Raw genomic sequence first — 56243 nt, 5'->3', positions numbered from 1 at the left:
GAAGCGGTCGACCGAGCGGATGGAGGCGATGCGGGGCCGGCTGATGTCGGGGATGGCCGGGCACGGGATCGACGAGAGGACCGGCCAGGAGATCTTCGAGAAGCTCCGGGCGTTCGCCGACTTCGGCTTCCCCGAGTCGCACGCCTACTCGTTCGCGTTCCTGGTCTACGCCAGCGCGTGGCTGAAGGTGTACCACCCGGCGGCGTTCTACGCGGGGCTGCTCGCAGCACAGCCGATGGGCTTCTACTCGCCGCAGAGCCTCGCCGCGGACGCCCGCCGGCACGGCCTGGAGGTGCTCCGCCCGGACGTGCAGGCGTCCGACGTGCAGGCGTGCGTCGAACGCCTGGGCCCTGCCCCGGAGGGCGGTGAGCCGCAGCTGGTGCCGACGCCGAGCGGGACCGGTCCCGCCGTCCCTGCGGGGGTGCGCACGGGGGACGGGCGGCGTTCCCTCGCGGTCCGGCTGGGGCTCTCCTCGGTCCGGTCGGTCGGGGAGGACGTCGCGCAGCAGGTGGTCGACGAACGCCGGGCGCACGGGCCGTTCACCGACCTGCGCCAGCTGGTGCGGCGGGTGCAGCTGTCGACCACCCAGCTCGAGGCGCTCGCCACCGCCGGGGCGCTCGACAGCCTGGGGGTCACCCGTCGCGAGGCGCTGTGGGCGGCCGGCGCACTCGCGCAGGAAGGGCCGGACACCCTGCCGGGGGTCTCCGTCGGGGTCACCGCCCCGATGCTCCCCGGCCTGGACGGCGTGGAGGTCGCGACCGCGGACGTGTGGGCCACGGGGGTCTCGGTCGACTCCTACCCGACGCAGTTCGTCCGCGACGGCCTCGACGCCGCCGGGGTGCTGCGGGTCGAGCAGGCGTTCCGCCACGAGATCGGGCGCCGGGTCGCCGTCGCCGGTGTCGTCACGCACCGGCAGCGGCCCGGCACCGCGGGCGGGACGACGTTCCTGTCCCTCGAGGACGAGACCGGGCTGCTCAACGTCATCTGCTCGGCGGGGCTGTGGCAGAAGTTCCGCAAGGTGGCCCGCACGTCACGCGCCCTGGTGGTGCGCGGTCGGCTGGAGCGGGCGGACGGTGCGACCAACCTGGTCGCGGAGCACCTGACCCCGATGTCGCTCAAGGTCCGGTCGGCGTCGCGGGACTTCCGGTAGGGCTCAGGACTGCTTGACGACCTCGTCGTCGTCGATCTCCTCGACGGTCTCGACCGGTTCGACGTCGTCGTCGGACTCGTCCTCCTCCATCGGCGGGTCGAGCGTGCGCAGACGGGAGAAGATCGCCCAGCACACCGCCACCAGCGGGACGGAGATGACGGCGCCGAGGATGCCCGCGGTCAGGGTTCCTGCGGTGACCGCCAACGCGATGACCACCGGGTGGATCGCCACCTGCTTGCCCATCACGATCGGCTGCAGGATGTGCCCCTCGAACTGGCCGATGAGCGCGATGCCGATACCGACGATCGCCGCCGACAGCAGACCGTTGGCAGCGAGTGCCACGATCATCGCGATGACCATCGCCAGCGGCGCCCCGATCAGGGGGATGAACGCACCGATGAACACCAGCACCGCGAGCGGGGCGGACAGGGGAACCCGCAGGACGCTCAGCAGGATGAAGGCCAGGATCCCGTCGGTGACCGCGATGATCACCGTGCCGCGCGTGTACCCGGAGAACGTGTACCAGCCGGCCCCACCGGCGGTCTTCCAGCTGTCACGCACCCGGGACGGCAGCTGGTTGAGGAACCAGGTCCACATCTCGCGCCCGCGCGCCAGGAAGAACACCGTGCAGAAGATCGCCAGCGCCAGGGCGGTGAACACCTCCACCACCGAGCCCGCACCCGCGGCCGCCTGGCCGGCCAGGTCGCCGGCGTGCTCCTGCACCCACTGCTGACCGTTGCTGATCCACTCCGCGATCTGGTCGTTGGTGATGCTGAAGGGCAGCGGCCCGTTCTCCAGGAAGTCGGTGATCTGGCCGATGCCGTCGCTGAACTGCTTGGTCAGGTCGCTCCACTGGTTGGCGATCGAGTAGCCCACGTAGGTGAGCAGACCGAGGAAGAAGACGATGCCGCCGAGGATGGACAGGGCCGTGGCCAGCCCGCGCGGCATGCCCCGTGCGAGGTAGTCCACCGCGGGACGCAGCACGGCGGTGAACACGAATGCGAGGAACACCGCGACGAACAGCAGCTGCACCCGGGACGTGGCGTAGAAGATCAGCGCGACCATCGCGATGACGACGAGCAGCCGCCACGACACCCCCGCCGCGCCACGCAACCAGCGGGGAGCGGTGTGCTCCGTGCCGTAGACGCTCGGGTTGCGTCGCGCACCCGCGACCTTGCGGGCCGTCGGGCTGGCCGACGACCGGCCCGTCGAGCTGCTGGCGTCGGTCATCGGGCTCCCTGCATCACGGCCGAGGGCGCCTGGTCACGGCGCCTGCCGCCAGTGTGCCCCCGGCGGCCGATGCGTGCCCGCCCGCCGCGCCGTGCTATCTTTTCTGCCGCACCTGAGGGCGCCTCCGGGTGCCCCGCGGTCCACCTGTCCGGGTGGCGGAATGGCAGACGCGCTAGCTTGAGGTGCTAGTGCCCGAAAGGGCGTGGGGGTTCAAGTCCCCCTCCGGACACTCGTTGAGACAGCGACGTCGAAGGCCCTGACCAGCAGAGATGCGGGTCGGGGCCTTCGTCGTGCTGCCGGGGACACGTCCATCTCCGCTTCCTGGGGGTGCAGGTCAGGTCGGCGCCGGCGACGGTCGATGCCGGCGCGCGAGAGCATGGAGCCTGCCCTCCCGCGCCGACGAACAGGAGCACCCTGTGACCGAGCTCTCGTACGTGGTGACCGGCGGCAGCCGAGGCGTCGGCCGAGCGATCGCGGGGAGGCTGGCGCAGCAAGGCCACGTCGTCGTCCTGGACGTGGTCGACGCGCTCGACTGGCACGACCCGAGGGTGACCCTGGTGCCGGGCGACGCGCGCGACGCCGAGGCGGCGCGACGGGCGGCGGCCCGCGCGGAGGCCGACGCTCCTCTGGTCGGCTGGGTGAACAACGCGGCGATCTTCCAGGACGCCACGCTCGGCGCCTCGACGAGCGACGAGATCCTCGCGATGATCACGGCCAACCTGGCGCTCGCAGTCACGGGCTGCCACACGGCGGTGCGCCACTTCCTGGATCGCTCCCGCCCGGGCGCGATCGTGAACGTGTCCTCCCACCAGGCCGGGCGGCCGGTCCGGGGCGCCCTGCCGTACGCGACCGCGAAGGCTGCCGTCGAGGGTCTGACGCGTGCCGTCGCGGTCGACCACGGCCCGGACGGCATCCGCACCAACGCCGTCGCGCTCGGGTCGATCAGCACCGCTCGCTACGAGGCGTACCGCGAGCAGCACCCCCTGGTCGACGCGCAGATGGCGGCCTTGCACCCGCTCGGGCGCGTCGGGAGCACCCAGGAGGTCGCGGCCGCGGTCGCCTACCTGCTGTCCGACGACGCGAGCTTCGTCAACGGTGTGGTGCTGCCGGTCGACGGCGGACGAGCGGCACAGGGCGGCGACCCGGAGTCCGTCTAGCGGTCGGCGCCGGGCGCCTCGGCGGTGACGTCGTCGTAGGTCCGGCTGTCCGGCGACCAGGTGAACATTCGCTCCGTCCGTTGTGCCCGGAATGTCCGCGGCCGACCATCGAGTGACGGCGGTGACGTCCGACGGCGCACCCGGTGCCGTCTCGTCCGCCGAAGACAGGGGGCACCACATGAGGACCAGGCTGAGTGCAGTCATGACGACCGGCCTGAGCGCGTGGCTGCTCGGCGTCACGCTCGTCGCGTCACCGGCGCACGCCGCGGCGGGTGATCCGGGGCTCGTGAGGCTCGGTGTCGACGAGTGCGCGCAGGACGTCAACGGGCTCGAGGTGGTCGTCACCGACACGCACGTCTACCGGTTGGGACGGCTGTTCCCGCTGCCGGGCGGCCTCGACTCCGCGGTGCGGATCAACGACCACGGTGACATCGCCGGCACGGACGACGGGGTCGCGGCGCTGTGGAAGGACCGGAGGCTGGTGCGGATCGGTGTCGCCGACCCGTCGGACACCTACTCGTACGTGACCGGGTTGAACGAGCGCGGCGACGTCGTCGGGACGTCCGGCGCGTTCGGTGGGCCGTCCCGCGCCTTCGTCTGGAGCGGGGGCGCGATGCGGGTCCTGCCGGGGCTCGGTGGGGACGCGGGCGCCTCCGACATCAACGACCGCGGCCAGGTGTCGGGGTACGCGTGGGACGCCACCGGGACGCAGCGCGCGGTCCTGTGGGCGCCGGACGGCACGCTCACCACGCTGGGCACCCTCGGTGGGCACAGCCTCGCGACCGCCCTCAACAACCGGGGGGACGTCGTCGGGTACAGCTACACCGCCGGCGGCTCGTCGCGCGCGGTGCGCTGGGCGCAGGGCGCGGCACCCGTGCCCGTCGACGCGCCGGAGTCTGTCTTCGGGATCGCGTCCGACATCAACGAGCGGGGCCGGGTGGTCGGGAACCTGGCCGTCGCGGCCGGTCCGCAGCAGGGCTTCGTCCGCGACGCCACCGGTCCGCTGCGACCGGTGGCGCCGCTCGTCCCAGGCGAGACCACCGTGCTGACGGCGGTGAACGACCACGGGACGGCCGTGGGGTGCGAGTTCTCGGGCGACGTGTCGACCGCGGTCCTGCGGTACGGGCCGCGCTGATGCGGCAGGCCCGCAGGCCGGCGGTCAGCTGTCCGTCGCGCCGGGGACCTTGTCGGTGACGTCCTCGTAGGTCTGCGTCCCGGGCAGCTCGCTCGGGGCGTAGACGAGGTGGATCACGCCGGTCGGGAACACGTCGGAGCGCAGGAGACGCAGCGGGTAGATCGGCTCGCCCTCCTCGAACAGCCGCTCGCCCTTGCGGGCGGCGACGGGGTGGACCAGCAGGCTCAGCTGGTCGAGGAGCCCGGCGGCGAGCAGCTGACGGACGACCGAGATCGACCCGGCGACGAGGATCTTGCCGATGGTCGGGTCGGCCTTGAGCGCGGTCACGGCCTCGACGAGGTCGCCCTGGACGGCCTCGGCGTTCCGCCAGCCGAGGTCCTGGCTGCCCCGCGTCGCGACGACCTTGCGCACGTCACCGAGCTGCGCAGCGAACGTGGCGTCCTCCCCGCCGGCGGTCTCGCGGTCGGGCCAGGCGCCCGCGAAGCTGTCGTAGGTCACCCGTCCGAGCAGCAGCACGTCGACGTCCTCGTAGTCCTCGCCGACCACGGCACCCATGTTCTCGTCGAAGTACGGGAAGTGCCACGCCGGGTCGATCTCGGCGATGCCGTCGAGGGAGATGAACAGGGTGGAGACGATCGTCGCCATCGGGGTCCTCCAGGGGCCGTGGCCGCGCACGTGCTGCGCGGCCGCTCGACACGATCAGACCGCATGCCACCCACATCGGGCCACCGTCGTCTCACCCCACCGGCACCGCCGCGAGGAACGTGCGGATGTCCCCGGCGAGCTCGTCGGGTCGTTCCATCGCCGGGAAGTGTCCGCCGTGGGGGTGCTCGGCCCAGAAGGCGAGGTGTCCGTCCGGGTCGAGGATGCGACGCATGAGGGGCTCCTCGCCGAACGCGACCATGCCCTGGGGGCGGTCGTGGGTCCGTCCCCAGGCGACGGACGCGTGCGCGGCCTCGTAGAGCAGGTTCGCGCCGCCGTCGCCGCCCCGCCCGAACCACGCCACGCTGACCAGCGTGAGCAGCTGGTCGAGGTCGACCGCGTCCTCGGGGAGCTCGCGGTCCGGGTCGGTCCACTCGCGGACCTTCTCCACGATCCAGGTCAGCTGCATGACGGGGGAGTCGGTCAGCCCGTACGCGACGCTCAGGGGGCGGGTCGTCTGTACCCCCAGGTACCCGAAGTCCTCCGCGCGGGCGGCCTTCAGGCTCTCGTGCCGGGCCTTCTCCTCCTCGGTCAGGTGGTCGGTGGGTGGGGTGTACGCGGTCGCGATGGCGCCCGGGTCGGTGGTGACGAGCGACGCGATGACTCGCTCGCCGGCGTCGAGGCACAGCTGCTCGCTGACCCCGGCACCGACGTCCCCACCCACCACCACGTACCGCTCGTAGCCGAGCGCGCGCATGATCCGGTCGAACGCCTCGGCGGTCCGCGCGATGTCCCAGCCGTGCCCCGTGAGCGGGGTGGAGAACCCGAAGCCGGGGATCGACGGCGCCACGACGTGGAACGCCGGACCGTCCTGCGGGTCGGCCAGCGCGGGGGCGAGCGTCGCGAACTCGACGAACGACGCGGGGTAGCCGTGGCAGAGCAGGAGGGGTGTGGCGTGCTCGTGGCGGGAGCGCACGTGCAGACCGTGGACCGGCTGACCGTCGACGTCGGCGAGGAACTGGGGCATGCGGTTGAGGCGCTGCTCCTGGGCGCGCCAGTCGTAGGCCGTCCGCCAGTGCTCGGCCAGGCGTCGCGCGTAGGACACCGGGGTTCCCCGCTCCCACCCCGAGGTGAGGTCGGCGGGCCAGCGGGTGCGGGCGAGCCGCTGGGTGAGGTCGTCGACCTGCTCGGTCGGGATCGCGATCTCGTACGGCCGGATGTCCATGGCGGTCGGTCCTCTCCGTCGGCGTGGTGGGTGCGGTCCGAGCCAACCGGAGTGCCGTCGGGGTGTCTTGAACGGGGACGACACGGTCAGACGGGCTCGTCGCGGCCCTGCGACTGGCCGGGCGTGTACCCGGTCAGCCGCTTGAGCTCGCGCGTCAGGTGGGACTGGTCCGCGTACCCGAGCCGGTGGGCGACGTCTGCGATCGCCTCGCCGCGCTGCAGCCGGGCCACGGCCTCGCGTGCCCGGGCGATCCGACGCACCTCACGCGGGCTCATCCCGGTCGCGTGCGTGAAGTGGCGCTCGACGGAGCGCGGCGAGAGCGGCACCGGGCCGCCGTCGAGCGCGGCCTCCACGACGTCGTCGTGGGCGAGCAGACCGGTGCGGGCGAACGACTCGACCAGCGCGTCGACCAGTGCGTCGTCCGTCCCCGGGAACGGCCACGCCGACCCGCCCAGCAGGAACAGCCCGGGGGTCGGCATGGTGAGCCGTTCGGTGCGGTCGCGCATCGCGTCGACGGGGACGTGCGTGAAGTAGGCGCCGGCGGCGAACCGGATGCCCACGTTCCGGTTTCCGGCCGTGTAGGGCACGGGGGTGGGCTGCGTCGACGGGCCGCTGAGCAGCACGCGCTGCCCGTCGGCGCTGATCGTGAAGATCAGGTCCCAGCGGGCGTCGGCGGACGCGAGGTACGTCCCGTCACTCGTGTCCTGGGTGTGCCACACGACGTCGACGAACACCGACGACGACGCTCGCTCCTCGTAGAGGAAGCTCATGCCCGTCGAGCGTAGACCGGGCGCCTCACGCGCCCTCTGTCTGCGCCCGGGGGACTGGTCTACGGTCGATATCGCACCACACCGGACATCGACTCTCTGCGGACCAAGGAGCTCTTCATGTCGGACGACCAGCCCACCGATGTCGTCGCCGCCCTCTCGGACGGTGCGTACACCCTCTTCGTGGCCGACTTCGCGGACACCGGCACCGCCCTGTCCGCGTACGAGGCGCTCAAGTCGATCGAGGACGGCAGGACGATCGAGATCGACGGCGTCATCGTCGTCTCGCGTGCCGAGGACGGGACGCTGGAGATCCAGAAGGCGACCGACCACAGCACCCGGCACGGTCTGACGTGGGGAGTCGTCGGGGGCGTGGCGCTCGGCCTGATCTTCCCGCCGTCGATCATCGGGAGCGCCGCCGTCCTGGGTGCCGTGGGTGCCGCGACGGGCAAGGCGCGGGAGCTGAAGCACCGCAAGGGGCTGGCCGAGGAGCTGCAGGACGCGATCCCGCCGGGGCACTCCGGCCTGCTGGCGCTGGTCTCCGACCCGGGCGCGGTCGAGATCCGCAAGGCGCTGGCCCGGGCGGACGCCATCGTCGAGAAGGCGATCGACAAGGTCGAGGCCGACGAGATCAAGGCCGCCGCGGAGGCGGCCAAGGCCGAGGCCGGCTGAGCCTAGGCCGCGGTCCCGAAGTCGGTGCGGGACGACCGTCGGCGGTCGCCCAGGACGACGACGCGGTCGGCGACCCGGGCGTCGATGGCCACCCGGGCGCCGGCGGCGACGATCACGCCCGCGCCGAGCCGGGCGTTGGCGCCGATCCGGGCACCGTCGCCCACGCGCGACCCGGCTCCGAGGTGCACGTTCTCGCCGATCCTGACGTCGCCGCCGATCGTCACGTCGCGCTCGATCCAGCAGCCTGCGCCCACCCGGGTGCCGTCGCCGAGCACCGATCCGGCCTCGACGTACGCGGACTCGTGCACGGCCGCGCCGTCGGCCACCGTCGCGGTGACGTCGACGAGGCCGCCGCCGTTCGGGTGGCGCCGGTACACGCGGACCTCGCCGTCGGCACCCTCGATCGGGACGGTGCGTCCTTGCACGTCGTTGTCTGGCACGTCACGCTCCTGGTCTGCTCGTCCTCGCGTCCTGCCATCCTCCGAGGGCGGGGGGGCGCCCGACCAGTGACCTAAGACCTGCGACGGTAGGGGGAGTCGTGCCCAGGACGACACGAGCCGGAGCCGGGAAGGTCGACGGCCGGTGACCGAGCGGATGGTCGACGTGGCCGACGGCGTGCGGCTGTGCGTCGACGTCTCCGGTGCGGGGGAGCCGCTGGTGCTGGTGCACGGTGCGGGGTGCTCGTTGGTCGCGTGGCCGGACGGGCTGGTCGACCTGCTCGGGCGGAGCCACCGGGTGCTGCGCTACGACGCGCGCGACCAGGGTCGCTCGACCACGTGGCCGGTGGGGGAGCCGGGCTACGGCATGCGCGACGTGGTGCACGACGTGCTCGCGCTCCTCGGTGCGGAGGGCGTCGACCGGGCGCACGTGCTGGGTGTGTCCGGCGGGGGACTCGTCGGGCAGCACCTGGCGCTCGACTTCCCGGCGCGCGTGGCGACCCTGACGCTGGTGAGCAGCACACCGGGCTCGGAGGGCCTGCCGGGGATGTCCGACGACCTGCGTGCGTTCGTCGACGGCGGTGCCGAGGAGCCCGACTGGGACGACCGCGACGCCGTCGTCGCGTACCTGACCGAGCTGGAGCGACCGTTCCAGCGCGGCGGCTTCGACGAGGCGCTCCAACGGGTGATCGCGCTGCGGACGGTGGAGCGGTCGAACGACGTGCGGGCGGCGACCACCAACCCGTTCCTCGTCGACCCCGGTCCGTCGTCCCGGGACCGGCTCGGGGAGATCGCGATCCCCACGCTGGTGGTGCACGGCGCCGACGACCCTCTGTTCCCGCTGGCGCACGGCGAGGCGCTCGCGCGGGAGATCCCGGACGCCGAGCTCCTGGTGATCCCCGACGCGGGCCACGGGGTGCCGCCGCGGCACGCGTGGCCGGAGCTGGCTGCGCGGGTGGAGAGCCTGACAGCACGGTCACGATAAGGTGACATCGGTCCGATGTAACGATAGTGTGTCATACGTCTGATGACACGATATCCGCACATGGAGGATCGATGGAGGACGCACCCACCGCCTGGGCCTGGGTCACCCGCCCCACCGACCTGGGCGACTTCCTGCGCGACCGACGCCTGCAGCGCGGGCTGACCCAGGCCGAGCTCGCCGACGAGCTCGGCATCTCCCGGCGCTACGTCGTCGAGATCGAGCAGGGCAAGCCGAGCCTGTACACCGACCGACTCTTCGCCGTCCTGCGCGAGCTCGACATCGTGCTCAAGGCCGAACAACGATGAACAGGGCCCTCGACCTCTGGCTCTACGGCACCCGGGCGGCGACCGTCACCAGCCGCGCCGACCGCCTCGACCTCGTCTGGTCGGACGCCGCCGTCGCACGCTGGGGCGTCGGGTCACGCGTCGCCTCGCACCTGCTCCCGCTGGCCACCACCGACGGAGCGCACCCCGCACGGGTCAGGGCCTGGCTGGAAGGGCTGCTCCCCGAAGGGCGCACGCGCACCGCGATGGCCGTCGAGCACCGGATCGACCCGGACGACACCCTCGGCATCCTCGGCATCTACGGCAAGGACACCGCCGGCGCGCTCGTCTTCGTCGACGAGGGAGCCCCCGACCCCGCCACCACCGCGCACCTCGAACCGATCGACCGCGACGAGGTCGCCGCGATGCTGCGCCGATCGGCCTCCTACGGGACCGCGGACGGTCGCCTCGACTCGTTGACCTCGCTCGCCGGCATGGAACCCAAGGTCGCCCTCGCCCGGCACGCGGACGGCTGGGCGCGCGTCCGCGCCGGAGCCGCATCGACCCACATCATCAAGCTCTCCCGGCCGGCGCGGTCCCCGACGCGCGACCTCATCGACACCGAGGCCGCGTCCCTCGACCTCGCCCGACGCATCGGCCTGACCACCGTGGACGCCTCCGTCGAGCAGTTCGAGGACGTCCGCGCGATCGTCGTCTCGCGCTACGACCGGGTCGTGTCCGACGGGCCGACCGGACGCATCCACCAGGAGGACCTCGCCCAGGCGCTCGGCATCAGCACGTCCGACCCCGAGCGCAAGTTCCAGCGCGGCCGTGCGCTCCCGTCGTACGCCGCAGCCGCACGCGTCCTCACCGACGGCGGCGCCCGCACCGACGACCTGCTGCGCCTCGTCACCTTCACCGTCGCGATCGGCAACACCGACGCGCACGCGAAGAACCACTCGTTCGTCCGGCACCCCGACGGTGCACGGCTGAACCTCGCGCCCGCCTACGACATCTCGATGCACGAGCACACGACCGTCTCCTCCGGGCGGCTCGCCCTGGCGGTGTCCGGCAAGGACGCGATCGCGACGATCACCGCCGCGGACCTCGCGGACGAGGGACGGTCGTGGGGCATGGCGCCGCGCCGCGCACAGCGGGTCGTCGCGCAGACCGTCCAGGCGGTCGACGACGCGCTCGCGGACGTCGACCGGGACGCGCACCCCGGGGTGTCGCCCGCGGCGTGGGGGAACGTCCAGCAGCGGGTCGGTCGGCTAGCCGGGCAGCTCGCGCGTCTCTGACGTCAGGGCACCGCCGGCGTCGCCGGTGTTCTGCGTCCCGGCGAGCTCCACCAGCAGGGCCGACACCTCCTCGTCGGCCCGCGGGCAGTGCTCGACCCCGCGCGGGACGACGTAGACGTCCTGTGGACCGAGCCGGACGTCGCCGTCGCGCAGCTGGAGGGTCAGGACCCCGGAGACGACCACGAACATCTCGTCGGTGTCCGGGTGGGTGTGCCAGACGAACTCGCCGAGCAGCTTGACCACCTTGACCTCGTGGTCGTTGAACCGGGCGAGGAGGTGGGGCTGCCAGGGCTCGGGCACCTGGTCCAGGGCGGTCTGGATGTTGCGCGGCGTCATGCGTCGAGCGTAGGAGTCAGCGGTGGGACGAGCAGCAGCGGGTCGGTGTCCAGGTCGACCACCTGGGAGCGGGCGGGCGGGGTGTCCACGCTCTCGAACCGGACCGTCGCCTGCCGCCCGCGGACGTGCACCACCCACCCGCGACCGAGCGTGTCGTGCTCGATGTCGAGGCCGGGACGAGCGTTCTCCTCGGTCAGCAGCCCGAGCGCGAGCGGGACGTCGGGCACGTCGTCGGCGACGTCGAGCGAGGGCTCGTCGTCGTCGTCGTCCCAGGGCAGGGTCAGCTGCGCGTGCGGGGACAGGTTGTGGAACGAGACCCCGAGCAGCCGGACCGAGTCGCTGATCCCCGCCGCGCGTGCGGCCTGGTGCGCGGCGGCGCGCAGCTCGGCGGGCTCGGCCGACGGCTGCGCGAGAGTGACGGACCGCGTCAGCGTCGTGAAGTCGGCGAACCGCACCTTGGCGACGACGGTCCGGGCGCCACCCCCGTGCGCGGTGAGCCGGCGCAACGCCTCGTCGGTGACCCGGTCGACGGCCGCGGCGATCAGGTCGGTGCCGAAGATGTCCTGCGCGAACGTCCGCTCCGCACCCACCGACTTGCGCTCACCGCTGACGGCGACCGGCCGAGGGTCGATCCCGCGGGCCAGGCGGAACAGGTTCACGCCGGACGACTCGCCCACCGTCATCGTGAGGATGTCGAGCGGCTGCCGTCGCAGGTCCGCGACCGTCCGGACGTCGAGCCGCTCCAGGGCGGCCGCCGTCGCCGGACCGATGCCGGGCACGGCGCGCACCGGCAGGGGGAGGAGGAAGTCGTCCTCGGCGGCGGGCTCGACCACGAGCAGCCCGTCCGGCTTGCCCGCGTCGGAGGCCAGCTTGGCGACGAGCTTGGTGCGGCCGATGCCGATGGAGACCGCGAGGGCGGTGAGCTCGCGGATCCGCGCCCGGACGTCGGCCGCCGCGGCGGCAGGGTCGTCGGCGAAGGGGCCGGCCTCGAGGTCGACGAAGGCCTCGTCGATGCTCAGCGGCTCGACCAGCTCGGAGAGCGTGCCGAGCGTGGCCATGATGAGGCGCGAGTACGCCGAGTACGCCTCGAACCGGGGGAACAGGACGGCGGCCGCGGGACTGAGCCGGCGTGCGCGGCTCATCGACATCGCCGACCGTGCCCCGGCCCGGCGGGCCTCGTAGGACGCCGTCGAGACGACGCCGCGCGGGCCGGTCCCGCCGACGAGCACCGGCCGGCCGCGCAGCGACGGCTTGTCGCGCTGCTCGACCGCGGCGAAGAAGGAGTCCGCGTCGGCGTGCAGCACGGTCGCGCGGGTCCGCAGCCGGGAGGCGTCGGCGAGCTGCACGGGGTCCACGCCCCTACTGTGCCTGGCCGGACGGCCGGATCACGCGATGGCGAGGCCGCCGCGGTGCCGCAGCTCGTGCAGGGCGTCGAGCAGGATGCGGTTGAAGGCGACGGGCGCGTGCGCGTTGACGTCGTGGCCGGCGCGCGGGACGACCATCAGCCGGGTCCCGGGGCGGGCCTCGAGGTAGCGGCGCTCGTCGAGCCTCAGCGGGTCGCGGCGTCCGTTGACGAGCCACACCGGCACCGCGGTGCCGCGCAGGTCCGCCAACGGCGAGTAGCCCGCGAGCGCGGTGAGCATGTCGGTCACCACGTGCCAGTCGGGGCCGCCGAGGCGCAGCGCCCGCGCGAGCACGCCGGAGGCGCGTCGGTAGGCGGCGAGGGGCTTGCCCTTGATCTCGGTGGAGCAGCCCGCCAGGACGACGCCCGCGATCTTGTGCTCGTTGCGGCGCGCGTACGCGAGGCTCGTGTAGCCGCCCAGGGAGAGCCCGACCAGCAGCGGGGGCTCGGTGCACGACTCGACGGCGTCGTCGATGGCGGCCAGGGCACCGTCGAGGCTGAAGCGTTCGTGCGACCGTCGGCCGTGGCCCGGCAGGTCGATGGCCACGGTGACGTGCCCGGACCGCTCGAGCGCGTCCACCTGCCGACGCCAGATCACGGACGAGGTCCGCGTGCCGTGCACCAGGACGATCGGGCGACGGTGGATGACGACTCCTGACGGGGGTGGCGATGGCGACGTGTCACGGTACGCCGCCCACCTGGGAGTTCCGGGGTGAAGTCTGGGGATCGGGTGTGAAGGGTTCGGTCAGACGTCCGGCGCGCACTCGCCCGCGCCGAGCGCCGCGAGCCCGGCGAGGTCGCCCGCGCCGAAGACGGTCCGCGAGACGTCCGTGCTCGGGTACATGAGCTGTGTCGGGTCGTCGACGTGGTCGAGGCCGACCAGGTGGGCGACCTCGTGCGTCACGATGCCGAGCGCGGTCGCCTGGGTCGCCGGGAAGGCGGCCAGCGCACCGATGTCCTCGCTGTCGAGGGTGACCGACCCGGTGACGTAGACGCTGCGCCCGGCGCGGGTGACGGACGCGGAGCCGGCGATCCCGGCGACGTCGTCGGTGAGGTCGGGGGTCTCGGCGGCCGTCGACCAGGCGACGAGCACGGGCGCCCAGCGGCGTCCGTAGACGTCGGGCTGGTAGGCGTCACGGTCCGTGTCGGGGGCTTCCTGCGTCGGGCCGTCCTTCACGAACTGCAGGCCGGTCGCGGCCGACACCTGGGCGAACGCGGTCCGGATCAGCTCCTCCCCACGGGCGGGCGCACCGTCGGGCCGGACGACGTAGTGGATCGGCCGGCAGGGGCTGTAGGTGACCGGACCTGCTCCGTCGGGCTGCATGGCGGTGAACGCGAAACCTGTGGTCGCGGTCTGACCCAGCGGCGGCGCGCCGAGGGGTGCCGCCGCCTCCTCCAGGCCTGCCGGCGGACCGAGCTCGCCCGACCACGACATCCACCAGGAGGCCCCGGCGGCGACGAGCCCGGCCAGCAGCACGGTCAGGAGGACGACGCCGGGTCGCGGTCCGCGGCGCACGCGCTCCGCAGGCCCGAGGAAGCGCACGGCGGCCTCCTCGGCGGGGGTGCGCGGGTGGGGCAGGAGGAGGGGGTGCGGGTGCGCGCCGCGCGCGTCGACCCAGGGGTTGAGGCCCTGCGGGTCTCCAGCGCTCACTGCGTCACCCCCTGCGTCCGGCGTCGGTCGCCGCAGGATCGCATACGCTGCCGCGAATCTGGAACGCGCATCCGAGTGAGAGGGGACGGGCCGTGCCCGGTGTGGTCGTCCCGCCGCTCCTGCGCGACCGGGTCGGCCGTGCGCCCGGTGGCGCGGCGTGGATCGACCGGCTCCCGGCCCTGGTCGCCGACGCCACGCAGCGGTGGGGGCTGCGGCTGGGTCCGCCGTTCACCGACGGGGCGGCGTCGTGGTGCGCACCGGCCACCCGGAGCGACGGCCGCTCGGTCGTCCTCAAGCTCTCCTTCCCGCACGACGAGGCGCGGCACGAGGCGGCGGCGCTGCGTGCGTGGCACGGGCACGGCGGCGTGCAGCTCCTCGGGGCGCACGAGGACGACTGGGCGCTGCTCCTCGAGCGCGTCGAGCCCGGCACGCCGCTGTCCCGGGCGCCCGGCGGCCCGGCTGAGCGTCTGACGGCGGCGGCGGACGTCGCCCGCGCGCTGTGGTCTGCCGCCGGAAGTGACGTCGAGGTCCCCGGGATGGTCGACGTGTGCGCCGGCTGGGCGGACGTGCTGGAGGACCGCGGGTCGCGCCACGGGGTCGACGTCGCCCGCGCGGGGGACCTGCTGCGGACGCTGCCGGCCTCGTCGGGCGTGCTCGTCCACGGCGACCTCAACCCCGGCAACATCCTCGCGGCGGGAACCGGGCGGTGGCTCGCCATCGACCCCAAGCCGATGCGCGGCGACCCCGCGTACGACCTGTGGCCGCTGCTCGAGCAGGTCGACGACCCGTTCGGGCACCCGGATCCGGAGGCCGTGCTGCGCGACAGGGTGGTGCTGCTCTCCCGGCTGCTCGACCTCGACGCGGACCGGGTCGCGGCCTGGGGCCTGGCCCGGTGCACGGAGTCCGCCCTGTGGGTGTGGGACCAGCTCGGCGACGAGCGCGTCGCGCGGTCGATCCTCGGGCAGGCCGCCGTCTGGGCGCGGGTCGCCGGCTGATCAGATCGACGCGGTCCCCGGGGCGTGCACGTGCTCGAACACCAGGCTGGTCTGCGTGTGAGCGACCTCCGGGCGGGTGCTGAGGTGCTCCAGCACGAACGCCCGCAGCTCGGGGGAGTCGCGCACCGCCACGTGCACGAGCACGTCGTCGACCCCCGCGAGCAGGTACACGTCGCGCACCTCGGGCCGCTGTGCCAGCCGGTGCGCCACCTCGGTGAGGCGGGCGCGGGCGGACGGCTGGAGCCGCACCGCGATCATCGCCTGCAGCCCTCGTCCGACGGCCTCCGGGTCCACCTGCGCGTGGAACCCCCGCAGCACGCCCGACTCGCGCAGGGCCCGGACCCGGGCGTGGCACGTCGACGGGGCGATGCCGGCGAGCTCGGCGAGCTCCTTGTTGGAGATCCGCCCGTCCCGCTCGAGCTCGCTGAGCAGCCGCCGGTCGACGTCGTCGAGCTCCACCGTCCCGAACGCCATTCGGCGCGGACCGGCAGGAGGGATCCTCGACGAATCAGCGACGGACATGACGCGAATCTAGCGAATCATCGCTCTGCGTGACCCGTTCGCAACACAGGAAGTTCAGAATGGGGAGAACTGCCGAAGCCCAGCCCGGACGGAGACCACCATGAAGGTCGGCATCCCCAGCGAGGTCAAGAACCACGAGTACCGCGTCGCGCTCACCCCCGCAGGCGTGCACCAGCTGGTCGGGTCCGGGCACGAGGTGCTGGTCCAGTCCGGCGCCGGGACGGGCTCGGCCATCACCGACGAGCAGTTCGCGGCCGCCGGCGCGACGATCCTCGCCGACGCCGCGGAGGTCTGGGGGCGTGCCGACCTCGTCTGCAAGGTCAAGGAGCCGGTCGCGTCCGAGTACGGGCACCTGCGCGACGACCTGGTCCTGTTCACGTACCTGCACCTCGCGGCGGACCGCCCCGCCACCGACGCGCTGCTCGCCGCCGGCACGACGTCCATCGCCTACGAGACGGTGCAGCTCCCCGACGGGTCGCTGCCGCTGCTCGCCCCCATGAGCGAGGTGGCCGGTCGGCTCTCCACGCAGGTCGGCGCCTACCACCTCATGAAGAACGAGGGCGGCGGCGGGGTGCTCCTCGGCGGTGTCCCCGGCGTGGACGCCGCGAAGGTCGTCGTCCTCGGCGGCGGTGTCGTCGGCCGGCACGCCGCCGAGATCGCCGTGGGGATGCGCGCCGACGTCACCGTCCTCGACGTGTCCATGCCGCGGCTGCGGGACACCGACTCCGCGTTCGGCGGGCGCGTCCGCACCATCGCGTCGAGCGCCTACGCCATCGAGCGCGAGCTCGTCGACGCCGACCTCGTCATCGGCGCCGTGCTCGTGCCGGGAGCCCGCGCGCCGCACCTCGTGACGAACGAGCTGGTCTCCCGCATGCGACCCGGGTCCGTCCTGGTCGACGTCGCGGTGGACCAGGGCGGCTGCTTCGAGGACACCCGTGCCACGACGCACGACGACCCGACGTTCCTCGTGCACGGGTCGGTGTTCTACTGCGTCGCCAACATGCCGGGCGCCGTCCCGGTCACGTCCACCCGGGCGCTGACCAACGTGACGCTCCCGTACCTGACCGCGCTCGCGAACCTGGGGTGGACGGCGGCGACCGCAGCCGACCCGGCCCTGGGCGCTGGGCTGACCACGCACGACGGGCAGCTCTACAACGCCGCGGTCGGCGAGGCCCACGGCTACCCCACCCACGCGACGGCGGCGAAGGCCCTCGCCTAGCCTCGGTCCATGGCGACGGCGCTGGTGATCGGTGGCAGCGGGCAGATCGGGCGGGCCGCGGTGCCCGCCCTGCTCGCGGACGGCTGGGACGTGCGCGTCCTGGCGCGGCACGAGGCTGACGTCGGCGACGCGCGGCTCGTGCTCGGGGACCGACAGGACCCCGACGCGCTCGACGCGGCGCTCGCCGGAGGCGTCGACGTCCTCGTGGACGTCGTCGCGTACGACGACCGGCAGGCGGTCCCGCTCCTCGAGCGGGCCGACCGGATCGGGTCGGCGGTCGTCGTCTCCAGCGCGGCCGTCTACGTGGACGACGCCGGCGCGGGTCTCGAGTCCGACGTCTTCGGGTCGTTCCCCGTCCCGATGACCGAGGACCAGCCGACCGTCGCGGCGGGTCGCGACTCCTACGCCACAGGCAAGGTGGCGCTCGAGCAGGCGTGGGCGGCGTCGTCCGTCCCGACCACGGTGCTGCGCCCGGGCGCCATCCACGGGCCCGGGTGCATCCAGCCTCGGGAGTGGACGTTCGTGAAGCGGGTGCTCGACGGTCGCGACGTGCGGGTGCTCGCGTACGACGGTCGGAGCAGGTTCCACACGACCTCGACCGCCGTCCTGGGCGAGCTCGTGCGCCTGGCGGCCCGGCACCCCGAGGACCGGGTGCTCAACGCCGCCGACCCGGAGGCGCTCACGGTCGCCGAGATCGCCCAGGCGGTCGACGCGGCGCTCGGGGCGACGTCGCGGCTGGTCACCGTCCCCGGCGAGCCGGTGGACGACGTGGGGCTGACGCCGTGGGCGGTGCCGCGCCCGGTCGTGCTCGACATGCGGCGGGCGGCCGACCGACTCGGGTACGTCGCTCCCGGGGGGTACGCGGACACCGTCGGCGCCTGCGTCGAGTGGCTGGTCAGGGCCGCGGCCGTCCGCGACTGGCGCGAGGCCTTCCCCGGGTTCGTCCGGATGGAGGCGATGGGCGACTTCTTCGCATACGCCGCCGAGGACGCGTACCTCGCCCGCACGTCGTGAGGGGCGGACGCCGGACCCGTCGGCGATGATGTCGGGCATGCCGACCGACCTCCCCGCCGACAACCCTTTCGGCACCCCGTCCACCCTTCCCTACGGGCTCCCCGACTTCACGCAGATCCGTGAGGAGCACTACCGCCCCGCCCTGCTCGCCGGCATGGCGCGGCAGCGAGCGGAGGTCGACGCGATCGCGTCCGACCCCGCCCCGCCGACCGTCGAGAACACCCTGGAGGCGCTGGAACGCTCCGGGCGGCTGCTCCACCGCGCCGTGGAGTGCTTCTACAACCAGTCCGGCGCCGACTCGACCCCGGGCCTGGAGGCCATCGAGCAGGAGCTCGCTCCGCAGTTCGCCGCCCACCTCGACGCGATCTACCTCGACGCCCGCCTGTTCGCCCGCGTGTCGGCGCTGCAGGCCGACGTCGACTCCGGCGCCCTGGAGCTCGAGCCGGACACGGCCTGGCTGCTGCACCGCACGCACACGAAGTTCATCCGCTCCGGCGTCGGGCTCGACGAGACGGCCCAGGAGCGCCTGCGCGCCCTGAACGCCGAGATCATGAGCCTGGAGGCCGAGTTCGGTCGCCTCCTCCTGGCCGCCACCAACGCCGCCGGCGTGCTGGTGACCGACGAGGACGAGCTCGACGGGCTGCCCGAGGACGCCCGCGACGCCGCGGCGGCCGCTGCCCGCTCGCGCGGCCACGAGGAGGGCTGGTTCCTCGAGCTCGCGCTGCCGACCCAGCAGGCACCCCTGGCCGCGCTGCGCGACCGCGGGCTGCGGGAGCGGGTCTTCCGCGCGTCGGCCGGGCGGGGTGCGTCCGGGCCGCACGACACCCGGGCGACGCTGCTGGAGCTGGCCCGCACGCGCGCCGAGCGCGCCCGGCTCCTCGGGTACGCGCACCACGCGGCGTACGTCGCCGCCGACGCGACGGCGAAGACGGCACAGGCCGTCTCGGACATCCTCGAGCGGCTCGCCCCGGTGGCCGTGTCCAACGCCCGCGCGGAGGGCGCCGACCTGGCCGAGGCGCTCGGTCGGGACCACCCCGGGGCCCGGCTGGAGCCGTGGGACTGGCAGTTCTACGCCGAGCAGGTCAAGAAGGAGCGGCGCTCGCTCGACGACGCGATCCTGCGCCCGTACCTGGAGCTGGAGCGCGTCCTGGCCGACGGGGTGTTCCGCGCGGCGACCGAGCTGTACGGGCTGACGTTCGCGGAGCGCCACGACCTGGTGGGCTACCACCCGGACGTGCGGGTGTTCGAGGTGTTCGACGCGGACGGCAGCGAGCTCGGCCTGTTCCTGGGCGACTTCTGGACCCGGGAGTCCAAGCGCGGCGGTGCGTGGATGAACAGCCTCGTGGACCAGTCGACGCTCCTCGACGAGCGACCCGTCGTCGTGAACAACCTCAACATCCCGAAGCCGCCCGAGGGCGAGCCCACGCTGCTGACGTGGGACCTGGTCATCACGCTGTTCCACGAGTTCGGCCACGCGCTCCACGGCCTGCTCTCGGCCGTGCGTTGGCCCTCGCAGTCCGGTACCGCCGTCCCCCGGGACTTCGTCGAGTACCCCTCGCAGGTCAACGAGATGTGGGCGTGGGATCCCTCGATCCTGCGGTCTTTCGCCCTGCACCACGAGACGGGCGAGCCGATGCCGTCGGAGTGGGTGGACACGCTGCTCGCGGCCCGCCAGGACGGTGAGGGGTTCGCGACCACCGAGTACCTCGCGGCCGCGCTGCTCGACCAGGCCTGGTACCGGCTGGCGCCCGAGGAGGTGCCCACCGACGTCGACGAGGTCGAGGCGTTCGAGGCGGCCGCCCTGGAGCGCGCCGGCGTCGACTACGCCCCGGTGCCGCCGCGCTACCGGACCACCTACTTCAACCACATCTTCGCCAGCGGGTACTCGGCCGGCTACTACTCGTACATCTGGTCCGAGGTCCTCGACGCGGACACGGTCGAGTGGTTCCGGGAGAACGGCGGGCTCGACCGGGCGAACGGCGACGTGTTCCGGGAGCGGCTGCTCTCCCGCGGGGGCTCGCTCGACCCGATGGCGGCGTTCCGAGACCTGCGCGGCCGCGACCCGCTGATCGACCCCCTGCTGGCCCGTCGCGGCCTGCTGGGGGCGGCCACCGCCTGACCTGGGCGCGCCGGTGGCCGGTACGGTGGACGGCATGCCCGTCACCCACCCGGCCTCCGGCGCGCCCGGCAGCGGTTCGCTCTCCGCCCAGGACGAGGTCGTGCAGATCTGCCGCGACCTCATCCGGATCGACACGTCGAACTACGGCGACGGCTCCGGGCCGGGGGAGCGCGCGGCCGCCGAGCACGTCATGGGCCTGCTCACCGAGGTGGGTCTGGACCCCGAGCTCTTCGAGAGCGCGCCGGGCCGGGCCAGCGTCGTCGTGCGGCTCGTGGGAGAGGACTCCTCGCGCCCTGCGCTCGTGCTGCACGGGCACCTCGACGTGGTGCCCGCCCGCGCGGGGGACTGGTCGGTCGACCCGTTCGGCGCCGAGGAGATCGACGGCCTGGTCTGGGGCCGCGGTGCCGTCGACATGAAGGACATGGACGCGATGATCCTGTCCGTCGTCCGGCAGATGGCGCGCGAGGGTCGCAAGCCCGCGCGCGACGTCGTCGTGGCGATGTTCGCGGACGAGGAGGCTGGTGGCACCTTCGGGGCACGGTGGGCGGTCGACCACCGCCCGGAGCTGTTCGAGGGGGCGACGGAGGCGATCAGCGAGGTCGGCGGGTTCTCCGTCGACGTCGACGGCCACCGCGCCTACCTGCTGCAGACGGCGGAGAAGGGGCTGTCGTGGATGCGGCTCGTCGCCGACGGTCGCGCGGGGCACGGCAGCCAGGTCAACGTCGACAACGCCGTGACGCACCTCGCGGAGGCCGTGGCACGGCTCGGCCGGCACGCGTGGCCCTTGCAGCTGACGCCCACGGTCCGTGCCCTGCTCGACGGCGTCGCGCAGCTCACCGGGCTCCCGTTCGACCCGGAGGACCCCGCCGGCATCGACCGGCTCGTGGCCGCGCTCGGCCCGGCGTCGAAGTTCGTCGGCGCCACGCTGCGGCACACCACCAACCCGACGCAGCTGACCGCGGGCTACAAGGCGAACGTCATCCCGGGCTCCGCGGAGGCGACGGTCGACGGCCGCTACCTGCCCGGCCTCGAGGACGAGTTCGTGCGGAGCGTCACCGAGCTGGTGGGCGAGCACGTGCGCATCGAGCGGATCCACCACGACACGGCGCTCGAGGTGCCGTTCAGCGGCGACCTGGTCGACCGGATGGTCGAGTCGCTGCTGGCCGAGGACCCCGACGCGACCGTCCTCCCGTACACGCTGTCCGGCGGCACCGACAACAAGTCCCTCGCGCGGCTCGGCATCCGCGGCTACGGCTTCGCACCGCTGCGTCTGCCCGCCGACCTCGACTTCGCCGGCATGTTCCACGGCGTCGACGAGCGCGTCCCATCAGACGCCCTGCGGTTCGGCACGCGCGTCCTGGACCGGCTCCTGCGGACCTGCTGACCGAGGTTTCCGCGTCGAGGACGCCGCAGCAGCGGTCGGGGTGCGGCTCGAGCCGGGACGGCACCGGAAGCGGTAGACGAGTGCCGCTCGTCGGGAGCACGGCGCCCGCCCGAGGACGTCGCCTGGGCGCGCGACGTCCGCGTCCGCGCCGCGATCCGTCCGTGACCGGCTGCGCGCACTCGTAGCAGCCGATCACGCACGCCCCGGCTGGCGGCCGAGGACGTGCTGCTCGACGCGCTCTAGCCCGAGGTCTCCGTCAGGGTGCTGCGCACGCGGATGATCTTGCGCCGCAGCCAGACCTTGCGCTCACCGCCGGCGAACAGGAGCGTCCGCGACAGCTCCCAGCGGCCCAGCTCGGCCTGCTCGGTCAGCATGCGGCGCGCGTCGTTGCGGGACGTCGCCGCCGGGATCCGCAGCACGCGGTACTCGTACTGACCGCCTTGCGCGACCCAGTCGGGCCGCTTCGTCCGTGTCTGACCGATTGCCATTCGCCACCCCGTCCCGTGACGGCGCTCGCGCCGCGACGATAGAGAGTCCGAGCCTCGTGCCGGAGAACCTTACGCGCTGCCATTGTGCCCCGTAGACGACTACGGTCGTCGCATGACCGTCGACCCGCGTGCCGCGCTGGACCGCCTGATCGCAGCCCTCGAGGCCCACTACACCGCCGTCGCCGCACCGCACGGCGAGGACGACCCCGCGGTCGACGACGCGTACGACATCCTGGCCGACGCCTTCGAGGTCTACGACGACGCGCTCGGCACCGTCCACGGCGAGGCCACGCCGTTCTACCTCGCCGAGGAGGACGACGGCGAGGACGACGACGACGAGGACGAGGACGACGAGGACTACGACGACGCGGACGTCGACGACCTCGCCGACGAGGCCAGCCGGTAGCTAGAAGCGCTCGGGGTAGCCGAGCGTCGGGGCGCTGACCTCGTCGAGCGCCCTGCGCAGCTCGTCGGGCAGCACCAGGTCCTGGGCTGCGATCGAGGCCCGCAGCTGGGTCGCCGTGCGGGCACCGACGACCGCCGACGCGACCCCGCGTCCCTGCACCCACGCCAGCGCCACCTCGAGTGGCGTGCGCTCCAGACCGGTCGCCGCGGTCGCCACCGCCTCGACGATCGTCGCCGACGCCCTCGCGAGGTACGGCTCGACGAAGCCGGCGAGGTGCGGCGACGCGGCCCGCGAGTCGGCGGGGATGGTCCGGCGGTACTTGCCGGTCAGCACGCCGCGCCCCAGCGGCGACCACGCCAGCACGCCGACCCCGAGCGCGACCGCTGCGGGCACCACCTCCCGCTCGATCCCGCGCTGCAGCAGCGAGTACTCGGCCTCGACCGCGGTCAGCCCCACCTCGCCCTCGAGCAGGCTCGCGGCACGGGCCACCTGCCAGCCGGCGTGGTTGGACAGGCCGACGTAGCGGGCGCGCCCGCTGGTGACCGCCAGCCGCAGCGCGGACACCGTCTCGTCGAGCGGGGTCCGCGGGTCGGGCGTCTGGACGAGCCACAGGTCGACGTGGTCGGTCCGCAGGCGACGCAGGGAGCCGTCGAGCGACGCCAGGAGCCCGCCGCGCGAGGCGTCGACCACGCCGCCGGTGCTGGTCCGTCGGATGCCGGCCTTCGTGCACAGGACGACCTCGTCACGCGGGACGACGTCGTCGAGCAGCTCGCCGAGGAGCTCCTCGGCGCCGCCGTCGGCGTAGGAGGCGGACGTGTCCACCAGCGTGCCGCCCGCGTCCGTGAAGTCCCGCAGCTGCTCCGTCGCGTCGTGCGCGTCGGTGTCGCGGCTCCAGGTCATCGTGCCGAGCCCGAGCCGGGAGACCCGCAGACCCGTGCGGCCCAGGTGGCGCTGTTCCATGAGGCGCAACACTAATCGGCGCGCGCAGGTCTGCTGCGGCAACGCACCCGGCTATCGTGTCCGCTCGTGACAGAGGCCATGGGACTGGGTGAAGCGATCCTTCTGGGGCTCGTCCAGGGGTTGACCGAGTTCCTGCCGGTGTCGTCGAGCGCGCACCTGCGCATCGTCGGCGACCTGTTCGGCTCCGACCCGGGCGCCGCGTTCACCGCGATCACGCAGCTGGGCACCGAGACCGCGGTGATCCTGTACTTCCGGCGGGACATCGCCCGGATCGCGACCGCCTGGTGGCGCGCGATCCGGGGGGACCACGGCACCGACTGGCGCTCGCGCGCGGGCATGCCGGCGGGGCAGCAGGCCGACCACGACGCCCTCATGGCGTGGTTCATCGCGCTGGGCTCGCTCCCGATCGTGATCCTCGGGCTGGCGTTCCAGGACGCGATCGAGCAGACGTTCCGCAACCTGTGGCTCGTCGCCCTGACGCTCGCGGGGTTCGCGCTCGTGCTCGGCTGGGCGGACGGCCGAGGAGCCAAGCAGCGCGAGCTCACCGAGCTGACCGGCCGGCACGCGATCCAGTTCGGGTTCTGGCAGGCCCTCGCGCTGGTCCCCGGGGTGTCCCGGTCGGGCGGCACGATCACCGGCGGGCTGCTCATGGGCTACACGCGGGAGGCCGCGGCGCGGTACTCGTTCCTGCTCGCCATCCCGGCGGTGTTCGGGTCCGGGCTGTTCCAGCTGGCCAAGAGCGTCGACGACTTCGGCACGGGGGGCACCCCGGGCTTCGGCGCGACCCTGGTGGCGACGCTCGTCGCGTTCGTCGTCGGCTACCTCGTCATCATCGTGTTCCTGAAGATCGTCTCCACGTTCAGCTACAAGCCGTTCGTGTACTACCGGCTGGGGCTCGCCGCGCTCGTGGTGCTCCTGCTGCTCACGGGCGTGCTCGACGCCAACAGCGCACCGGTCACGACGTAGCTCAGAGCCAGCCGGACCGGCGGAACAGCCGGTAGAGCGTGACGCAGACGGCGCCCATCGCCGCGATCGCCAACGGGTAGCCGTAGGTCCAGTCGAGCTCCGGCATGTGCTCGAAGTTCATGCCGTAGATGCTGGCGACGAGGGTCGGAGCCGCCGCGATCGCCGCCCAGGACGAGATCTTGCGGACGTCCTCGTTCTGCCGCACCGACACCTGCGACAGGTGCACCGACAACATGTCGCTGAGCAGGTCGTCGTACCCGTCGAGGTGCTTGTCCACGCGGTCCACCCAGGCCTCCGCGCGGCGCAGCCACGGCTGCGACAGGCGCCGGCCGGGTCCCTCCTCGGCCTCCGCCATGAGCTCGGGCAGCACGGACGTCACCGGGCTCAGTGCGCGGCGCGCCTCGGCGATCTCGCGCTTCAGGTCGTAGATCTCCTGCAGCGGGCTGCGCTGGTGCGCCGTCGAGAAGACGAGCTGCTCCGCGTCCGCGACCGCGTCGCCGAGGCCGATCTCGACGTCGGAGGCCTCGGCGACGAGGGTGAGGACGACGACCGCGAGCACCTGGTGGACGCCCTCGTCGGGAACCGGGAACCCGCCGGTCAGCTTGGTGACCGCGCGGTCGAGCACCTGGGCGTCGCCCGCCTCCGCCATGAGGACCACGTCCGTGCCGATGACCGTGGTCAGCGCGCCGGTGTGCACGTCGTGCGTGGACTCGACGTACGACAGGGTCGGCGTCGTGAGGATCAGCTCGCCGTCCGGGGACCGGTCGACGCGAGCGCGCTGCGCGTGCCCCGGGGCCGGCGGGTGCACGCCCGGGATGCGGTGCTCGAGGAGCGTGATCGCGCGGTCGCTGATGCCGTGCCGGCGCGCGGCGTCCGACAGGTCCTCCATCGAGTCCACGATCACCCAGCGCGCCCCGTCGGTCGGGGTGCCGGCGGGGACGAGCTCCCACCCGTCGGGCGTCTCCACGCAGACACGCTCGCGGTGGTCGTCGGTCGATGTCCGCTGGGTCACCTGGGCATTGTGGACCTCGTGGCGCGGTTAGGCTTCCGGCGTGCTCACCTGGCCACCCCCGTACATCCCGCAGCTCCCCGGACGGGGCCTGACGGTCCAGGTGCGGGACTCCTCGACCGGCGAGCTGGTCGTCGCGGCAGCGGGTCCCCACGCCACGCTCTACGTCTGCGGGATCACGCCGTACGACGCCACCCACCTGGGCCACGCCGCGACGTACGTCGCGTTCGACATCCTCGGGCGGGCGTGGCGCGACGCGGGCCACACGGTCCGGTACGCGTCGAACGTCACCGACGTCGACGACCCCCTGCTGGAGCGAGCGGCGGCACTCGGGATCGACTGGCGCGACCTCGCCGCCGAGCAGACCCAGCTCTACGCCGAGGACATGACCGCGCTGGCCGTCATCCCGCCCGACGTCTACTCCGGCGTCGTCGAGGTCATCCCCGCAGTCGTCGAGGCTGTCGAGGTGCTGCTCGCCGCCGGCGCCGCGTACCGCGTGCCGTCGCCCGACGCGCTCGACGACGGCGACGACCTCGGCGACGTCTACGCCGACCTGACGGCCGACATCGACTTCGGCGCGGTCGCGGGCCTCGACGACGACACCATGCGCACGCTCTCGGCGGAGCGCGGGGGAGACCCCGAGCGCGCCGGCAAGCGGGCACCCCTCGACCCCCTGCTGTGGCGCCGCGAGCGGGCCGGCGAGCCTGCCTGGGACGGTGGCTCGCTCGGCCGCGGCCGCCCCGGCTGGCACATCGAGTGCGCGGTCATCGCCCGGGACGCCCTCGGGCTGCCCTTCGACGTCGAGGGCGGCGGATCGGACCTGCAGTTCCCGCACCACGAGATGAGCACGTCGCACGCCCGGCTGCTCGACGAGGGCCGCGGCGCGCGGGTCCACCTGCACACCGGGATGGTCGGGCTCGACGGGCACAAGATGAGCAAGTCCCTGGGCAACCTCGTGCTCGTCTCGCGCCTGCGTGAGCAGGGTGTGGATCCGATGGCCGTGCGGCTGGCCATCCTGGCGCACCGCTACCGCGACGACTGGGACTGGACCGACGAGGGCCTGCACGCCGCGCAGGAGCGCCTGGAGCACTGGCGCGCCGCCGTCTCCGGCAACGGCGGTCCGGACGCGGACGCCACCCTCGCAGCCGTGCGGGCGGCGCTGGCCGACGACCTGGACACCCCGGCGGCCCTCGCCGCGATCGACGCGTGGTCGGACCTGTCGCTGGCAGGCACCGAGGTCCCGGTGGAGGGCGCCCCCGGCGTCATCGGCCGCACCCTCGACGCCCTCCTGGGCATCCGCCTCTGACTCCCACGCAACGTCCGCACCCGTGCGGGCCCGAGCGTGCACGAGTGCGGACGTCCGCGCCCCGGTGCCGCTGACGTCCGCGCTCGTGCGGGGTGGGACCCGGCGGAGTGCGGACGTCGGGGCCGCTCGTCAGCCGCCGGTGCCCTTGTCGCGGCGACGCAGGTAGCGCTCGAACTCCTGGGCGATCGCCTCGCCGCTCGCCTCCGGGAGGTCGGCGGTGTCCTTCGCCTCCTCCAGCTGGTGCACGTACTCGCCGATCTCGGCGTCCTCGGCGGCCAGCTCGTCGACCCCGTGCTGCCACGCGGCCGAGTCGTCGGGCAGCTCGCCCAGCGGCACCGGCTCGCCGAGCAGCTGCTCGATCCGGTGCAGGATCGCCAGCGTGGCCTTGGGCGACGGCGGGTGCGCGACGTAGTGCGGGACGGCCGCCCACAGGGACATCGCCCGCATACCCCGGGCCGCGGCCTCGTGCTGGAGCACCCCGACGATGCCCGTCGGTCCCTCGTACGTGTTGGGCTCGAGCCGGAGGAGGTCGCGCACCCCCGCGTCCTCGCTGGTGGTGTTCACGGGGATCGGGCGCGTGTGGGGGACGTCCGCCAGCAGCGCACCGACGGTGACGACCGTGTCGACGCCGAGCCCTGCGGCGATGTCCAGCAGCTCGGTGCAGTACCGGCGCCAGCGCATGGACGGCTCGATGCCGTGCACGAGGACCACGCGCCGACCGCTCGCCGGTGCGGTCGCGACGGCGACCGCGGTCGTGGGCCACGTGATCTCGCGATGGCCGTCGGGACCGGGACCGACCACCGGTCGGTTGACCTGGAAGTCGTGGTACTCCTCCGGGTCCAGCTCGTCCACCTGCTCGGCGTCCCACACCTCGTGCAGGTGCTCCAGCGCCTGGGTGGCCGCGGACCCCGCGTCGTTCCAGCCTTCGAACGCCGCGAGCAGCACGGTCTCGCGGACGGGGAGGTCGGCCGAGGAGGTCTCGCTCATCGGCCCAGCGTAAGGCGCGCGCTCGCGCCGACCGGCAACGGGGCCGGTTGCGCGCGTCGCCGTGCGGACGCGACCGGCGACCTGGCGCGCCGCCGTCGCCTCGTACGATGGACCGATGCCCAGCACCTCTCCCGACCTCGCCCTGCCCGCTGCCGTGCTGTGGGACATGGACGGCACCCTCATCGACACGGAGCCCTACTGGATCGGGGCCGAGACGGAGCTCGTCGAGGCGCACGGTGGGGTGTGGACGCACCAGGACGGGCTGTCGCTGGTCGGTAACCCGATGATGGTGTCGGCCGGCGCGCTCCAGGAGCGTGGCGTGGACCTGCCGCTGGAGGACATCGTCGACTTCCTCAACGTCCGGGTGGCCGAGGGCGTCGCCGCAGGGATCCCGTGGCAGCCGGGGGCCGAGCAGGTGCTCGCCACCCTGCACGAGGCCGGCGTGCCGATGGCCCTGGTCACCTCGTCGTTCCGCATGCTCGCGGAGCCGTTCGCAGCCGCAGCCGGTCGGTTCGACGTCGTCGTGAGCGGTGACGAGGTCGCCCGGGCCAAGCCGGATCCCGAGCCCTACCTGACCGCGGCGCGGCTGCTCGGGGTGGACATCGCCGACTGCGTCGCCGTCGAGGACTCGCGCGCCGGGATCGCGTCCGCCTTGGCCTCGGGTGCGCGCACGGTCGCGATCGAGGTCATGCAGCCGGTCGCCCCGCAGCCGGGCCTCAGCCGGGTCGCGGCCCTGCACGACCTCACGCTGACCGCGCTCGGTCGGGTCGTGCGCGGTGAGGTGCTCGACCTGCGCCGCGCGAGCTGAGGACGGCTCAGGCGGCAGGCACGACGCCGATCGACCGCTCGACGGCGCCCTCGGGGATCTCGGGGGGTGTGCCGCCGAACGCCGGGCACAGGGCCTTGAACGAGCACCAGTCGCACAGCTTCGACGTGCGCGGCCGCCAGTCGCCGGACCGCGCCGCGTCCTCGATGCCGCCCCAGATGGAGCGCACCCGCGCCTCGACGGTCGCCATCTCCGCCTCGGTCGGCTCGTGGGTGAGGATCACGCCGTCGCCGAGGTACTCGAGCTGCAGGCGCTTGGGCAGCACGCCGCGGGTGCGCCAGATCACGTACGCGTAGAACCGCATCTGGAACAGCGCGGAGCTCTCGAACCCGGCCCGCGGCGAGCGGCCGGTCTTGTAGTCGACGACCCGGACCCACCCGTTGGGCGCGACGTCGACGCGGTCGATGATGCCGCGCAGCTGGGGGCCGTCCTCGTCGAGCTCCGTGGACACCAGCAGCTCGCGTTCCCGCGGCTGGATGCGCGTCGGGTCCTCGAGCGTGAAGTACGTCGCGAGCAGTGCCTCCGCGCTGGTCAGCCACTCGGCGAGCTCGGCCGGGTCCGCGAACAGCTCGCCGATCGCGGGGGAGCGCTCGAGGAGCGTGGCCCACTGCTCGGGCAGCAGCGCGTGCGCCGCCGCGAGCGTCCGTTCGGGGGCCGGCAGGTCGAAGAGGTGCTCGAGCACCGCGTGCACGAGCGTCCCGCGCGCGGCGGCCGAGCTCGGCGGCTCGGGGAGCCGGTCGATCACCCGGAAGCGGAACAGCTGCGGGCACTGCAGGAAGTCGTTCGCTCGGGACGGGGACAGCCCGGGCCGCGACGGGGGCCGCACCTCGGCGGCGGCCTCGACCGCGACCTCGACCGCCTCCTCCACCGCGTCGTCGGCGAGCGTCGCCGACGGGAGGTCGGGGATGTCCTGGTCGAGGTGCTGCACTGTCACGACTCGAGAGTAGGCGCGGGCACCGACACGACCGGCCAGCGACCCACCTACTCTTGAGCGGTGAGCGCCTCCCGACCCCCCGCACGACGATCCTCCGGCTGGGTGATCGGCCGAGCGGTCGGCGCCCCGATCATCCTGGCCCCGAGCTGGCTCATCGCCGCGGTGGTCCTCACCCTGATCTTCGCCCCGACCGTGCGCGCCCGCGCCGACCACCTCGGCGCGCTGGTCTACGTCGTCGCGCTGGCCTTCGTGGTCCTCCTCTTCGCCTCGGTGCTGGTGCACGAGCTCGCGCACGGCCTGATGGCGCGCGCCCGGGGGCAGCAGCCGCGCGAGTTCGTGCTGACCCTGTGGGGCGGGCACACGGCGTTCGGCGGCGCGACGCCGACACCGGCCAGCAGCGCGCTGATCGCCGTCGTCGGCCCCGTCGCCAACCTCGTGCTCGCGGCCGGGTTCCTGGCCGTCGCGCAGGGTGTCGAGACGAACAGCCTGGTCGGGCTGCTCGTCTGGTCGGGCTGCCTGACCAACGCCTTCGTCGGGCTGTTCAACCTGATCCCGGGCCTGCCCCTCGACGGCGGGTTCCTGCTGGAGGCCGCCGTCTGGGCGGCCACCAAGAACCGGCACACGGGCACCGTGGCCGCCGGCTGGGTGGGACGCGTGGTCGCCGTCGGCGTGTTCGCGTGGGCGCTGCTGCTGCCGCTGGTGCAGGGCCGTCAGCCCGAGATCTACGACGTCGTGTGGGCCGCCCTCATCGGGGCGTTCCTGTGGTCCGGCGCGTCCGCGGCGGTGCGCGGCGGCCGCACGCAGAAGGCTGTCGGGCTCCTCACGGTGGCCTCCGTCGGCCGTCGGGCCACCGGGGTGGGGCACACCGAGTCGCTCGCGCACGCCGGGGCGCTCGCCGCCGCGGCCGGAGCCGAGGAGGTCGTCATCCTGTCTCCCGACGGTCGTCCTGCGGCGTACGTCGACCGCGCCGCTGCGGCCTCGGTCCCCGCTGCCGTCGCCGGGACCACCCCGGTGACCGCCGTCGCCGTACCCCTGCCCGGTGGTGCGGTGGTCGACGGGCTGCTCACCGGCCAGGAGCTCGTCGCGGCCGTCGGCCGAGCCACCGAGCACTCGCCCGTCGTCGTCGCGGTCGTGGACGGTCGCGTGGTCGGCCTGATCCGCGCGATGGACGTCGTCGCCGCCATCCGCTCCTAGACTCGGGCACCGTGAACCCCGACCAGACGTCCACCGGGGCCGCGCAGCGTCGCGGCCTCTTCCGTGCGGGCGACCGCGTGCAGCTCACCGACCCGCGCGGCCGGCTGCACACGATCACGCTCGCCGAGGGCGCCTCGTTCCACACGCACCGCGGCTACCTCGACCACGACCAGCTGCTGGGCTCGCCCGAGGGCTCCGTCGTCCGGAACACGGCCGGCATCGAGTACCTCGCGGTGCGCCCGCTGCTCGCCGACTACGTCCTGTCCATGCCGCGCGGCGCCGCCGTCGTCTACCCCAAGGACTCCGGCCAGATCGTCGCGATGGCGGACATCTACCCGGGCGCGCGCGTGATCGAGGCGGGTGTCGGGTCCGGTGCGCTGACCATGTCCCTGCTGCGGGCCGTCGGCGACGGAGGGTCCCTGCACTCCATCGAGCGGCGCGAGGACTTCGCGGCGATCGCCCGCGGCAACGTCGAGGGGTTCTTCGGCGGGCCGCACCCCGCGTGGCAGCTGTCCGTCGGCGACCTCTCGGACGTCCTGCCGACCGTGGCGGAGCCCGGCAGCGTCGACCGCGTCGTGCTCGACATGCTCGCGCCCTGGGAGAACCTCGACGCCGTCGCCGAGGCCCTCGCGCCCGGCGGGGTGTTCATCTCCTACGTCGCGACGACCACCCAGCTGTCCCGGCTCGCCGAGGACATCCGCACCGACGGCCGCTACACCGAGCCCGAGGCGTGGGAGTCGATGGTGCGCGGCTGGCACCTCGAAGGGCTCGCCGTCCGGCCGCAGCACCGCATGATCGGGCACACCGGCTTCCTGCTCACGACGCGCCGCCTCGCCGACGGAGTCGAGGCGCCGCAGCGTCGTCGTCGGCCCGCCAAGGGTGCCTACCCCGTCGCACCCGACGGTGCGCCCGCGGTGGACGACGCCGAGCTGTGGTCGCCCGAGGCCATGGGCGAGCGGCTCGTCTCGGACAAGAAGCTGCGCCGGGCGCGTCGCGACGTCGGCCAGGCGCCGGAGACCACCGGCCCCGCCTGACGAAGGCGTGTCCGCTGGTCGAGAACGCTCCGCGCGCGTCGGCCCCCGTGTGTTGACACTGGTGGTTAGGGTCGTCGGACCAGCAGGCACAGAGCCGTGCACGGTGGGGACGGAGTGACGACCACGCGCGACGCGGAACGGAGGCCGACGAGATGACGGATTCGGCAGCCCCTGGACGGGACCTGCACCGAGAGCTGACCATCCTCGCTGCCAAGAACGAGCGGCTCAGCGACGCCCTCGTGGCGGCGCGGGAGCAGATCGTGGACCTCAAGCGCCAGGTCGACGACCTGGCCAAGCCGCCGGGCACCTACGCGACGTTCCTCGGATCCCGCCCCGACGGCACCGTGGACATCGTCTCGTCGGGTCGCAAGATGCACGTGGGTGCGAGCCCGTCGCTCGACGTCTCGCGCCTCCAGCCCGGCCAGGAGGTCATGCTCAACGAGGCCCTGACCGTGGTCGAGGCGGGCGGGTACGAAGAGGTCGGCGAGCTGGTCACCGTCAAGGAGCTGCTCGGCACGGACCGTGCGCTCGTGGTGGGCCGTGGCGACGAGGAGCGCGTCGTGCGCTTCGCCGGTCAGGTCCGCGACGCGCACGTGCGGATCGGCGACGCGCTGACCATCGACTCGCGCAGCGGCTTCGTGTTCGAGGTCATCCCGCGCGCCGAGGTCGAGGAGCTGGTGCTCGAAGAGGTGCCGGACATCGACTACGAGGACATCGGCGGGCTCGGACCGCAGATCGAGGCGATCCGCGACGCCGTCGAGCTGCCGTTCCTGCACCCCGAGCTGTTCCGCGAGCACGGGCTCAAGCCGCCGAAGGGCGTGCTCCTGTACGGCCCGCCGGGCTGCGGCAAGACGCTCATCGCGAAGGCCGTCGCCCACTCCCTGGCCGCCACGGCCGCGGCCGCCAAGGGCGAGGACGTGGCGGACACGCGCAGCTTCTTCCTCAACGTCAAGGGTCCGGAGCTGCTGAACAAGTACGTCGGCGAGACCGAGCGGCACATCCGGCTGATCTTCGCCCGCGCCCGCGAGAAGGCGTCGCAGGGCCACCCGGTCGTCGTGTTCTTCGACGAGATGGAGTCGCTGTTCCGCACCCGTGGCACCGGCGTCTCCAGCGACGTCGAGACCACGATCGTGCCGCAGCTGCTCAGCGAGATCGACGGCGTCGAGCGGCTCGAGAACGTCATCGTCATCGGTGCCTCGAACCGCGAGGACATGATCGACCCGGCGATCCTGCGGCCTGGCCGCCTCGACGTGAAGATCAAAATCGAGCGTCCGGACGCCGAGGGTGCCCGGGAGATCTTCGGCAAGTACCTGGTGCCGACGCTGCCGATCCACCCGGACGACATCGCGGAGCACGGCGGGTCCGCCTCGGCGGCGGTCGAGGCGTTGATCACGAGGGTCGTCGAGCGGATGTACACCGAGAGCGACGAGAACCGGTTCCTCGAGGTCACCTACGCGAGCGGCGACAAGGAGGTCCTCTACTTCAAGGACTTCAACTCGGGCGCGATGATCCAGAACGTCGTCGACCGGGCGAAGAAGTCGGCGATCAAGGACTTCCTCGGCAGCGGTCAGCGCGGCATCCGCGTCGACCACCTGCTCACGGCGTGCGTCGACGAGTTCCGCGAGAACGAGGACCTGCCGAACACGACCAACCCGGACGACTGGGCGCGCATCTCCGGCAAGAAGGGTGAGCGCATCGTCTTCATCCGGACGATCGTGCAGGGCAAGAAGGGCGCCGAGGGCTCGCGCACCATCGAGAACGTCACCAGCACGGGGCAGTACCTCTGACGGACGGATGTCCGGGTGCACGGTCCCGTCGTCCTAGGGTGGACGCGTGACCGTGCGCCGAGTGATGGGGATCGAGACCGAGTACGGGATCCTCCAGCCCGGACGCCCGCTGGCGAACCCGATGCTCCTGTCCAGCCACGTCGTCGCCGTGCACGCCGCGGCACGCGAGGGCGCGCGGACCAAGGCGCGCTGGGACTACGACGACGAGGACCCGCTGCACGACGCCCGCGGCTTCCACCTGCAGCGGGCGTCGGCCCACCCCTCGCTGCTCACGGACGACCCCGAGAAGCCGGCACCGTCCGGCGACGGACCCCAGGCGCTGCCACGTGCGACCACGGAGGAGTACGAGGACCCGGGCGCCGCCAACGTCATCCTCACCAACGGGGCGCGTCTGTACGTGGACCACGCGCACCCCGAGTACTCCTCCCCGGAGGTCACCAACCCGCTCGACGCCGTCCGCTGGGACCGCGCGGGCGAGCGGGTGATGCTCGCGTCCGTCCGCGCGCTCGCGTCGACGGCCGCACTGCCGGACGTCGCGCTCTACAAGAACAACGTGGACGGCAAGGGCGCCACCTACGGCATGCACGAGAACTACCTGGTGGACCGGGCGGTCCCCTTCCACGACCTGGCCGCACGGCTGATCCCGTTCTTCGTGACCCGGCAGGTGTTCACCGGAGCGGGCCGGGTCGGTCTCGGGCAGCGCGGTGAGGAGCCGGGCTTCCAGCTGTCGCAGCGGGCCGACTACATGGAGGCGGAGATCGGTCTGGAGACCACGCTGCGCCGCCCGATCATCAACACGCGCGACGAGCCGCACGCCGACCCGGACCGGTGGCGCCGGCTGCACGTGATCATCGGCGACGCGACGATGCTGGAGGTCGCGACGTACCTGCGCCTGGGCACGACGTCGCTGGTCCTGTGGCTCATCGAGCGGGCGGTCGCGGAGAGCGGGTCCGCCGGGGCGCTGGCGACGATCGACCGGCTGACGCTGCGCGACCCCGTGCACGCCGTCCACGTGGTCAGCCACGACGTGACCCTCACCGCACGGCTGGAGCTCGCGGACGGCCGCCGCCTGACCGCTCTCGAGGTCCAGCGCGAGTACCTCGACGCGGTCCTGTCGACGCTGGCGCACACCGGTGACGAGCCCGACGAGCAGACCGCCGACGTGCTCGCCCGTTGGGGCTCGCTGCTCGACCGGCTCGGCTCGGACCCGGCGTCGTGCGCGCGCGAGGTCGAGTGGTTGGCCAAGCTCCGCCTGCTCGAGGGCATGCGGCGCCGCGACCGGCTGGCGTGGGACCACCCCCGCCTGGCCGCGATGGACCTGCAGTGGTCCGACGTGCGTCCCGAGCGCGGGCTGTACCACCGGCTGGTCCAGGCGGGTGCGGTCGAGCTCCTGGTGAGCGCCGAGGACGTCGCCGACGCGGTCGTGCACCCGCCCCGGGACACCCGTGCGTACTTCCGCGGCGAGGCGGTGGCGCGGTACGGCGGGGAGATCTCGGCCGCCAGCTGGGACTCGGTCGTCTTCGACGTCCCCGGCGCGGCGACGCTCCAGCGGGTGCCCATGCGCGATCCGCTGCGGGGGACGCACGCGCACGTGGGCGACCTGCTGGACCGCAGCCCCGACGCCACCGCGCTGCTGGACGCGCTCGGCGCCTGACACGTCGTCCGCACCGTGGGCGTGGGGACCGGGACCGTCGGAAGATAGGCCTAGGGTGGGCGACAGCACGTCGGCTCGGCACTTCGGGAGGTCACCATGGCTGGTCAGGAACACGTACGCCCGCGCCGCGAGGACGCGGAGCCGGACGACGGACCGGACACGCCCGCTCCCGTCGCCCCGGCCGCGCAGGCGCGGGACGCCGAGGTGGACGCGCTGCTCGACGAGATCGACGACGTGCTGGAGTCCAACGCCGAGCAGTTCGTGCGCGGCTTCGTCCAGAAGGGCGGTCAGTGACCGCCGATGAGCTCATCCGACACGTCCGCTTCCGGGCGGCTGCCGCACGCGTTCACCACGCCGGGTTCGTCGTCGTTCATGGAGTTCCTGTCCAGCCACGCCCCGCAGCTGCTGCCGGGTAACCGGCCCGCCTCGGACGTGCACGCACCGCACGGCACCACGATCCTCGCGCTCGCGTTCGAGGGCGGGATCGTCATGGCGGGGGACCGGCGCGCGACGATGGGGTCGATGATCGCGAGCCGGGAGATCGAGAAGGTCTTCCCCGCGGACGAGTACTCGGCGGTCGGCATCGCCGGCACCGCGGGGCTCGCGGTGGAGCTGGTCCGCCTGTTCCAGCTCGAGCTCGAGCACTACGAGAAGATCGAGGGCAGCCTGCTCTCGCTGGACGGCAAGGCGAACCGGCTCGCGACGATGATCCGCGGCAACCTCGGCATGGCGATGCAGGGGCTGGCGGTGGTGCCGCTGTTCGGCGGCTTCGACCTGGACCGCCGGCTCGGCCGGATCTTCTCCTACGACGTCACGGGCGGCCGCTACGAGGAGCACGACCACCACGCGGTCGGCTCGGGCTCGGTGTTCGCGCGCGGCTCGCTCAAGAAGCTGTGGCGCCCCGGCCTCGACGCCGACGCCGCGGTGAAGGTGGCCGTGGAGGCGCTCGTCGACGCGTCCGACGACGACTCGGCGACGGGCGGCCCGGACCACACGCGGGGGATCTGGCCGGTGGTGGCGACCGTGACGGAGTCCGGGTACCTGCGCGTCAGCGATGCCGACCTCGCTGCCGTGGCCGAGACGGTCGAGCAGGAACGTCGACGCTCGCACGAGAGCCGTGGAGGTGCGCGATGAGCATGCCGTTCTACGTGTCGCCCGAGCAGCTCATGAAGGACCGGGCGGACTACGCACGCAAGGGCATCGCGCGCGGTCGGTCCGTCGTGGTCCTGCAGTACGACGACGGGATCGCGTTCGCCACGGAGAACCCGTCGCGCGCGCTGCACAAGATCTCCGAGATCTACGACCGCATCGGCTTCGCGGCCGTCGGCAAGTACAACGAGTTCGAGAACCTGCGGGTGGCCGGCGTGCGGTACGCCGACCTGCGCGGCTACTCCTACGACCGCGAGGACGTCACCGCCCGTGGGCTGGCCAACGCGTACGCGCAGACGCTCGGGACGTCGTTCACCACGGAGTCCAAGCCGCTCGAGGTCGAGATCGTCGTCGCGGAGGTCGGCCGCGCAGCAGCGGGTGACCAGATCTACCGGCTCGCGTACGACGGCTCGGTCACGGACGAGCACGGCTACGTCGTCATGGGGGGGCAGGCGGACCGGCTCGGTGGCCTGCTGGCCGAGCAGTGGCGAGCCGGGCTGACGCTCCCGCAGGTGCTGGCGCTCGCCGTGCGGACGCTCGGTGCGGCGGAGGACGGCGGCGAGCCGCGGAGCATCCCCGGCCCGCAGCTGGAGGTCGCGGTGCTGGACCGTACGCGTCCCCGCCGGACGTTCCGGCGGCTCGCCGGGGCGCTGCTGGAGGACCTGCTGGGCGCAGACTGACCGAGGCGCGGACGAGCGACGGAGGGAGCACGGCGATGGACAGGCGGATCTTCGGCCTGGAGACGGAGTACGGCGTCACCTGCGCCGCCCAGGACGGTCGGGGGCTCTCCGCGGACGAGGTCGCGCGGTACCTGTTCCGCAAGGTCGTCGCGTGGGGACGCTCCTCCAACGTGTTCCTCCGCAACGGCTCGCGGCTGTACCTCGACGTCGGCTCCCACCCCGAGTACGCGACCGCCGAGTGCGACGACGTCCGGCAGCTGGTCACGCACGACCGCGCGGGCGAACGCATCCTCGAAGGGCTCGTGGCGGACGCCCAGCAGCGGCTCGAGCACGAGGGCCTGCCCGGCACCATCCACCTGTTCAAGAACAACACCGACTCCGCCGGCAACTCCTACGGCTGCCACGAGAACTACCTCGTCCGCCGGCAGGGCGACTTCTCCCGGCTGTCGGACGTGCTGGTGCCGTTCCTCATCACGCGCCAGATCCTCACGGGTGCGGGCAAGGTGCTCACCACGCCGCGGGGCGCGGTGTACTGCCTCTCGCAGCGCGCGGACCACATCTGGGAGGCGGTCTCCAGCGCGACCACCCGCTCCCGGCCGATCATCAACACCCGCGACGAGCCGCACGCGGACGCCGAGCACTACCGCCGCCTGCACGTGATCGTCGGCGACTCGTCGATGTCCGAGGCGACGACGATGCTCAAGGTCGGCTCGACGGACCTGCTGCTGCGGATGATCGAGGCCGGGGTCCCGATGCGGGAGATGGCGCTGGAGAACCCGATCCGCGCGATCCGGGAGATCAGCCACGACCTGACGGGCATGCACCCGGTGACGATGGCGAACGGCCGGACCGTCACCGCCATCGACCTGCAGGAGGAGTACCTCACGCGGGTGACCGACTTCCTGGCCTCCGAGGGTGGCCCCAGCCCGGAGAACAAGCAGGTGCTCGACCTGTGGGAGCGCGGGCTGCGCGCCATGCGCACCGGGGACCTGTCGCTGGTGGACCGGGAGCTGGACTGGGTGATCAAGTACCGGCTGATCGAGCGGTACCGCGCGAAGCACGGCCTGGAGATGTCGGACGTGCGGGTGCAGCGGCTCGACCTGGCGTACCACGACATCTCCCGCACCGAGGGCCTCTACAACCTGATGGCCGCCAAGGGGCTGGTCGAGCGGGTGACGACGGACCTCGAGATCTTCGAGGCGACGGCGGTCCCGCCGCAGACCACGCGCGCCAAGCTCCGGGGCGACTTCGTGCGTGCCGCGCAGGACGCCCGCCGCGACTACACGGTCGACTGGGTGCACCTCAAGCTCAACGACCAGGCCCAGCGCACGGTCCTGTGCAAGGACCCGTTCCGCAGCGTCGACGAGCGGGTGGACCGGCTCATCGAGTCGATGTAGCACCACCCTGACAGGAGCGCGCCGTACAGTGTGGCGGTCCTGGCGCTCGCCGGGAGTCCGTGGAGTCGGAAGGAACGACGTGCGACGAGAGCAGGGCCGCGCCCTGGTGGCAGGTCTGGCGACCGCACTGCTGGCCCTTGCCGGGTGCAGCGAACCGGTCACGGAGCCGGCCGCGGTGACCGTGTCGGGGGAGCCCGGCGAGGCGCCGACGATCACGTACGTCACCCCGCTGCAGGTCGACAAGACCCGGACCGAGCAGATCTGGCCGGGCACGGGCGCCCAGCTCGTCGAGGGTGCACCGGTCCTCATCGACTTCCGGCTGGAGGACGCGACGGACGCGACCCTGGTCAAGGAGAGCTACTCCACCAACCCGACCGCGATGCTCCTGACCGAGGAGGACCTCGGCACGGACCTGTACGAGACGCTGCGGGGCCAGCAGGTCGGTGCCCGGATGCTCCAGGTCAGCCCGGGCAGCGGCGCGGGTGCGACCGACTACCCGACGGTGACCGTGGTGGACGTGCTGCCCACCCGCGCGGACGGCGAGGTCAAGCCTCCGCGGGCCGACCTGCCCGCGGTCACGCTGGACGCGTCCGGCGCACCGACGATCACGCCCACGGGCACCGAGCCGCCGACGTCGCTCGTCGCGCAGCCGCTGATCCGCGGCAGCGGCGAGCAGGTGGCGGCGACGGACGTCGTGACCGTGCAGTACACGGGGTTCGCATGGACCACGGGCGAGGCGTTCGACTCGACGTGGACGCACGGGCTGCCGGTGTCGTTCTCGCTGCAGGACGTCCAGGCCTGGGCCGAGGGTCTGGTCGACCAGCCCGTCGGCAGCCAGGTGATGCTCGTGGTCCCGCCCACCTACGCCCTCGGCGTGACCGAGAGCGAGGAGCTGGCCGGCCAGACCGTCGTCTTCGTGGTCGACATCCTCGCCACCGGGCACCCGGAGCAGGCGGCGGGCTAGCGGGACGGGAGCACGGCCTCGATGGTCGCGACGTCGTCGGCCTCGCCCTCGACCCGCACCTGCGCTGCGGCACCCCGCCCGAGCAGGTACAGGACGAGCTCGCCGGTGTCCCCGCGGACGACGACCGTGCCGTGGTCGGGCTTCGGCGCGCGCAGGTGGTGCCGGATGCCGTCGTCGCGGACGAGCACCACGCCCACCGGCACCGGGCGCAGGCGTCCGGCTGCGGCGCGCGGCAGGTGGGACCAGAGCGCCTCGACGAGCCCGGGGTCGAGGGCCCGCGCCGGGACCGGGCCGGCGCCGCGGCGGACGTCCTCGGTGTGCACGAAGAACTCGATGACGTTCGCGGACTCCGCGACCCAGGCGGCCGGGTGCCAGCGTGCGGGCCGGTCGGCGACCCGCGCCACGAGGTCCCGGTAGGCGCCCTCGGTCGCCGCCTGGTCGGCGAGCCTCGCGATGGCGGCCTCGGCGCGAGCCGACAGGGCGGGCACGGCGATCCCGGCGCCCACGACCGGTGAGCGCTCCCGCAGCACGACGTGCGCGGCGAGGTGGCGCGCCTGCCATCCCTCGCAGAGGGTGGGTGCGTCCGGCGTGACGTCCAGGAGGGCCTGCGCCAGCTGCGCGCGCTCGATCTCGTGCCAGGTCATGACCGCAGGATCCCACGCGTCACCGAGGCCCGCGGCACGGGTAAGCGCTCGCACCCGCATGAGAGAATGAGGAGAACCCCACGAGCTCCATGGAAGGCCCTGTCGTGCCCACGCCCCGCCCGATGGCGCTCACCGGCTCCGTGCCCCGTCGCGCCGTCCGGCTCCTGGGCCGGGGGCTGCGCGCGCACCCCCGCACGTACTTCCTGGCCATCGGGACGTCGGCGCTCTTCGGCGCGCTGACGGTCGGGGTCAGCCGGGTCCTCGGTGCCGTCACCGACCAGGTCGTCGTCCCCGCGCTGTCGGGTTCGAGCGAGGCCCGGGAGCGGATCTGGCTCGCCGGCGGCGCGATCGCGCTGGTCGCCGTGACGCTCGCCCTGACGGTCGCCGCGCGCCGCATGTCCGCGGGCCGGGGGTTCGCGCTGATCCAGGAGGACCACCGCACCGCGGTCACCCGCCAGTACCTGCGGCTGCCGATGTCGTGGCACCGCGAGCACCCGACCGGCCAGCTCCTCTCGAACGCGAGCGCGGACGTGGAGGCGGCGACCTCGATCTTCAACCCGCTGCCGTTCGCGATCGGCGTCGTCGTGATGATGGTCGTCGCGACGGTCGAGCTGGTGCGCACCGACATCTGGCTGGCCCTCGCCGCGCTGGTCGTGCTGCCTCTCGCCGTGATCGCGAACGTCGTGTTCCAGAACCGCATGTCGCCCGCGGCGATCCGTGCGCAGCAGCTGCGCGCCGAGGTCGCGGACATCGCGCACGAGAGCTTCGAGGCCGCCGTGCTCGTCACGTCCCTGGGCACCGAGGCCCGCGAGGAGGCGCGGTTCGCCGAGCGCGCCACCCAGCTGCGCCACGCGAACGTCCGGGTGGGTGTGGTGCGCGCCCTGTTCGACCCGGTCATCGACCTGCTGCCGAGCCTCGGGACCCTGCTGGTCCTCGTGGTCGGGACGGTGCAGATCAGCGCGGGCCGGGTGGGGACCGGGGACGTCGTCGCCGCGGCGTACCTGCTGACCCTGCTGGCCGTGCCCGTGCGCGCGTTCGGCTGGGTGCTCGGGGAGCTGCCGAGGGCGCTCGTCGGGTACGACCGCATCGCCCGGGTCGTGGACTCGCACGGGGCGCTGAGTGTCGGCAGCGCCCCGTGGACGCCCGTCGGCGGGGCGCGGGTGGAGCTGCGGGACGTGGGCCGTTCCGTGGCGCTGCCCGGTGGCGGGGAGCTGGAGCTGCTGCACGACGTCGACCTCGACGTGGCCCCGGGACGCACCGTCGCGATCGTGGGCCCGACGGGCGCCGGCAAGACCACGCTCGTGTCCCTGGTCAGCAGGCTGTACGACCCGTCCCACGGCTCGGTCCACGTCGACGGCCTCGACCTGCGGGACGTCCGGCCGGCCGACGTCGCACGCCACGTCGCGCTGGTGTCGCAGTCGACGTTCGTGTTCGAGGACTCGGTGCGCTCGAACGTGACGCTCGCCGACGACGGCGAGCCGGGGTCGCCCGACGACGACGCCGTGTGGGAGGCGCTGCGCCTGGCGCGGGTCGACGACGTGGTGCGCGCCCTGCCCGGCGGCCTCGACGCGCCCCTCGGTGAGCGGGGGGCCAACCTGTCGGGCGGCCAGCGTCAGCGCCTCGCGCTCGCCCGCGCGCTGGTCCGGCGCCCGGCCGTGCTCGTGCTCGACGACGCGACCTCCGCGGTCGACCCGCGCATCGAGCAGGCGATCCTGCGCGGTCTGCGCAGCGACGGCGCTGCGGCCGGCCCGACGGTGCTGCTCGTCGCGTACCGGATGTCGTCCGTCCTGCTGGCCGACGAGGTGGTGCACGTCGACGGCGGCCGCGTGGTCGACCGCGGCACGCACGACCAGCTGCTCGCCCGCGACCCCGGCTACCGCGCCCTGGCGACCGCGTACGAGCAGGAGACCGCGCGGCGCGCGGCCGAGGCCGCGGACGAGGCCGCCCTCGAGGTCGTGGAGGACCTGGCATGACGGACCAGAAGGGCGGGCACCGGTTCGCGCCCGCCAGCACCCTCGGGGTGCTCGCGACGCTGCGCCGCGGCGTGCAGGTCTCCCCGCAGCTGCTTGTCGGCTGGCAGGTCACCGTGCTGCTGGCGGTGGTCGCGTCGATCGGGCGCGTGCTCGTGCCGATCGCCGTGCAGCAGACCGTCGACACGGGGATCCTCGCGGAAGGCGGCCCCGACGTGTCCCGCGTGGCGGCGCTCGCCGGCCTGGCCGCGATCGGTCTGGTGATCGCCGCCGTGTGCTCGGCCTACGTCAACGTGCGGCTCTTCCGGTCGAGCGAGAGCGGCCTGCTCGCGCTGCGCACCCGGGCGTTCCGGCACGTGCACGACCTGTCGGTGCTGACGCAGAACACCGAGCGGCGCGGGTCGCTGGTCTCGCGCGTCACGTCGGACGTCGACACGATCTCGCTGTTCGTGCAGTGGGGCGGGATCATGCTCCTCGTCTCGGTCCTGCAGATCGCCGTGGCGACGGTGCTCATGGCGGTCTACTCCTGGCAGCTGACGCTGATCGTGTGGGCCGGCTTCGTGCCGCTGTTCGTCCTGCTCCAGCCGCTGCAGAAGCGGGTGAACGCCCGGTACACCGCGGTGCGTGAGCGGGTCGGCGCGATGCTCGGCGCCATCTCGGAGGCGGTCGTCGGTGCCGAGACCATCCGGGCGTACGGGGTGGCCGAGCGCACGCAGCGCCGGATCGACGCCGCGGTCGCCGCGACGCGCGCGTCCATGGTGCGGGCCCAGAACCTGGTTGCGGTCGTCTTCTCCAGCGGGGTGCTCGTCGCGAACCTCGTCCTGGCGGTGGTCGTGGTCGCCGGGACGTACCTGGGCATCGCGGGGGAGATGTCGGTCGGCCGGCTGCTCGCCTTCCTCTTCCTCGTCCAGCTCTTCACCGGCCCCGTGCAGATGGCCACCGAGATCCTCAACGAGCTGCAGAACGCCGTCGCGGGGTGGCGTCGCGTGCTCGGGGTCCTGGAGACGCCGGTCGAGGTGGTCGACCCCGGCGCGGACGGCGTGCCCAGCCCGCGCGGCCCGGCGCACGTCGAGCTGCGGGGGGTGGACTTCTCCTACCCCGACGGCCCGCCGGTGCTGCGGGAGGTCGACGTCGCGATCCCCGCCGGGATGTCGGTCGCGGTCGTGGGTGCGACGGGGTCGGGCAAGACGACGATCGCCAAGCTCGTCGCGCGGTTCATGGACCCGACCGGCGGCTCGGTGCTGCTGGACGGGGTGGACCTGCGCGACATCCCCCTCGCGGACCTGCGGCGCCGGGTGGTGCTCGTGCCGCAGGAGGGCTTCCTGTTCGACGGCACCCTCGCGCAGAACGTGGCCTACGGGCTGCGGCACGAGGACGGGACGACCGCGGCGGACGACGACGACGAGCGGATCCGCGCGGCGATCGAGGCGCTCGGCCTGGACGGCTGGGTCGACGAGCTGGCCGACGGCCTCGCGACGCCGGTCGGTCAGCGCGGCGAGTCGCTGTCGGCGGGGGAGCGGCAGCTGGTCGCGCTCGCGCGGGCGTACCTCGCGGAGGCGGACCTGCTCCTGCTCGACGAGGCGACCTCGGCGGTGGACCCGGCGACCGAGGTCCGGATCGCCCGCGCCCTGGACTCGCTCACGCGCGGTCGCAGCACCCTGACCATCGCGCACCGCCTCTCCACCGCTGAGGCCGCCGACACGGTCGTGGTGGTCGACGCCGGTCGCGTGGTCGAGGTCGGGCACCACGCCGACCTCGTCGCGCGCGACGGCCACTACGCCGCGATGCACGCCGCCTGGATCTCCCAGACCCGCTGACGGCTGGTGGGACGGGGGCCGTCCGGCGGGCGGCTGCGTGGCAGGATCGGTGCGTGTCTTCCAGCCCCTCCGCACCTGTCCTCGATCCCGCTGTCGCCGCGCGTCTCAAGCACGACGACCACGGTCTGGTGGCGGCGGTCGTGCAGCAGCACGACTCCCGCGAGGTCCTCATGCTCGGCTGGATGGACGACGAGGCGCTGCGCCGGACGTTGACCACCGGCCGCGTCGTGTTCTGGAGCCGCTCGCGGCAGGAGTACTGGCGCAAGGGCGACACGTCCGGCCACGCCCAGTACGTGAAGGCCGTCAGCATCGACTGCGACGGTGACGCGCTGCTCGTCGAGGTCGACCAGGTCGGCGCCGCCTGCCACACGGGTGCGCACACCTGCTTCGACGCCGGCGGCCCGCTGCCCACGGTCGTCGGCACCCGACCCACCGAGGGAGACCCCGCATGACCGCCGCAGCAGTCTCGACGGACGTCGTCACCGCCGAGGTCCCCTGGGGTGGCACGTGGCCGTCGCTCGACGTCTTCCGCGGTCTGGCCCGCGACCGCCGGGTGATCCCCGTGGCGCGCCGGCTCCTCGCCGACGACGTCACGCCCGTCGGGCTCTACCGCACGCTCGCGGCGGGTCGGCCGGGCACGTTCATCCTCGAGTCCGCCGAGGCTGCCGGGAGCTGGGACCGGTACTCGTTCGTCGGGGTGCGCTCGCGCGCGACCCTGACCGTGCGTGACGGGTCGGCCGTCTGGGTCGGCGACGTCCCTGTCGGCGTGCCGACCGACGGGGACGCCCTCGACGTCCTCGAGCGGACGCTCGACGCGCTCCGGACGCCCGCGATCGCCGGGCTGCCTCCGCTGACCAGCGGGCTCGTGGGCGCCCTGGGCTGGGACATCGTGCGGCACTGGGAGCCCACGCTGCCCGCGAACGCCCCGGACGAGCTGGGCGTCCCGGAGCTGACGCTCCTGCTGGCCACGGACCTGGCCGTCGTCGACCACCACGACGGGTCGGTGTGGCTGATCGCCAACGCGATCAACTTCGACGACACTGACGAGCGGGTCGACGACGCGCACGCCGACGCGGTCGCCCGGATCGACGCCATGGAGGCGGCGCTGCTGCGGCCGACGGAGTCCGCCGTCGCGGTCCTCGCGGACGTCGTCGAGCCCGAGCTGGCGTTCCGGTCCACGCGCCAGGAGTTCGAGGACGCGGTGCGCACCGGCCAGGAGGCCATCCGCGACGGCGACGTGTTCCAGGTGGTCCTCTCGCAGCGCCTCGACCTCGACTGCGCTGCGGAGCCGATCGACGTCTACCGGGTGCTGCGCACCATCAACCCCAGCCCGTACATGTACTACCTGCAGCTGCAGGACGCCGACGGCCACGACTTCGCCGTCGTCGGCTCGAGCCCGGAGACCCTGGTGAAGGTCACCTCGGGGCGCGTCGTGACCTTCCCGATCGCGGGGTCGCGGCCCCGCGGCGCCACGCCGGACGAGGACCGCCGGCTCCAGGACGAGGTGCTCGCCGACCCGAAGGAGCGGGCGGAGCACATCATGCTGGTCGACCTGTCCCGCAACGACCTGGTCAAGGTGTGCGAACCGGCCAGCGTCGAGGTCGTCGAGTTCATGGCGGTCAAGCGGTACTCCCACATCATGCACATCTGCTCGACGGTCGTCGGCCGGCTGCGCGAGGGTGCGACCGCCCTGCAGACGCTCGTCGCGACCTTCCCCGCCGGGACGCTCTCGGGGGCACCCAAGCCGCGCGCGATCGCGCTCATCGACGAGATCGAGCCCGCTCGCCGCGGCATCTACGGGGGCACCGTCGGCTACTTCGACTTCGCGGGTGACATGGACATGGCCATCGCCATCCGCACGGCGCTCATCCGCGACGGTCGGGCGAGCGTCCAGGCGGGTGGTGGCATCGTCGCGGACTCGGTGCCCGCGCTGGAGTACGAGGAGTCCCGCAACAAGGCGGCTGCGGCGGTGCGGGCCGTGCAGATCGCGTCGCGGCTGCGCCGAGCGGGCGCGTGACGGTCACGCAGCCGGCCGACCGCCGCCGTGGGGGCCGAGGGCGCGCGGCGGGGGTGCTGCTCGTCCTGGCGGGGCTGACCGCGGTCGTCGCGGTGCCCACCTGGTTCACGACGACGGGCACCACCGCGCTGCAGGGTGTGGTCACGGTCGAGGTCACCGGCACCCAGGCCGCCCCGGCGGTCCTCGCGGCGGCGGTCGCGATCCTCGCGGCCGTCGCGGCCGTCGGGCTGGTCGGCCGGGCAGGTCGCTGGGTGGTGGCGGCGGTGGTGGTGGCGTGCGGCGTGCTCGTCGCGGCCACGGCGCTCGCCGTCACGGCGGACCCGGTCGCCGCGGTCACGCCCGTCGTCGCGGCACAGACCGGGGTGGGCACGCTGGCCGGACCCGTGACGACCAGCATCTGGCCGTGGGTCGCGGTCGGCGTGGGGATCCTCGACGTCGCCGCGGGCGTCTGGTTCCTGCGTGCCTCGCGAGCGTGGTCAGGACCCTCGCAGCGGCACGAGCCCGCGGCTGCAGGTGCCCCCGCACAGCCGCCCGCCGAGCCCGACGAGCGGTCGGACTGGGATGCCCTCAGCCGTGGCGACGACCCGTCCTGACGTGCGACGCAGGTGCCGGGCAGCACCGAGCGGGTCGGATAGGGTGAGCGCAGAACCGAGCACGAAGGGCACCCACTGATGGCTGACGACACTCTCGCGCACCGCGCACAGAACGCCACGCGGACCGAGGCGATGCACCTGCCGCCGACGGCCGCCCCGACCAACCACGGCAAGACGCTCGCGGCGTGGTTCACCACCTACGCCGTGGTCATCACGTTCACCATCGCCGGTCTCGGCGTGCTGTTCGCCATGGTGTGGCTCTTCTGGGTGGGCATGGGCCTGCTCGTCGCCAGCCTGGTGGTGGGCAAGGTGCTGCAGACGTCGGGCTACGGGCAGGGCGGCGACAAGACGCGTGCCCGCCAGGCACGCACCGGCGGGCACTGACCCGCACCAGATCGACCGCCGCCCGACCGGGTGAGCGCACGCGACCGAGGAGGACCGATGTCGACCCCCAACGAGCCGCAGAACCCGTACGGGAGCGGAGAGCCGCAGCAGCCGCAGGACCCCAGCGGGGCCCCGCAGTACCCCGCCGCGCCGCCGCCGTACCCGCAGGAGCCGGCCGCTTCGACGTACCCGGGCGCCGGTGGCGCACCCCAGTACCCCGGCTCCACACCGCAGTACCCGGCCGCTGCGCCGTACGGTTCGGCACCCGGCGGCTACGCGCAGCCGGGAGCGGGCTACGGCGCCGCGTACCCGAAGAACAGCCTGGCCGTCTGGTCGCTCGTGCTCGGCATCGTGTCGTTCGTGCTCTCGTGCGGCTTCCTGACAGGCATCCCGGCGATCATCGTCGGCAACAACGCCAAGAAGGCGGTCGCGCGCGGCGAGGCGAACAACGGCGGCATGGCGACGGCGGGGATCATCCTCGGCTGGATCGCGATCGTGCTCTCGGTGCTCGGCATCATCCTGTTCGCCGTGCTGTTCTCGAACGCCGACTTCCGGGACGCGTTCAACGAGGGTTATACCTCGAGCTACTGACGTGGCGACCGTCGACGACGGTCCGCAGGTCCTGCCGACCGGCCCGCTCCCGTCCGACGCACCCGCGCCGGACGGAGCGGGCCGTCGTGCGTCGTTGACCGCCCCGCTCGTGACCGGCGGGGTGGTCGTGCTCGCCACGGCGCTGCTGGCGGTACGGGACCCGCACGTCACCGGGAGCTACGGCGGCTGCCCGCTGTTCGCTCTGACGGGCCTGTGGTGCCCGGCCTGCGGCGGCCTGCGCGCGACGCACGACCTCGCGACCGGGGACCTGGCCGGGGCCTGGGCGATGAACCCGCTGTGGGTGCTCGCCGTGCCCCTGGTGATCGTGCTGTGGGGTCGCTGGGTCGCCCGCGCGGCACAGGGGCGTCGTGCCCGGCCGGCGCCCACGTGGCTGGCGTGGGTCCTGCTGGCGGTGGTCGTCGGCTTCGGGGTGCTGCGCAACGTCCCGGCGCTGGCCCCGTGGATGCTCCCGTGACGCTGCCCGTCCCAGCCACCGACCTGTGGTCGGGGTCACTCCGGGACCGTTCTACGATGGCTCACCGGACCGCCGCCACGACCGACGGCGAGCAGCAGGTCCGGAACCGACCGGGGGAGAAGGTGAGTTCTCGATGACCGTCCTGGACGACATCGTCGCGGGAGTCAGGCAGGACCTTGCCGTCCGCGAGCAGGCGACCCCGCTCGCCGAGGTGAAGGAACGTGCGCGTCGCCGCGAGTCCGCGATCGAGTGCGTCGGCCGGCTGCGCGCCGAGGACGCGGTCCGCGTGATCGCCGAGGTGAAGCGCTCGAGCCCGAGCAAGGGTGCGCTCGCCACCATCAAGGACCCCGCGGCGCTGGCCGCCGAGTACGAGAAGGGCGGCGCCGCCGTCATCTCGGTGCTCACCGAGGAGCGCCGGTTCCACGGCTCGCTGGCGGACCTGGACGCCGTCCGCGCCCGCGTGGACATCCCGGTGCTGCGCAAGGACTTCGTCGTGACGCCCTACCAGGTGTGGGAGGCCCGCGCGCACGGCGCCGACCTCGTGCTCCTCATCGTCGCCGCCCTCGAGCAGACGGTGCTCGAGTCCCTCGTCGAGCGCGTGCACTCCCTGGGCATGACCGCCCTCGTCGAGGTGCACGACGCCGAGGAGGTCTCCCGGGCCGCCGACGCCGGTGCCCGCGTGATCGGCGTCAACGCCCGCGACCTGCGCTCGCTCGAGGTGGACCGCACCACGTTCGCCCGGGTGGCGCCGGCCATCCCGTCGCACATCGTCAAGATCGCCGAGTCGGGCGTCCGCGGACCCCACGACGTCATGGACTATGCGCGCGCCGGTGCCGACGCGGTGCTGGTCGGCGAGGCGCTGGTCACCGACGACGCCCCTCGCGAGTCGGTCGCCGACCTCGTCGCAGCGGGTGCCCATCCGTCCCTGCGGGCGGTGCGCCAGTGACCGGTCGGCCGACCGTCGAGGCCCTGTCGGACAAGCTTCTCGAGGCCACGGCGAGCGGCCCCCTGTCCACCCACGCCGGGCCGTACTTCGGCGAGTTCGGCGGCCGGTTCGTGCCGGAGGCGCTGATCGCGGCCCTCGACGAGCTGGACACGGCGTACCACAAGGCGCTGACGGACCCCGCGTTCGGGCGCGAGCTGGCACGGCTGCACCGCACCTACACCGGCCGGCCCAGCCCGCTGACGGAGGTGCCGCGGTTCGCGCAGCACGTCGCGCCGGGCGTGCGGGTCTTCCTCAAGCGTGAGGACCTCAACCACACCGGCTCGCACAAGATCAACAACGTGCTGGGACAGGCCCTGCTGGTCAAGCGCATGGGCAAGACGCGCGTGATCGCGGAGACGGGCGCCGGCCAGCACGGCGTGGCGACCGCGACCGCGGCCGCGCTGCTCGACCTCGAGTGCGTCGTGTACATGGGCGAGGAGGACACGCAGCGGCAGGCGCTCAACGTCGCCCGGATGAAGCTGCTGGGCGCCGAGGTGATCCCCGTGACGATCGGGACCCGGACGCTCAAGGACGCGATCAACGAGGCGCTGCGCGACTGGGTGGCCAACGTCGAGACGACGCACTACCTGCTCGGCACGGTCACGGGACCGCACCCGTTCCCCGAGATGGTGCGCGACTTCCACAAGATCATCGGCGAGGAGGCCAAGGCCCAGCTCCTCGAGGAGATCGGCCGCCTGCCCGACGCGGTCGCCGCGTGCGTGGGCGGCGGGTCCAACGCGATGGGCATCTTCAACGCGTTCCTCGACGACCCGGGCGTCCGGCTCTTCGGCTTCGAGGCGGGCGGCGCGGGGATCTCCTCGGGCCGGCACGCCGCGCGGTTCTCGGGCGGCGAGCCCGGCGTGCTGCACGGCGCGAAGTCGTACCTGCTGCAGGACGACGACGGGCAGACGCTGCCCAGCCACTCGGTCTCCGCCGGTCTGGACTATCCGAGCGTCGGTCCGGAGCACGCGTGGCTGCACGACATCGGCCGCGCGGACTACTGGCCGGTGACGGACGCCGAGGCGATGGAGGCGTTCCGCCTCCTGTGCCGGACCGAGGGGATCATCCCGGCCATCGAGTCCGCGCACGCCCTGGCGGGCGCGATCCAGCTGGGCAGCGAGCTGTCGGGCTGGACCGGCGACGACGGCCACGAGCCGGTGCTGCTGGTCAACCTGTCGGGACGTGGGGACAAGGACGTGGCCACCGCCGCGGCGTGGTTCGACCTCATCGAGGACGAGCCCGTCGTGCTGGCCGACCAAGGAGAGCAGCTGTGAGCACGGTCGCGGTGCGGTCCCAGGTGGCGGAGCACCTCGACGCCCTCGGGCGCTCGGCGCTCGTCGGCTACCTGCCTGTCGGCTACCCGTCGGTCGCCGGGTCGGTGGAAGCCGTCCGCACGATGATCGACGCCGGTGCCGACGTCGTCGAGCTGGGCGTCCCGTACAGCGACCCCGTGATGGACGGTCCCACCATCCAGCGGGCGGTCGACGCCGCGCTCGCCGCTGGGACGCGGGTGGGGGACACGATCCGCGCCGTCGAGCAGGTGTCCGGCCGCGGCGCTCCGGTGCTGGTCATGACCTACTGGAACCTGGTGCTGCGCTACGGCGTCGACGCGTTCGCGCGGGACCTCGCCGCGGCGGGCGGCGCCGGGCTGATCACCCCGGACCTCATCCCCGACGAGGCGGCCGACTGGATCGCCGCCTCGGACCGGCACGGTCTGGACCGGGTGTTCCTCGTCGCACCGAGCTCGACGCCGGAGCGCCTCGCCTCGACGGCAGCCGCCTCGCGCGGGTTCGTCTACGCGGCCTCGACGATGGGCGTGACGGGGGAGCGCGCGACCGTCGGCGCGAAGGCCGCCGAGCTCGTCGCGGCGACCCGGGCGGCCGGCGCGCAGCGCGTGTGCGTCGGGCTGGGCGTGTCCCGGCGCGAGCAGGCTGCCGACATCGCCGGGTACGCCGACGGGGTCATCGTCGGATCCGCCCTGGTTCGTGCCCTGCTGGACGCGGACGACGACGCCGCCGGACGCGCCGCGCTGGCCCGCGTGACCGCCGACCTCGCCGAGGGTGTGCGCTCCGCGACGAGGAGCGACCGATGAGCGCGCTGGTGCCGCTCGCGATCCCGAGCCCGTCGACCGGCGTCTGGCACCTCGGTCCCTTCCCGCTGCGCGCCTACGCGTTCGCGATCCTGCTCGGCATCGTCGCTGCGCTCTGGATGACACGGCGCCGGTGGGTCGAGCGCGGCGGCGAGGCGGACACGACCCTCGAGATCGCGTTCTGGGCGGTGCCGTTCGGCATCGTCGGCGGGCGGATCTACCACGTGATCACCTCGCCCGACGCGTACTTCGGCGTCGGTGGCGAGCCCATCCGGGCCCTGTACATCTGGGAGGGGGGCCTCGGGATCTGGGGCGCGGTGGCGTTCGGCGCCGTCGGTGCGTGGATCGGCTGCCGCCGTCAGGGGGTACGGCTCGCCCCGTGGGCGGACGCCCTGGCGCCCGGTCTGCTCGTCGCCCAGGCGCTCGGCCGGCTGGGCAACTGGTTCAACCAGGAGCTGTTCGGCAGCCCGACGACCCTGCCCTGGGGGCTGCGGATCGACCCCGCCTTCATGCCGGTCGGCGACCCCGCGGGCACGCTCTACCACCCGACGTTCCTCTACGAGATGGTCTGGAACCTCGCCGGAGCGGCGCTGCTGATCTGGTTGGACCGCAAGCTCCAGCTCGGCTACGGGCGCGTGTTCTGGCTCTACGTCGTCATCTACACCAGCGGGCGGCTCTGGATCGAGATGCTCCGGATCGACCCGGCGCACGAGATCCTGGGCCTGCGGGTCAACGTCTGGACGTCGATCATCGTCGGCCTCGGAGCGCTGGTAGCGTTCGTGGTGGTCGGGCGCCGGCACCCAGGACGTGACACGACCCTCCTGCTGGCACCCCCCACCGTGCAGGACGACGAGGAGATCGCGACCGATTCCACCCGCTGACCCGCGGGCGAGCGGTCACCCTGCTCCGCACACGATGCGGGCGGTCCATCCACCGCGCTGTATCGTCACCATGACTGGGCCGACGACGTCCCCGTTCCCCCCTTGTTCGTGCAATTCCCCGACCCTGTCGGGGACCGTGAGGACGGTGCAGATGTCGACGTCGCCCGCGAGCCTTGGCGCAGTACGCGCGCCGCTGCCGCAGGGTCTCTACGACCCCGCTGCCGAGCACGACGCGTGCGGTTTCGCCTTCGTCGCCACGCTGCGCGGCACGCCCGGTCGGGACATCGTCGACGCGGGTCTGACCGCGCTGCTCAACCTCGACCACCGTGGCGCCGTGGGCGCCGAGGAGGACAGCGGCGACGGCGCCGGCATCCTCACGCAGATCCCCGACGCGTTCCTGCGGGACGTGGTGGACGCCGAGCTCCCGCCCGCCGGGTTCTACGCGATCGGCATGGCGTTCCTGCCCGTCGACGAGACGGAGCAGCGCCTCGCCGTGGCCGCGCTGGAGTCGATCGCCGCCGAGGAGAAGCTCGACGTCCTCGCGTGGCGCGAGGTCGTGGTGACGGCGGACCTCGTCGGACCGACCGCGCGCGCGTCGATGCCCGTCTTCCGCCAGCTGGTGGTCGCGGACCCGTCGCGCGAGCTGTCGGGGATCGACCTGGACCGCCGGGCGTACCGGCTGCGCAAGCGCGCCGAGCGGGAGCACGGGCTGTACTTCGCGTCGCTCTCGGCCCGCACGATCGCCTACAAGGGCATGCTCACCACCGGGCAGCTCGAGCCGTTCTTCGCCGACCTGTCCGACCCGCGGTACGCCTCCGAGATCGCACTCGTGCACTCGCGCTTCTCGACGAACACGTTCCCCTCCTGGCCGCTCGCGCAGCCGTTCCGGATGATCGCGCACAACGGCGAGATCAACACCGTCCGGGGCAACCGCAACTGGATGGCCGCCCGCGAGGGCACGCTGGCCAGCGACGAGCTGGGCGACCTGACGCCGCTGCTGCCGGTCTGTACGCCGGGCGGCTCGGACTCCGGCAGCTTCGACGAGGTGCTCGAGCTGCTGCACCTGTCGGGGCGGACCCTGCCGCACGCGGTCATGATGATGATCCCGGAGGCGTGGGAGAACCACGCCCAGATGGATGCGTCGCGCCGCGCGTTCTACGAGTACCACTCGACGCTCATGGAGCCCTGGGACGGGCCGGCGGCGATCACGTTCACCGACGGCACCCTGATCGGGTCGGTGCAGGACCGCAACGGCCTGCGCCCCGGCCGGTACTGGGTGACCGAGGACGGGCTCGTCGTGTGCGCGTCCGAGGCGGGCGTCCTGGACATCGACCCCGCGACGATCGTCGCGAAGGGCCGGCTCGAGCCCGGTCGCATGTTCCTGGTGGACACCGGCAAGGGCCGGATCATCGACGACCAGGAGATCAAGTCCTCCCTGGCCGCCCAGCGTCCCTACGCGGACTGGGTGCGCGACAACTCCGTCTACCTGCAGCAGCTGCCCGAGCGTGAGCACGTCGCGCACTCGGCCGCCTCGGTGCGTCGTCGGCAGCGCGCCTTCGGGTACACCGAGGAAGAGCTGAAGATCCTGCTCAGCCCCATGGCCGCCGCGGGCGCGGAGCCGCTGGGTGCGATGGGCTCGGACACCCCGGTCGCGGTGCTGTCGACGCGCCCGCGGATGCTCTTCGACTACTTCACGCAGATGTTCGCGCAGGTGACCAACCCGCCGCTGGACGCCATCCGCGAGGAGTTGGTGACCGCGATCGGCGGCGCCATCGGACCGGAGCCGAACCTGCTGGAGGACGGCCCCGGTCACGCGCGCAAGCTGATCCTGCCGTTCCCGGTGATCGACAACGACCAGCTCGCGAAGATCGTGCACGTCGCCAAGGAGCCGTCGCTCGGGTACCGGTCGACGATCATCCGCGGGCTCTACAAGGTCAGCGGCGGGGGAGAGGCGCTCGAGGCGCGTCTCGAGGAGATCTTTGCCGAGGTCGACGCGGCCGTGGCCGACGGGGTCAGCTTCCTGGTCCTGTCGGACCGGCACTCGGACGCCGACCTCGCGCCGATCCCGTCGCTGCTGCTGCTCAGCGCGGTGCACCACCACACGCTGCGTCGGCACACGCGCACGCAGATCTCGCTGGTCGTCGAGGCCGGTGACGTGCGCGAGGTGCACCACGTCGCGCTGCTGATCGGCTACGGCGCGGCGGCGGTCAACCCGTACCTCGCGATGGAGACGGTCGAGGACCTCGCCCGGTCCGGCTACCTCACCGGCGTCGGCCCCGAGAAGGCGGTCGCCAACCTGATCAAGGCGCTCGGAAAGGGCGTGCTCAAGGTCATGTCGAAGATGGGCATCTCCACGATCGCGTCGTACCGCGGTGCGCAGGTGTTCGAGGCCATCGGGCTCTCGCAGCCGCTGGTCGACAAGTACTTCACGGGCACCACGAGCCGCCTGGGTGGCATCGGCCTCGACGTCATCGCGGCCGAGGTCGCCGCACGGCACGCGGACGCGTACCCGGCGAGCGGCAACCGGCAGGCGCACCTGCGGCTCGCGGTCGGCGGCGAGTACCAGTGGCGCCGGGACGGCGAGGACCACCTGTTCGACCCGGAGACGGTGTTCCGGCTGCAGCACTCCACGCGGACGCGGCAGTTCGACGTCTTCCAGCAGTACACGAACCGGGTCGACGAGCAGTCGTCGCGCCTGATGACGCTGCGTGGACTGCTGGCGTTCAAGGAGGGCGAGCGCGAGCCCGTCCCGCTGGACGAGGTCGAGCCGGTGAGCGAGATCGTCAAGCGGTTCAACACCGGCGCCATGTCCTACGGCTCGATCTCGATCGAGGCGCACGAGACGCTCGCGATCGCGATGAACAGCATCGGCGGCAAGTCGAACACCGGTGAGGGCGGCGAGGACCCGGAGCGCCTGCACGACCCGGTGCGCCGCTCGGCGATCAAGCAGATCGCGTCGGGCCGGTTCGGTGTCACCAGCGAGTACCTCACGAACGCCGACGACATCCAGATCAAGCTCGCCCAGGGCGCCAAGCCCGGCGAGGGCGGTCAGCTGCCCGGCAACAAGGTGTACCCGTGGATCGGGCGGACCCGGCACTCCACGCCCGGCGTCGGGCTCATCTCGCCGCCGCCGCACCACGACATCTACTCGATCGAGGACCTGGCGCAGCTGATCCACGACGCCAAGAACGCGAACCCCCGTGCGCGGATCCACACCAAGCTCGTCAGCGAGTTCGGCGTCGGGACCATCGCGGCGGGTGTCGCGAAGGCGCACTCGGACGTCGTGCTCATCTCGGGTCACGACGGCGGCACCGGTGCGAGCCCGCTGACGTCGCTCAAGCACGCGGGCACGCCGTGGGAGATCGGCCTCGCGGAGACGCAGCAGACCCTGGTCCTGAACAACCTGCGCGACCGCGTGGTCGTCCAGGTCGACGGCCAGCTCAAGACGGGGCGCGACGTGGTCATCGGCGCGCTGCTGGGCGCCGAGGAGTTCGGTTTCGCGACCGCGCCGCTCGTCGTGTCCGGCTGCGTGATGATGCGCGTCTGCCACCTCGACACCTGCCCCGTGGGTGTCGCGACGCAGAACCCGGAGCTGCGTGCCCGGTTCACGGGCAAGCCCGAGTTCGTCGTGACGTTCATGGAGTTCGTCGCGGAGGAGGTCCGGGCGCTGCTCGCGCAGCTGGGCTTCCGCACGCTGCTGGAGGCCGTGGGCCACGTCGAGCTCCTGGACACGCGCGCGGCGATCGACCACTGGAAGGCCGAGGGTCTCGACCTGACGCCGGTTCTCGCGGTCCCGTCGCCGGCCGCCGGCACGGAGCTGCACCACACCAAGGACCAGGACCACGGCCTGGACCGCGCGCTCGACAACCGCCTGATCGCCCTCGCGGGCGACGCGCTGGAGCGCAGCGAGCCGGTCCGGATCGACCTGCCGGTGCGCAACGTCAACCGCACCGTCGGCACGATGCTCGGGCACGAGGTGACCAAGCGGTTCGGCGGTGCCGGGCTGCCGGACGACACGATCGACGTCACGCTCACGGGATCGGCCGGACAGTCCTTCGGGGCGTTCCTGCCGCGCGGCATCACGCTGCGGCTGTTCGGCGACGCCAACGACTACGTCGGCAAGGGGCTGTCGGGTGGGCGCATCGTCGTGCGGCCCGACCGCAACGCGGCCCTGTCCAGCGAGCACAACGTGGTGGCCGGCAACGTCATCGGCTACGGCGCGACCACCGGGCAGATCTTCCTGCGCGGCCTGGTCGGTGAGCGTTTCGGCGTCCGGAACTCCGGCGCGACGCTCGTCGTCGAGGGCGTGGGCGACCACGGCTGCGAGTACATGACCGGCGGCACCGTCCTGGTGCTCGGCCGGACCGGCCGCAACTTCGGTGCCGGCATGTCGGGCGGCACGGCGTACGTGCTGGACCTCGTTCCCGCGCTGGTGAACGTGGAGGCCGTCCGG

General features: G+C 73.2%; 54 protein-coding genes and 1 tRNA gene (2 of these 55 running past the window's edge). 39 read left to right on the top strand and 16 right to left on the bottom strand.

Features of this window, described 5'->3' with window-relative positions; genetic code table 11:
- Nucleotides 1–1150: the end of a PHP domain-containing protein gene (locus CTE05_RS05540; protein ID WP_146845100.1), read on the top strand. The gene continues 2435 nt to the left of window position 1, outside the view; only the last 1150 of its 3585 coding nucleotides appear in the window; its start codon lies beyond the left edge, outside the window; its stop codon occupies nt 1148–1150.
- A gap of 3 nt (nt 1151–1153) precedes the next feature.
- On the opposite strand, the gene CTE05_RS05535 is transcribed toward CTE05_RS05540, so the two are convergent.
- Complete coding sequence (locus tag CTE05_RS05535; protein WP_146845099.1) at nt 1154–2380, bottom strand: AI-2E family transporter; 1227 nt, start codon at nt 2378–2380, stop codon at nt 1154–1156.
- Nucleotides 2381–2526: 146 nt separating this feature from the next.
- Here CTE05_RS05535 and CTE05_RS05530 point away from each other — a divergent pair.
- The 3 genes from CTE05_RS05530 to CTE05_RS05520 all read left to right on the top strand — a co-directional run bounded on the left by CTE05_RS05530 (nt 2527) and on the right by CTE05_RS05520 (nt 4672).
- A tRNA-Leu gene (locus CTE05_RS05530) sits at nt 2527–2609 on the top strand.
- Between the two features lie 187 nt (nt 2610–2796).
- Nucleotides 2797–3537, top strand: a complete 741-nt coding sequence (locus CTE05_RS05525; protein ID WP_246123287.1) for an SDR family NAD(P)-dependent oxidoreductase — start codon at nt 2797–2799, stop codon at nt 3535–3537.
- A 202-nt stretch (nt 3538–3739) separates the two neighbouring features.
- Complete coding sequence (locus CTE05_RS05520) at nt 3740–4672, top strand: hypothetical protein (RefSeq protein ID WP_186814745.1); 933 nt, start codon at nt 3740–3742, stop codon at nt 4670–4672.
- 24 nt (nt 4673–4696) lie between these two features.
- On the opposite strand, the gene CTE05_RS05515 is transcribed toward CTE05_RS05520, so the two are convergent.
- From CTE05_RS05515 to CTE05_RS05505, 3 genes are all read right to left on the bottom strand, one after another.
- Nucleotides 4697–5317 carry a dihydrofolate reductase family protein gene (locus CTE05_RS05515; RefSeq protein WP_146845096.1) on the bottom strand — a complete coding sequence of 207 codons (621 nt, stop codon included), beginning with the start codon at nt 5315–5317 and terminating at the stop codon, nt 4697–4699.
- Nucleotides 5318–5408: 91 nt separating this feature from the next.
- Nucleotides 5409–6539 carry an epoxide hydrolase family protein gene (locus tag CTE05_RS05510; protein WP_146845095.1) on the bottom strand — a complete coding sequence of 377 codons (1131 nt, stop codon included), beginning with the start codon at nt 6537–6539 and terminating at the stop codon, nt 5409–5411.
- A gap of 86 nt (nt 6540–6625) precedes the next feature.
- Nucleotides 6626–7309, bottom strand: a complete 684-nt coding sequence (locus tag CTE05_RS05505; RefSeq protein ID WP_146845094.1) for a helix-turn-helix transcriptional regulator — start codon at nt 7307–7309, stop codon at nt 6626–6628.
- Between the two features lie 117 nt (nt 7310–7426).
- Here CTE05_RS05505 and CTE05_RS05500 point away from each other — a divergent pair, with 117 nt between their 5' ends.
- Complete coding sequence (locus CTE05_RS05500) at nt 7427–7978, top strand: DUF1269 domain-containing protein (RefSeq protein ID WP_146845093.1); 552 nt, start codon at nt 7427–7429, stop codon at nt 7976–7978.
- 2 nt (nt 7979–7980) lie between these two features.
- On the opposite strand, the gene CTE05_RS05495 is transcribed toward CTE05_RS05500, so the two are convergent.
- Nucleotides 7981–8418 carry a DapH/DapD/GlmU-related protein gene (locus CTE05_RS05495; RefSeq protein ID WP_246123286.1) on the bottom strand — a complete coding sequence of 146 codons (438 nt, stop codon included), beginning with the start codon at nt 8416–8418 and terminating at the stop codon, nt 7981–7983.
- A 142-nt stretch (nt 8419–8560) separates the two neighbouring features.
- Here CTE05_RS05495 and CTE05_RS05490 point away from each other — a divergent pair, with 142 nt between their 5' ends.
- The 3 genes from CTE05_RS05490 (at nt 8561) to CTE05_RS05480 (ending at nt 10961) form a co-directional block, all read left to right on the top strand.
- Nucleotides 8561–9400, top strand: a complete 840-nt coding sequence (locus CTE05_RS05490) for an alpha/beta fold hydrolase (RefSeq protein ID WP_222595413.1) — start codon at nt 8561–8563, stop codon at nt 9398–9400.
- Nucleotides 9401–9471: 71 nt separating this feature from the next.
- Nucleotides 9472–9705: a helix-turn-helix domain-containing protein gene (locus CTE05_RS05485; RefSeq protein WP_146845092.1), complete on the top strand. Its 234-nt coding sequence runs from the start codon at nt 9472–9474 to the stop codon at nt 9703–9705.
- The gene (locus CTE05_RS05480; protein WP_146845091.1) at nt 9702–10961 is read left to right on the top strand and encodes a HipA domain-containing protein; all 1260 of its coding nucleotides are present in this window, start codon (nt 9702–9704) and stop codon (nt 10959–10961) included. The genes CTE05_RS05485 and CTE05_RS05480 overlap by 4 nt, the downstream gene beginning before the upstream one ends.
- On the opposite strand, the gene CTE05_RS05475 is transcribed toward CTE05_RS05480, so the two are convergent.
- From CTE05_RS05475 to CTE05_RS05460, 4 genes are all read right to left on the bottom strand, one after another.
- The gene (locus CTE05_RS05475; RefSeq protein ID WP_146845090.1) at nt 10935–11297 is read right to left on the bottom strand and encodes a cupin domain-containing protein; all 363 of its coding nucleotides are present in this window, start codon (nt 11295–11297) and stop codon (nt 10935–10937) included. The genes CTE05_RS05480 and CTE05_RS05475 overlap by 27 nt on opposite strands.
- Nucleotides 11294–12652 (bottom strand): DNA polymerase IV, encoded by a 1359-nt coding sequence (locus CTE05_RS05470; protein WP_146845089.1) that lies wholly within the window; start codon nt 12650–12652, stop codon nt 11294–11296. The genes CTE05_RS05475 and CTE05_RS05470 overlap by 4 nt, the downstream gene beginning before the upstream one ends.
- A gap of 30 nt (nt 12653–12682) precedes the next feature.
- Nucleotides 12683–13330, bottom strand: coding sequence for an alpha/beta fold hydrolase (locus tag CTE05_RS05465; protein ID WP_281286154.1), 648 nt, complete (start codon nt 13328–13330; stop codon nt 12683–12685).
- 114 nt (nt 13331–13444) lie between these two features.
- Nucleotides 13445–14350, bottom strand: coding sequence for a matrixin family metalloprotease (locus tag CTE05_RS05460; RefSeq protein WP_146845087.1), 906 nt, complete (start codon nt 14348–14350; stop codon nt 13445–13447).
- Nucleotides 14351–14442: 92 nt separating this feature from the next.
- Between CTE05_RS05460 and CTE05_RS05455 the strand changes: the two genes are divergently transcribed.
- On the top strand, nt 14443–15345 hold the full coding sequence (locus CTE05_RS05455) for an aminoglycoside phosphotransferase family protein (RefSeq protein WP_186814744.1): 903 nt from the start codon (nt 14443–14445) through the stop codon (nt 15343–15345).
- On the opposite strand, the gene CTE05_RS05450 is transcribed toward CTE05_RS05455, so the two are convergent.
- Nucleotides 15346–15867 (bottom strand): Lrp/AsnC family transcriptional regulator, encoded by a 522-nt coding sequence (locus tag CTE05_RS05450; protein WP_146845085.1) that lies wholly within the window; start codon nt 15865–15867, stop codon nt 15346–15348. It abuts the gene before it with no gap.
- Between the two features lie 100 nt (nt 15868–15967).
- Here CTE05_RS05450 and ald point away from each other — a divergent pair, with 100 nt between their 5' ends.
- From ald to CTE05_RS05430, 4 genes are read left to right on the top strand one after another with little or no spacing between them, the layout of a single operon-like run.
- Nucleotides 15968–17086: an alanine dehydrogenase gene (gene ald, locus CTE05_RS05445; RefSeq protein WP_146845084.1), complete on the top strand. Its 1119-nt coding sequence runs from the start codon at nt 15968–15970 to the stop codon at nt 17084–17086.
- Nucleotides 17087–17095: 9 nt separating this feature from the next.
- On the top strand, nt 17096–18100 hold the full coding sequence (locus tag CTE05_RS05440) for an NAD-dependent epimerase/dehydratase family protein (protein WP_146845083.1): 1005 nt from the start codon (nt 17096–17098) through the stop codon (nt 18098–18100).
- A 28-nt stretch (nt 18101–18128) separates the two neighbouring features.
- Complete coding sequence (locus tag CTE05_RS05435; protein WP_146845132.1) at nt 18129–20219, top strand: M3 family metallopeptidase; 2091 nt, start codon at nt 18129–18131, stop codon at nt 20217–20219.
- A gap of 34 nt (nt 20220–20253) precedes the next feature.
- On the top strand, nt 20254–21603 hold the full coding sequence (locus tag CTE05_RS05430; RefSeq protein WP_146845082.1) for a M20/M25/M40 family metallo-hydrolase: 1350 nt from the start codon (nt 20254–20256) through the stop codon (nt 21601–21603).
- 239 nt (nt 21604–21842) lie between these two features.
- Here the strand turns inward: CTE05_RS05430 and CTE05_RS05425 are convergent, their stop codons facing one another.
- Entirely contained in the window at nt 21843–22091 is a 249-nt protein-coding gene (locus tag CTE05_RS05425) for a DUF5703 family protein (RefSeq protein ID WP_146845081.1), read from the bottom strand.
- Nucleotides 22092–22203: 112 nt separating this feature from the next.
- Here CTE05_RS05425 and CTE05_RS05420 point away from each other — a divergent pair, with 112 nt between their 5' ends.
- A complete protein-coding gene (locus CTE05_RS05420) occupies nt 22204–22497 on the top strand; it encodes a primosomal protein (protein WP_146845080.1) in 294 nt (97 codons plus the stop codon).
- Here CTE05_RS05420 and CTE05_RS05415 read toward each other — a convergent pair whose 3' ends face one another.
- Entirely contained in the window at nt 22498–23457 is a 960-nt protein-coding gene (locus tag CTE05_RS05415) for an aldo/keto reductase (protein ID WP_146845079.1), read from the bottom strand.
- A 78-nt stretch (nt 23458–23535) separates the two neighbouring features.
- Between CTE05_RS05415 and CTE05_RS05410 the strand changes: the two genes are divergently transcribed.
- Nucleotides 23536–24423, top strand: coding sequence for an undecaprenyl-diphosphate phosphatase (locus CTE05_RS05410; protein ID WP_146845131.1), 888 nt, complete (start codon nt 23536–23538; stop codon nt 24421–24423).
- Between the two features lies 1 nt (nt 24424).
- Here the strand turns inward: CTE05_RS05410 and CTE05_RS05405 are convergent, their stop codons facing one another.
- Nucleotides 24425–25435 (bottom strand): CorA family divalent cation transporter, encoded by a 1011-nt coding sequence (locus tag CTE05_RS05405; protein ID WP_246123280.1) that lies wholly within the window; start codon nt 25433–25435, stop codon nt 24425–24427.
- Nucleotides 25436–25475: 40 nt separating this feature from the next.
- Between CTE05_RS05405 and mshC the strand changes: the two genes are divergently transcribed.
- Complete coding sequence (gene mshC, locus CTE05_RS05400) at nt 25476–26738, top strand: cysteine--1-D-myo-inosityl 2-amino-2-deoxy-alpha-D-glucopyranoside ligase (protein WP_146845078.1); 1263 nt, start codon at nt 25476–25478, stop codon at nt 26736–26738.
- 129 nt (nt 26739–26867) lie between these two features.
- Here mshC and CTE05_RS05395 read toward each other — a convergent pair whose 3' ends face one another.
- Nucleotides 26868–27725: a PAC2 family protein gene (locus tag CTE05_RS05395; protein ID WP_146845077.1), complete on the bottom strand. Its 858-nt coding sequence runs from the start codon at nt 27723–27725 to the stop codon at nt 26868–26870.
- Between the two features lie 115 nt (nt 27726–27840).
- Between CTE05_RS05395 and CTE05_RS05390 the strand changes: the two genes are divergently transcribed.
- Entirely contained in the window at nt 27841–28533 is a 693-nt protein-coding gene (locus CTE05_RS05390) for an HAD family hydrolase (RefSeq protein ID WP_246123278.1), read from the top strand.
- Nucleotides 28534–28540: 7 nt separating this feature from the next.
- Here the strand turns inward: CTE05_RS05390 and CTE05_RS05385 are convergent, their stop codons facing one another.
- Nucleotides 28541–29485, bottom strand: coding sequence for a RecB family exonuclease (locus CTE05_RS05385; RefSeq protein ID WP_443092662.1), 945 nt, complete (start codon nt 29483–29485; stop codon nt 28541–28543).
- Nucleotides 29486–29545: 60 nt separating this feature from the next.
- Between CTE05_RS05385 and CTE05_RS05380 the strand changes: the two genes are divergently transcribed.
- From CTE05_RS05380 to CTE05_RS05340, 9 genes are all read left to right on the top strand, one after another.
- The gene (locus CTE05_RS05380; protein ID WP_146845076.1) at nt 29546–30679 is read left to right on the top strand and encodes a site-2 protease family protein; all 1134 of its coding nucleotides are present in this window, start codon (nt 29546–29548) and stop codon (nt 30677–30679) included.
- Between the two features lie 11 nt (nt 30680–30690).
- A complete protein-coding gene (locus CTE05_RS05375) occupies nt 30691–31713 on the top strand; it encodes a tRNA (adenine-N1)-methyltransferase (protein ID WP_146845075.1) in 1023 nt (340 codons plus the stop codon).
- A gap of 152 nt (nt 31714–31865) precedes the next feature.
- Nucleotides 31866–33500, top strand: a complete 1635-nt coding sequence (arc, locus tag CTE05_RS05370; protein WP_146845074.1) for a proteasome ATPase — start codon at nt 31866–31868, stop codon at nt 33498–33500.
- A gap of 46 nt (nt 33501–33546) precedes the next feature.
- Nucleotides 33547–35154, top strand: a complete 1608-nt coding sequence (gene dop / locus CTE05_RS05365) for a depupylase/deamidase Dop (RefSeq protein ID WP_146845073.1) — start codon at nt 33547–33549, stop codon at nt 35152–35154.
- Between the two features lie 96 nt (nt 35155–35250).
- Nucleotides 35251–35448, top strand: coding sequence for a ubiquitin-like protein Pup (locus CTE05_RS05360; protein WP_146845072.1), 198 nt, complete (start codon nt 35251–35253; stop codon nt 35446–35448).
- A gap of 6 nt (nt 35449–35454) precedes the next feature.
- Nucleotides 35455–36288, top strand: a complete 834-nt coding sequence (gene prcB / locus CTE05_RS05355; protein ID WP_146845071.1) for a proteasome subunit beta — start codon at nt 35455–35457, stop codon at nt 36286–36288.
- Nucleotides 36285–36983, top strand: coding sequence for a proteasome subunit alpha (prcA, locus tag CTE05_RS05350; RefSeq protein WP_146845070.1), 699 nt, complete (start codon nt 36285–36287; stop codon nt 36981–36983). The genes prcB and prcA overlap by 4 nt, the downstream gene beginning before the upstream one ends.
- Before the next feature lie 35 nt (nt 36984–37018).
- Complete coding sequence (gene pafA / locus CTE05_RS05345; RefSeq protein ID WP_056028106.1) at nt 37019–38380, top strand: Pup--protein ligase; 1362 nt, start codon at nt 37019–37021, stop codon at nt 38378–38380.
- Between the two features lie 79 nt (nt 38381–38459).
- Nucleotides 38460–39344 (top strand): FKBP-type peptidyl-prolyl cis-trans isomerase, encoded by an 885-nt coding sequence (locus CTE05_RS05340; RefSeq protein ID WP_146845069.1) that lies wholly within the window; start codon nt 38460–38462, stop codon nt 39342–39344.
- On the opposite strand, the gene CTE05_RS05335 is transcribed toward CTE05_RS05340, so the two are convergent.
- A complete protein-coding gene (locus tag CTE05_RS05335; RefSeq protein WP_146845068.1) occupies nt 39341–39988 on the bottom strand; it encodes a TIGR03085 family metal-binding protein in 648 nt (215 codons plus the stop codon). The genes CTE05_RS05340 and CTE05_RS05335 overlap by 4 nt on opposite strands.
- 122 nt (nt 39989–40110) lie before the next feature.
- Between CTE05_RS05335 and CTE05_RS05330 the strand changes: the two genes are divergently transcribed.
- The 13 genes from CTE05_RS05330 to gltB all read left to right on the top strand — a co-directional run.
- A complete protein-coding gene (locus CTE05_RS05330) occupies nt 40111–41961 on the top strand; it encodes an ABC transporter ATP-binding protein (RefSeq protein ID WP_146845127.1) in 1851 nt (616 codons plus the stop codon).
- Nucleotides 41958–43775 (top strand): ABC transporter ATP-binding protein, encoded by a 1818-nt coding sequence (locus CTE05_RS05325; RefSeq protein ID WP_146845067.1) that lies wholly within the window; start codon nt 41958–41960, stop codon nt 43773–43775. Before CTE05_RS05330 ends, CTE05_RS05325 begins: the two co-directional genes overlap by 4 nt.
- Nucleotides 43776–43828: 53 nt before the next feature.
- A complete protein-coding gene (gene hisI, locus CTE05_RS05320; protein WP_146845066.1) occupies nt 43829–44227 on the top strand; it encodes a phosphoribosyl-AMP cyclohydrolase in 399 nt (132 codons plus the stop codon).
- Complete coding sequence (locus CTE05_RS05315; protein ID WP_146845065.1) at nt 44224–45792, top strand: anthranilate synthase component I; 1569 nt, start codon at nt 44224–44226, stop codon at nt 45790–45792. The genes hisI and CTE05_RS05315 overlap by 4 nt, the downstream gene beginning before the upstream one ends.
- Nucleotides 45789–46385: a Trp biosynthesis-associated membrane protein gene (locus CTE05_RS05310; protein ID WP_146845064.1), complete on the top strand. Its 597-nt coding sequence runs from the start codon at nt 45789–45791 to the stop codon at nt 46383–46385. The genes CTE05_RS05315 and CTE05_RS05310 overlap by 4 nt, the downstream gene beginning before the upstream one ends.
- 78 nt (nt 46386–46463) lie before the next feature.
- Complete coding sequence (locus CTE05_RS05305; protein WP_146845063.1) at nt 46464–46769, top strand: HGxxPAAW family protein; 306 nt, start codon at nt 46464–46466, stop codon at nt 46767–46769.
- A 57-nt stretch (nt 46770–46826) separates the two neighbouring features.
- On the top strand, nt 46827–47360 hold the full coding sequence (locus tag CTE05_RS05300; RefSeq protein WP_146845062.1) for a DUF4190 domain-containing protein: 534 nt from the start codon (nt 46827–46829) through the stop codon (nt 47358–47360).
- Between the two features lies 1 nt (nt 47361).
- The gene (locus CTE05_RS05295) at nt 47362–47835 is read left to right on the top strand and encodes a DUF2752 domain-containing protein (protein ID WP_246123276.1); all 474 of its coding nucleotides are present in this window, start codon (nt 47362–47364) and stop codon (nt 47833–47835) included.
- A 133-nt stretch (nt 47836–47968) separates the two neighbouring features.
- Entirely contained in the window at nt 47969–48781 is an 813-nt protein-coding gene (gene trpC, locus CTE05_RS05290) for an indole-3-glycerol phosphate synthase TrpC (protein ID WP_056028081.1), read from the top strand.
- Nucleotides 48778–50094, top strand: a complete 1317-nt coding sequence (gene trpB / locus CTE05_RS05285; RefSeq protein ID WP_371863348.1) for a tryptophan synthase subunit beta — start codon at nt 48778–48780, stop codon at nt 50092–50094. The genes trpC and trpB overlap by 4 nt, the downstream gene beginning before the upstream one ends.
- Nucleotides 50091–50912 (top strand): tryptophan synthase subunit alpha, encoded by an 822-nt coding sequence (gene trpA / locus CTE05_RS05280; protein ID WP_146845061.1) that lies wholly within the window; start codon nt 50091–50093, stop codon nt 50910–50912. Before trpB ends, trpA begins: the two co-directional genes overlap by 4 nt.
- Nucleotides 50909–51790: a prolipoprotein diacylglyceryl transferase gene (lgt, locus tag CTE05_RS05275; RefSeq protein WP_186814743.1), complete on the top strand. Its 882-nt coding sequence runs from the start codon at nt 50909–50911 to the stop codon at nt 51788–51790. The genes trpA and lgt overlap by 4 nt, the downstream gene beginning before the upstream one ends.
- A 151-nt stretch (nt 51791–51941) precedes the next feature.
- Nucleotides 51942–56243: the 5' portion of a glutamate synthase large subunit gene (gene gltB / locus CTE05_RS05270; protein WP_146845060.1), read on the top strand. Its footprint extends 264 nt past the window's final position; only the first 4302 of its 4566 coding nucleotides appear in the window; it begins with the start codon at nt 51942–51944; the stop codon falls past the right edge of the window.

The sequence above is a fragment of the Cellulomonas terrae genome, assembly GCF_007990265.1.
Lineage (GTDB): Bacteria > Actinomycetota > Actinomycetes > Actinomycetales > Cellulomonadaceae > Cellulomonas > Cellulomonas terrae.
Note: the sequence above shows the minus strand (reverse complement) of the source record. Positions and strands in the feature narration are given on the sequence as shown.

What these genes read in the sequence shown, in the direction of transcription:
- CTE05_RS05535 (WP_146845099.1), bottom strand. Translation starts at nt 2,380, where the DNA reads ATGACCGACGCCAGCAGCTCGACGGGCCGGTCGTCGGCCAGCCCGACG.
- CTE05_RS05520 (WP_186814745.1), top strand. Translation starts at nt 3,740, where the DNA reads ATGACGACCGGCCTGAGCGCGTGGCTGCTCGGCGTCACGCTCGTCGCG.
- CTE05_RS05515 (WP_146845096.1), bottom strand. Translation starts at nt 5,317, where the DNA reads ATGGCGACGATCGTCTCCACCCTGTTCATCTCCCTCGACGGCATCGCC.
- CTE05_RS05510 (WP_146845095.1), bottom strand. Translation starts at nt 6,539, where the DNA reads ATGGACATCCGGCCGTACGAGATCGCGATCCCGACCGAGCAGGTCGAC.
- CTE05_RS05505 (WP_146845094.1), bottom strand. Translation starts at nt 7,309, where the DNA reads ATGAGCTTCCTCTACGAGGAGCGAGCGTCGTCGTCGGTGTTCGTCGAC.
- CTE05_RS05500 (WP_146845093.1), top strand. Translation starts at nt 7,427, where the DNA reads ATGTCGGACGACCAGCCCACCGATGTCGTCGCCGCCCTCTCGGACGGT.
- CTE05_RS05485 (WP_146845092.1), top strand. Translation starts at nt 9,472, where the DNA reads ATGGAGGACGCACCCACCGCCTGGGCCTGGGTCACCCGCCCCACCGAC.
- CTE05_RS05480 (WP_146845091.1), top strand. Translation starts at nt 9,702, where the DNA reads ATGAACAGGGCCCTCGACCTCTGGCTCTACGGCACCCGGGCGGCGACC.
- CTE05_RS05475 (WP_146845090.1), bottom strand. Translation starts at nt 11,297, where the DNA reads ATGACGCCGCGCAACATCCAGACCGCCCTGGACCAGGTGCCCGAGCCC.
- CTE05_RS05450 (WP_146845085.1), bottom strand. Translation starts at nt 15,867, where the DNA reads ATGTCCGTCGCTGATTCGTCGAGGATCCCTCCTGCCGGTCCGCGCCGA.
- ald (WP_146845084.1), top strand. Translation starts at nt 15,968, where the DNA reads ATGAAGGTCGGCATCCCCAGCGAGGTCAAGAACCACGAGTACCGCGTC.
- CTE05_RS05440 (WP_146845083.1), top strand. Translation starts at nt 17,096, where the DNA reads ATGGCGACGGCGCTGGTGATCGGTGGCAGCGGGCAGATCGGGCGGGCC.
- CTE05_RS05435 (WP_146845132.1), top strand. Translation starts at nt 18,129, where the DNA reads ATGTCGGGCATGCCGACCGACCTCCCCGCCGACAACCCTTTCGGCACC.
- CTE05_RS05430 (WP_146845082.1), top strand. Translation starts at nt 20,254, where the DNA reads ATGCCCGTCACCCACCCGGCCTCCGGCGCGCCCGGCAGCGGTTCGCTC.
- CTE05_RS05425 (WP_146845081.1), bottom strand. Translation starts at nt 22,091, where the DNA reads ATGGCAATCGGTCAGACACGGACGAAGCGGCCCGACTGGGTCGCGCAA.
- CTE05_RS05420 (WP_146845080.1), top strand. Translation starts at nt 22,204, where the DNA reads ATGACCGTCGACCCGCGTGCCGCGCTGGACCGCCTGATCGCAGCCCTC.
- CTE05_RS05415 (WP_146845079.1), bottom strand. Translation starts at nt 23,457, where the DNA reads ATGGAACAGCGCCACCTGGGCCGCACGGGTCTGCGGGTCTCCCGGCTC.
- CTE05_RS05410 (WP_146845131.1), top strand. Translation starts at nt 23,536, where the DNA reads ATGGGACTGGGTGAAGCGATCCTTCTGGGGCTCGTCCAGGGGTTGACC.
- CTE05_RS05395 (WP_146845077.1), bottom strand. Translation starts at nt 27,725, where the DNA reads ATGAGCGAGACCTCCTCGGCCGACCTCCCCGTCCGCGAGACCGTGCTG.
- CTE05_RS05390 (WP_246123278.1), top strand. Translation starts at nt 27,841, where the DNA reads ATGCCCAGCACCTCTCCCGACCTCGCCCTGCCCGCTGCCGTGCTGTGG.
- arc (WP_146845074.1), top strand. Translation starts at nt 31,866, where the DNA reads ATGACGGATTCGGCAGCCCCTGGACGGGACCTGCACCGAGAGCTGACC.
- CTE05_RS05360 (WP_146845072.1), top strand. Translation starts at nt 35,251, where the DNA reads ATGGCTGGTCAGGAACACGTACGCCCGCGCCGCGAGGACGCGGAGCCG.
- prcB (WP_146845071.1), top strand. Translation starts at nt 35,455, where the DNA reads ATGAGCTCATCCGACACGTCCGCTTCCGGGCGGCTGCCGCACGCGTTC.
- prcA (WP_146845070.1), top strand. Translation starts at nt 36,285, where the DNA reads ATGAGCATGCCGTTCTACGTGTCGCCCGAGCAGCTCATGAAGGACCGG.
- pafA (WP_056028106.1), top strand. Translation starts at nt 37,019, where the DNA reads ATGGACAGGCGGATCTTCGGCCTGGAGACGGAGTACGGCGTCACCTGC.
- CTE05_RS05335 (WP_146845068.1), bottom strand. Translation starts at nt 39,988, where the DNA reads ATGACCTGGCACGAGATCGAGCGCGCGCAGCTGGCGCAGGCCCTCCTG.
- CTE05_RS05330 (WP_146845127.1), top strand. Translation starts at nt 40,111, where the DNA reads ATGGCGCTCACCGGCTCCGTGCCCCGTCGCGCCGTCCGGCTCCTGGGC.
- CTE05_RS05325 (WP_146845067.1), top strand. Translation starts at nt 41,958, where the DNA reads ATGACGGACCAGAAGGGCGGGCACCGGTTCGCGCCCGCCAGCACCCTC.
- CTE05_RS05315 (WP_146845065.1), top strand. Translation starts at nt 44,224, where the DNA reads ATGACCGCCGCAGCAGTCTCGACGGACGTCGTCACCGCCGAGGTCCCC.
- CTE05_RS05305 (WP_146845063.1), top strand. Translation starts at nt 46,464, where the DNA reads ATGGCTGACGACACTCTCGCGCACCGCGCACAGAACGCCACGCGGACC.
- CTE05_RS05300 (WP_146845062.1), top strand. Translation starts at nt 46,827, where the DNA reads ATGTCGACCCCCAACGAGCCGCAGAACCCGTACGGGAGCGGAGAGCCG.
- trpC (WP_056028081.1), top strand. Translation starts at nt 47,969, where the DNA reads ATGACCGTCCTGGACGACATCGTCGCGGGAGTCAGGCAGGACCTTGCC.
- lgt (WP_186814743.1), top strand. Translation starts at nt 50,909, where the DNA reads ATGAGCGCGCTGGTGCCGCTCGCGATCCCGAGCCCGTCGACCGGCGTC.